Annotated in this window: 41 protein-coding genes, 3 tRNA genes and 1 pseudogene; 21 read left to right on the forward strand and 24 right to left on the reverse strand. The window is 31.3% G+C overall.

Annotation, left to right across the window (positions count from 1 at the left end; translation table 11 throughout):
* Positions 1 to 834 precede the first annotated feature (834 nt).
* Positions 835 to 1,038: a hypothetical protein gene (locus tag OM075_RS17010; protein ID WP_301191738.1), complete on the reverse strand. Its 204-nt coding sequence runs from the start codon at positions 1,036 to 1,038 to the stop codon at positions 835 to 837.
* Positions 1,039 to 1,226: 188 nt separating this feature from the next.
* Here OM075_RS17010 and OM075_RS17015 point away from each other — a divergent pair, with 188 nt between their 5' ends.
* The 6 genes from OM075_RS17015 to OM075_RS17040 all read left to right on the forward strand — a co-directional run bounded on the left by OM075_RS17015 (position 1,227) and on the right by OM075_RS17040 (position 7,288).
* Positions 1,227 to 1,982, forward strand: a complete 756-nt coding sequence (locus OM075_RS17015; protein ID WP_301191739.1) for a hypothetical protein — start codon at positions 1,227 to 1,229, stop codon at positions 1,980 to 1,982.
* A 28-nt stretch (positions 1,983 to 2,010) separates the two neighbouring features.
* A complete protein-coding gene (locus OM075_RS17020) occupies positions 2,011 to 2,193 on the forward strand; it encodes a hypothetical protein (protein WP_301191740.1) in 183 nt (60 codons plus the stop codon).
* 355 nt (positions 2,194 to 2,548) lie between these two features.
* On the forward strand, positions 2,549 to 3,757 hold the full coding sequence (locus OM075_RS17025) for a metallophosphoesterase family protein (protein WP_301191741.1): 1,209 nt from the start codon (positions 2,549 to 2,551) through the stop codon (positions 3,755 to 3,757).
* Positions 3,757 to 5,541, forward strand: a complete 1,785-nt coding sequence (locus OM075_RS17030) for an ORC-CDC6 family AAA ATPase (RefSeq protein ID WP_301191742.1) — start codon at positions 3,757 to 3,759, stop codon at positions 5,539 to 5,541. The genes OM075_RS17025 and OM075_RS17030 overlap by 1 nt, the downstream gene beginning before the upstream one ends.
* Entirely contained in the window at positions 5,542 to 6,480 is a 939-nt protein-coding gene (locus tag OM075_RS17035; protein WP_301191743.1) for a hypothetical protein, read from the forward strand.
* Between the two features lie 13 nt (positions 6,481 to 6,493).
* Positions 6,494 to 7,288, forward strand: a complete 795-nt coding sequence (locus tag OM075_RS17040; protein ID WP_301191744.1) for a DNA adenine methylase — start codon at positions 6,494 to 6,496, stop codon at positions 7,286 to 7,288.
* 1,452 nt (positions 7,289 to 8,740) lie between these two features.
* On the opposite strand, the gene OM075_RS17045 is transcribed toward OM075_RS17040, so the two are convergent.
* The 7 genes from OM075_RS17045 to OM075_RS17075 form a co-directional block, all read right to left on the reverse strand.
* Positions 8,741 to 8,845 (reverse strand): recombinase family protein, encoded by a 105-nt coding sequence (locus tag OM075_RS17045; RefSeq protein WP_435873482.1) that lies wholly within the window; start codon positions 8,843 to 8,845, stop codon positions 8,741 to 8,743.
* 147 nt (positions 8,846 to 8,992) lie between these two features.
* A complete protein-coding gene (locus tag OM075_RS17050; protein ID WP_301191745.1) occupies positions 8,993 to 9,328 on the reverse strand; it encodes a hypothetical protein in 336 nt (111 codons plus the stop codon).
* 194 nt (positions 9,329 to 9,522) lie between these two features.
* Positions 9,523 to 9,891, reverse strand: coding sequence for a DUF8428 domain-containing protein (locus OM075_RS17055; RefSeq protein WP_301191746.1), 369 nt, complete (start codon positions 9,889 to 9,891; stop codon positions 9,523 to 9,525).
* An 89-nt stretch (positions 9,892 to 9,980) separates the two neighbouring features.
* Positions 9,981 to 10,382 (reverse strand): hypothetical protein, encoded by a 402-nt coding sequence (locus OM075_RS17060; protein WP_301191747.1) that lies wholly within the window; start codon positions 10,380 to 10,382, stop codon positions 9,981 to 9,983.
* A 95-nt stretch (positions 10,383 to 10,477) separates the two neighbouring features.
* Positions 10,478 to 11,851, reverse strand: coding sequence for a HAMP domain-containing sensor histidine kinase (locus tag OM075_RS17065; RefSeq protein WP_301191748.1), 1,374 nt, complete (start codon positions 11,849 to 11,851; stop codon positions 10,478 to 10,480).
* Between the two features lie 2 nt (positions 11,852 to 11,853).
* On the reverse strand, positions 11,854 to 13,218 hold the full coding sequence (locus tag OM075_RS17070) for a sensor histidine kinase (RefSeq protein ID WP_301191749.1): 1,365 nt from the start codon (positions 13,216 to 13,218) through the stop codon (positions 11,854 to 11,856).
* 34 nt (positions 13,219 to 13,252) lie between these two features.
* Entirely contained in the window at positions 13,253 to 13,930 is a 678-nt protein-coding gene (locus OM075_RS17075; RefSeq protein WP_301191750.1) for a response regulator, read from the reverse strand.
* Between the two features lie 134 nt (positions 13,931 to 14,064).
* On the opposite strand from OM075_RS17075, the gene OM075_RS17080 reads away from it, so the two are divergent.
* Together OM075_RS17080 and OM075_RS17085 are read left to right on the forward strand one after the other, a co-directional pair.
* Positions 14,065 to 16,974, forward strand: coding sequence for a PEP/pyruvate-binding domain-containing protein (locus tag OM075_RS17080; protein WP_301191751.1), 2,910 nt, complete (start codon positions 14,065 to 14,067; stop codon positions 16,972 to 16,974).
* A 7-nt stretch (positions 16,975 to 16,981) separates the two neighbouring features.
* Positions 16,982 to 18,250 carry a serine hydrolase gene (locus tag OM075_RS17085; RefSeq protein WP_301191752.1) on the forward strand — a complete coding sequence of 423 codons (1,269 nt, stop codon included), beginning with the start codon at positions 16,982 to 16,984 and terminating at the stop codon, positions 18,248 to 18,250.
* Positions 18,251 to 18,253: 3 nt separating this feature from the next.
* Here OM075_RS17085 and OM075_RS17090 read toward each other — a convergent pair whose 3' ends face one another.
* Positions 18,254 to 21,043 carry a hypothetical protein gene (locus tag OM075_RS17090; protein WP_301191753.1) on the reverse strand — a complete coding sequence of 930 codons (2,790 nt, stop codon included), beginning with the start codon at positions 21,041 to 21,043 and terminating at the stop codon, positions 18,254 to 18,256.
* 44 nt (positions 21,044 to 21,087) lie between these two features.
* Entirely contained in the window at positions 21,088 to 22,071 is a 984-nt protein-coding gene (locus OM075_RS17095; RefSeq protein WP_301191754.1) for a serine hydrolase, read from the reverse strand.
* A gap of 668 nt (positions 22,072 to 22,739) precedes the next feature.
* On the opposite strand from OM075_RS17095, the gene ppk2 reads away from it, so the two are divergent.
* The 5 genes from ppk2 (at position 22,740) to OM075_RS17120 (ending at position 32,205) form a co-directional block, all read left to right on the forward strand.
* Positions 22,740 to 23,483 (forward strand): polyphosphate kinase 2, encoded by a 744-nt coding sequence (ppk2, locus tag OM075_RS17100; RefSeq protein WP_301191755.1) that lies wholly within the window; start codon positions 22,740 to 22,742, stop codon positions 23,481 to 23,483.
* 157 nt (positions 23,484 to 23,640) lie between these two features.
* Entirely contained in the window at positions 23,641 to 24,495 is an 855-nt protein-coding gene (locus tag OM075_RS17105; RefSeq protein ID WP_301191756.1) for a hypothetical protein, read from the forward strand.
* 445 nt (positions 24,496 to 24,940) lie between these two features.
* Positions 24,941 to 26,467, forward strand: a complete 1,527-nt coding sequence (locus tag OM075_RS17110) for a carbon-nitrogen hydrolase family protein (RefSeq protein ID WP_301191757.1) — start codon at positions 24,941 to 24,943, stop codon at positions 26,465 to 26,467.
* A 13-nt stretch (positions 26,468 to 26,480) separates the two neighbouring features.
* Complete coding sequence (locus OM075_RS17115; protein ID WP_301191758.1) at positions 26,481 to 31,484, forward strand: AAA family ATPase; 5,004 nt, start codon at positions 26,481 to 26,483, stop codon at positions 31,482 to 31,484.
* 133 nt (positions 31,485 to 31,617) lie between these two features.
* On the forward strand, positions 31,618 to 32,205 hold the full coding sequence (locus tag OM075_RS17120) for a mechanosensitive ion channel domain-containing protein (protein WP_301191759.1): 588 nt from the start codon (positions 31,618 to 31,620) through the stop codon (positions 32,203 to 32,205).
* A 14-nt stretch (positions 32,206 to 32,219) separates the two neighbouring features.
* Here the strand turns inward: OM075_RS17120 and OM075_RS17125 are convergent, their stop codons facing one another.
* From OM075_RS17125 to OM075_RS17135, 3 genes are all read right to left on the reverse strand, one after another.
* Positions 32,220 to 33,776, reverse strand: a complete 1,557-nt coding sequence (locus OM075_RS17125) for a glycerol-3-phosphate dehydrogenase/oxidase (RefSeq protein WP_301191760.1) — start codon at positions 33,774 to 33,776, stop codon at positions 32,220 to 32,222.
* Positions 33,773 to 34,786, reverse strand: a complete 1,014-nt coding sequence (locus OM075_RS17130) for a PGAP1-like alpha/beta domain-containing protein (RefSeq protein ID WP_301191761.1) — start codon at positions 34,784 to 34,786, stop codon at positions 33,773 to 33,775. Before OM075_RS17130 ends, OM075_RS17125 begins: the two co-directional genes overlap by 4 nt.
* 86 nt (positions 34,787 to 34,872) lie before the next feature.
* Entirely contained in the window at positions 34,873 to 35,616 is a 744-nt protein-coding gene (locus tag OM075_RS17135) for a glycerophosphodiester phosphodiesterase (RefSeq protein WP_301191762.1), read from the reverse strand.
* Between the two features lie 235 nt (positions 35,617 to 35,851).
* Between OM075_RS17135 and OM075_RS17140 the strand changes: the two genes are divergently transcribed.
* The 8 genes and pseudogenes from OM075_RS17140 (at position 35,852) to OM075_RS17175 (ending at position 44,126) form a co-directional block, all read left to right on the forward strand.
* Positions 35,852 to 36,763 (forward strand): mechanosensitive ion channel family protein, encoded by a 912-nt coding sequence (locus OM075_RS17140; RefSeq protein ID WP_301191763.1) that lies wholly within the window; start codon positions 35,852 to 35,854, stop codon positions 36,761 to 36,763.
* A gap of 86 nt (positions 36,764 to 36,849) precedes the next feature.
* Positions 36,850 to 37,833: pseudogene (gene corA / locus OM075_RS17145) on the forward strand (magnesium/cobalt transporter CorA).
* Position 37,834: 1 nt separating this feature from the next.
* A complete protein-coding gene (locus tag OM075_RS17150; RefSeq protein WP_301191764.1) occupies positions 37,835 to 38,860 on the forward strand; it encodes a DUF21 domain-containing protein in 1,026 nt (341 codons plus the stop codon).
* 17 nt (positions 38,861 to 38,877) lie between these two features.
* The gene (locus tag OM075_RS17155) at positions 38,878 to 39,054 is read left to right on the forward strand and encodes a DUF2934 domain-containing protein (protein WP_301191765.1); all 177 of its coding nucleotides are present in this window, start codon (positions 38,878 to 38,880) and stop codon (positions 39,052 to 39,054) included.
* Between the two features lie 35 nt (positions 39,055 to 39,089).
* Complete coding sequence (locus OM075_RS17160; protein ID WP_301191766.1) at positions 39,090 to 39,692, forward strand: DUF502 domain-containing protein; 603 nt, start codon at positions 39,090 to 39,092, stop codon at positions 39,690 to 39,692.
* A 141-nt stretch (positions 39,693 to 39,833) separates the two neighbouring features.
* A complete protein-coding gene (locus tag OM075_RS17165; protein WP_301191767.1) occupies positions 39,834 to 42,347 on the forward strand; it encodes a glycogen/starch/alpha-glucan phosphorylase in 2,514 nt (837 codons plus the stop codon).
* A 10-nt stretch (positions 42,348 to 42,357) separates the two neighbouring features.
* Positions 42,358 to 43,314 (forward strand): calcium/sodium antiporter, encoded by a 957-nt coding sequence (locus OM075_RS17170; protein WP_301191768.1) that lies wholly within the window; start codon positions 42,358 to 42,360, stop codon positions 43,312 to 43,314.
* A gap of 359 nt (positions 43,315 to 43,673) precedes the next feature.
* Positions 43,674 to 44,126, forward strand: a complete 453-nt coding sequence (locus OM075_RS17175; RefSeq protein WP_301191769.1) for a phosphate-starvation-inducible PsiE family protein — start codon at positions 43,674 to 43,676, stop codon at positions 44,124 to 44,126.
* 420 nt (positions 44,127 to 44,546) lie between these two features.
* Here OM075_RS17175 and OM075_RS17180 read toward each other — a convergent pair whose 3' ends face one another.
* From OM075_RS17180 to OM075_RS17230, 11 genes are all read right to left on the reverse strand, one after another.
* Positions 44,547 to 45,008, reverse strand: a complete 462-nt coding sequence (locus tag OM075_RS17180; RefSeq protein ID WP_301191770.1) for a DUF5675 family protein — start codon at positions 45,006 to 45,008, stop codon at positions 44,547 to 44,549.
* A 27-nt stretch (positions 45,009 to 45,035) separates the two neighbouring features.
* Positions 45,036 to 45,608 (reverse strand): hypothetical protein, encoded by a 573-nt coding sequence (locus OM075_RS17185; RefSeq protein WP_301191771.1) that lies wholly within the window; start codon positions 45,606 to 45,608, stop codon positions 45,036 to 45,038.
* Between the two features lie 54 nt (positions 45,609 to 45,662).
* A complete protein-coding gene (locus tag OM075_RS17190; protein WP_301191772.1) occupies positions 45,663 to 46,310 on the reverse strand; it encodes a P-loop NTPase family protein in 648 nt (215 codons plus the stop codon).
* A gap of 24 nt (positions 46,311 to 46,334) precedes the next feature.
* The gene (locus OM075_RS17195) at positions 46,335 to 47,039 is read right to left on the reverse strand and encodes a hypothetical protein (protein WP_301191773.1); all 705 of its coding nucleotides are present in this window, start codon (positions 47,037 to 47,039) and stop codon (positions 46,335 to 46,337) included.
* A 16-nt stretch (positions 47,040 to 47,055) separates the two neighbouring features.
* A complete protein-coding gene (locus OM075_RS17200; RefSeq protein WP_301191774.1) occupies positions 47,056 to 47,373 on the reverse strand; it encodes a helix-turn-helix domain-containing protein in 318 nt (105 codons plus the stop codon).
* 177 nt (positions 47,374 to 47,550) lie between these two features.
* Positions 47,551 to 48,741 (reverse strand): hypothetical protein, encoded by a 1,191-nt coding sequence (locus tag OM075_RS17205; protein WP_301191775.1) that lies wholly within the window; start codon positions 48,739 to 48,741, stop codon positions 47,551 to 47,553.
* Between the two features lie 110 nt (positions 48,742 to 48,851).
* The gene (locus OM075_RS17210) at positions 48,852 to 50,102 is read right to left on the reverse strand and encodes a site-specific integrase (RefSeq protein WP_301191776.1); all 1,251 of its coding nucleotides are present in this window, start codon (positions 50,100 to 50,102) and stop codon (positions 48,852 to 48,854) included.
* Positions 50,103 to 50,522: 420 nt separating this feature from the next.
* A tRNA-Pro gene (locus tag OM075_RS17215) sits at positions 50,523 to 50,597 on the reverse strand.
* A 33-nt stretch (positions 50,598 to 50,630) separates the two neighbouring features.
* Positions 50,631 to 50,705: transfer RNA gene (locus OM075_RS17220), tRNA-Pro, on the reverse strand.
* Between the two features lie 28 nt (positions 50,706 to 50,733).
* Positions 50,734 to 50,820: transfer RNA gene (locus OM075_RS17225), tRNA-Ser, on the reverse strand.
* Positions 50,821 to 51,001: 181 nt separating this feature from the next.
* Positions 51,002 to 51,133: flotillin-like FloA family protein (locus OM075_RS17230; RefSeq protein ID WP_301191777.1), on the reverse strand; the 132-nt coding region annotated here is incomplete at its 5' end.

A 51,133-nucleotide genomic window follows, 5' to 3' on the forward strand; every position in this document is an offset into this window, starting at 1 on the left:
CTTTCAACTTATTACTTGTTTTTATTTTCTGTTTCTATTTAACAGCAAAATAATCACTTTTTTTGTCCAGACCCAAATATTGTACGTGATCCCTTTTTTTGTCCAGACCCAAATATTGTACGTGATCCCTTTTCAATATACTTTAGTACTAACGATAACGGAAAAAGGAAAAAGCAGAAAGGAACAAAGAAATTTACAGCTTGAAATAACAATTCAACAAATAAGCAAATTAACAATAAAACCATAGGCCGATACCATGTTTAACCCGGGCTCGGTTATCTGTTCAAATACAGAAAGCATATCTTGAGTGGAGACATACTCCAAAAGTCTTTGTTAACTACCTAGAATCGTCTATAACTAATGGCTACATCACATTAAAGGGGAATGCAGATATGAAACCGATCATTGAATTTATATCTACTTTTATAAAAGTAAAAAAACAAAGCAATTCAGGAAATTTATCTGTGGATTCACTACTCTCCTATTTTAAGAAAGCCAGCACAGTGGAGTTATAGTAAACAGGAACAGGTAAAACGGTAAAACAAAAAAGCCTGTAAAACATACATTTTACAGGCTTTTAACTTATTTAGTATTTTAAGTAGTCGGGGTGGAGAGATTCGACCCTTATCCTGTAATTGATTGATTTATAATAATACGGTATTGTTATTTCTCTAATTCCCGAATAGTTCACCTTTTATTTAAGTAGATATGTTTCGGTTTGTAGTCCTTTGACAATTACAAAGTTACGAATAATACATTGATTTAGGAGTACAAATAAAGCTAAAATTTATGGTGAGAAAGTATAGTGATTGAATAAAGTGAATTTGTAGAAACTTAATCCACTAAATACTCTTGAATTACATGAAGTGAAATGCCGGAATAATCTGCAAACTCTTTTGAAGTTATAAATTGGTGTTCTTCTTTGCCGAGCTCTTTTCGGATCTTTTGCAATAATCGTTGACCTGACTTTTCACTTTTACCGGTTATTCTTTGTACATCTTTAGGGTAGATGCATACCCTTTCTGTTTTAATACTCATTATACTTTATCACTACTTTAAGTATGGGGATGATATACCTCATCCGTAAGTCTAAGATAGTGAATATGGTTTTTTATAAGGACATTGTGGTATAAAAAAGACATTTAGGGACATATGGGACACCCGAATTTGTAATAGCGCTTTTTTACCATTTACTTTTCTGATGATAATTTAAAAATGAGAATGTTATGGCAAGACAAAAAGGCGTAATTAAGTTGGAAGGACGAATAGGAGATTTGTCTTTTTACAAGAGTGGAGGAGATTACCTGGCACGATCAAAAGGTGGTGTTGATGGTGATCGAATTAAGAATGATCCGGCATTTGCACGTACTCGTGAAAATGGGGAAGAATTTGGTAGGGCAGGAAAAGCGAGTAAGCTTTTACGAAATGCATTGAAAGTGCCTATTTCTAAATCTGCTGATAATCGTGTGGCAAGTAGGTTAACCACTAATTTATTGAAGGTAATTAAAGCGGATACTACCAATAAGCGTGGCGAAAGAACTGTGTTGGCAGGTGATTTATCTTTATTGCAAGGGTTTGAGTTTAACAGAAACAACGGTTTGGATGACATGGTTAAAGTTGCACATACTGTTGGTTTTGATCGTGCCACCGGACAAGCAACCGTTGTAGTAGATTTTGCTAATCCAAGCCTTGAACTGGTAAAAGTTGAAGGAGGAGATGTAGTGCGATTTACTGTTGGAGTTGCAGCTGTTGATTTTGAGAATAATGAGTATGAAGTTGATGTGGTACAATCAGACGCAGTAGCAACTGGTTCTACAGATCCTGTTGAAGTGAATATTACCTCATCTGTTTCTGCAGGAAGTACATTACCTGTATTTGTTGTATTAGGAGCAGAGTATTACCAGGAGGTTAATGGTGAGTATTACCTGATCAATAGCCAGGAGAGTAGAGCTTTGGCAATGATTGCAATTGATACTCCATAATTTTAATTAGCAGTTTATATAAGCAGTTATGGCAGATATACAACAAAATGGGAAGATAGGATTTTTAGGAGGGTGTTTTGTGACGTTAGGTAAAAGTTTGTTTCTCTCTGATTTATTAGAAACGGTTGTATTTGCTGCTATAGGAACTGTGGTAAGTTACTTTGTATCTATGTTGCTAAAATATTGGTTTGGTAGGAAGAAAGACGTTTAGTTTTTCTTTGTTGTAAGTTAGGTTTGTGGTCATGAGGTCCTTGCAGAAATGTAAGGACCTTTTGTTGTTTATGGTGGATTGTGACGTAAGGATAATTATTACGAAATTATAGCTGTCATATTATTTGTAGTTATTTATAAGAATTCCTATTGAAAAATTTATGTATATGTTTAATTTTGTGGAAAATTAGATGTTTATTAGTATTGTTTAGTTATTGATTAAATACTGAATAGTATAAAAGATCATTTTCTTGGAGTTATAGTTATTAATTGAGATACTTTAGATTTATAATAAGTTTTAATAATGCTTCGAGATAAAAATTAGAGTTAAGATAAGGATGACAAAAATTGCATTATTGAGCGATATACATTTTGGGAAATTGTCAAGGACAAAGGATTTTGCAGTGCCAGGAGAGCCTCTTCCTTCAATGGAACAAGGAGAGAAATCTTTGAAGGCTGAATTAATTAACACTCTAAAGAATGAAAAAGTTAATTTTTTAATTGTTGCTGGGGATTTAACATCAATAGGTAGTCCAAATGAATTTAAATATTGTAAGGATGCCATATTAGAAATAGCGAATGAGATAAATTTACACGATTCGGAAGTTATTATTTCTTTAGGAAATCATGATATTAATTGGAATATTTTGGGCATAGATATGGAGTGTTCTAGTGAAAATCCTGAATGTAAAAGTAATCATACTAATGGGTATCTTGCAGTTGCAGGTTCTGTGGCAAATTATTGGTTAGGTGATAGTTTTAAATATGAGAAAGAAGGTCCAGCTCCATATTCTGGAGTGAAGGAATTTGATGATGTAATTTTCTTTACATTGAATTCTGGTTGGAGATGTTCAAAAGACGATGCAATAAAACAAGGGAAACTTGATACCGAGCAATTAGATTGGATTTCAAAAGAGCTATATAATTATAAGGATAATACTAAATGGAAAATATTGGTATTACATCATCACCCATTTAATTATCCATATCAAATACCAGTTAGTGAACATTCAGTTTTATCAGAGGGTCCAGAACTCCTAGAATGTATTGGCAAATATGGTGTTAATATTGTTTGTCATGGACATAGACATCATCCACGAATAAAAAATAGAATTGAGAATGGTTGGAAAAATCCAGTTACCTTTGTTTCTGCAGGGAGTTTATCTGTTGCTTCAAATCATAGATCAAATGGCGAAATCCCTAATCTTTTTCACATAATAGAATTAACAGAAAACAGAACCTTATATATAAGGACATATCAATATAAAACTATTAATGGATGGAAACCAATAACATTTGATGAGGGTTTGTTACCAATAGATTTTGAAATGTTTTTTGAAAAACCCTATGGGGAAGAAGAGTGTTATGAAGAGTTGAAAGAACTGTGCAATTTGAATGGAGCCGATAATAAACGACTACCAGAATGGCGAAAATTACCTTCGTCATTAAAGTCTATTCCATTGAAAGAATTAAATAGTAAGATTGAAGAATTTTGTAATAACTCAGGGAATAAATTTTTCGGTCCTTATCCAAATACAAATGTTGCAATTTTAAAGGATATATAATGATTCCATTAATAAATAAGTTTAAAGGATGTGATAAAGAAAATCCCTTTAAAGATAGTCAGGCAAAGAATTTTTCTAATAAAAAACTTATGACAGAGTTTTGTCCTACATCATTTTTTTGGAGTCTTTTTAATGACCAGCATGAGGTACTTGTGGGAACAAGAGGAAGTGGTAAGACAATACTTTTAAGGATGATGCAATATTCATTATTGAGACATATAATTCATCCAGAAGCTAAAAGAATTGTTTCAAGTAGAAGATATTTTGCATTATATGTCCCAACAAATATTGAATTTTTAAGAACTATAAATCCATCTGATCTATCCTATAAATCAAGAACAGAATTTTTTCAGTTTGGATTTAATTGTTTTTTAGCCCAGACCTTTCTAACTGAAATTTATTCCGTACTACAAGATATTAGAACTGATTTTATTGAACAATCAAAATTAGAATTAAGTTTAGCAAAGAAAATATCAAGGATGTGGTTTCCTGATATGCAACCTTGTGCAACATTTAAGGAATTAAAGTTTCAATTAGGAAGTATGTATCATAATTTTAATTTTCACAAGGAAACCGATCTAAGTTCTGTGCCACTAGTTTTTTCAAAACCCATAGGTACTCCTATTCAAAGTGTATCAGGACATATTTATCAAGATCTAGAAATGGAAGAAGAACCAAAATGGTTACTATGTATTGACGAAGCGGATTTTCTTGATGAAGATCATTTGAAATGTATAAATACTTTATTTAGGACTTATTCTCAGAATATTGTGATTAAAATGGCAACATTACCATTTAGACATATTACGAGAGAAACTTCAATAGAAGGTGAATACGCAGAACCCAATGGAAATGATTTTAATTATCGATCTATAGCATTTCAGCCTGATGGAGAAGATTTTAAAAAAATAACAAATCAACTTTGTGAGAATAGAATTAATAAAGTACTAACAGGAGAAGTCCTCACCGGAGTATCTCTTGAGGGCCTGATAGGATTTGAAGGAGGAGATCATTTAATTGATTATTATAAAAAAGAAATTGATAATACTGAAATAACCAGGGAAGAAATTGAATTGGGTATTGTCAATCAATTTTCAGAAAAAAGAAAATCTCAGGCTTTAAAAAACGGAATAGGAAGTGGTAAGAACTTGAAACCTGTATATAATAAGTTTGCACCGATATATTTCTTGCGAGAGATGTATAAAAAAAATTCAATTGGAGCTAATGTAGCAGGATTTTATGCTGGACCTAACATGATTAGAAAAGTTTCAGAAGGGAATCCTCGAATATTTCTTCAAATAATGAATCAAATTTTTGAAGAGGGTATGAAAACAAGATTAACACCCAAAAAACAAACTCAAATATTACAAAAATATGCAAATCAACATGTTGAAATAACAGAGAGATTACCGGAAAGAGGTAAAGATTTAGCAGAGATTTTGGAAAAAATATGCAGTTATATTAAACAACGAACACATAATGATGCGTTGTCAGATGTAGGTAATGATTTTCTTCTTGAAGAAAATGAGATTAATAATAAGCAGTTAGTTAAAGCTTTAGAACTAGGTTGTGCCTATTCAAGGCTTAAAGTGGATGAGAACTCCTTAATTTCAGAGATTTCTACTAAAACAGTGTTTACGCTTTCAAATTTGTACGCATTGATGTATTGGATTCCAATGAGAAATGGTGGTAATACTTTGATATGGAATAAGGAAAAATCACAACAGGTTAATGTAAAATCCTACAAGTTAGATAATTTGCAAACTTCATTCAAATTCGAATAGATGAATATTTCAATAAATACAGAAATAAAGTCAGATCTTGCAGATGTTTCACTTTTTATTTGTGCTGTTGGTTTTGAAGAAAGGTCAATTTATCATTTTAAAAAATTAATAAATGAAAATAAAATAACTAAGACGGATATTCTATGTTTTTCGTTTAATGATTTTATTGATGAAATATCAGTAAAGAACAAAGATATATTAAGAGAATTCGGTGTGGAATTAATTGATGTTTCAAAAAATGAAAAAGATGAAATTATTGATGAGATAAAAAAAAGAATAGAATCTCTTAGATGTAATTTAGATTCTCTAAATATTCATATTGATTATTCTTCCATGCCAAGAAATTGGTATTGTAATATATTTCTAAGTTTAATTAATATTCTTGGAGAAAATGATAAAGTCTTTTATTGGTATTCACATGGTGATTATTCTTCAAATTTAGAACATTGTTCAACTGCAGGAACAGATGATATCACTGTATTTGCAGGTAAAGCCTCAATAAATCCATTAAAGAGAAGCCATATTTTTGGAATTGGTTTTGATCGAATAAAGACAGATGCAATTAGGACTATATTAGATCCTTCAACTTTAGTTATTTGTTATACTTATCCAGAAGATAAACCAGATATGAACTCCCATTTAGTTGAGGAACATAAGTATTTATTTGATTCAGCTGCATTGTCATTTTCTCTTCCAATAGAAGATTATAGTTTCATGGTCAATAGGTTGACCGATATTGCTCTTGATTTGAAAGACAGCGGTGATGTTATCTTAGTACCAGATGGACCAAAACCATTAATTTTAGCTTGTTCAATCATTCCAATATTATTGAAAAAAGAGGGAATAATTGCCATGCATATTCAAAGTCATAGTAACTTTAAACCTGAAAATATAAAAGCAACAGGTAAAATATCAGGATTTAGTGTCACAAGGAATTAAAATAGAGTCATGTATGCCATTTTTGAAATGGCCAGGAGGAAAAAGATGGCTTGTGCCTATTTTAAAAGAAGTACAAGCGTATAATGGACTAAGTAAATATTATGAACCGTTTCTTGGTGGTGGGGCTATTTTTTTTTCTATAAATTCCTCTTCTGCTCATTTATCAGATTCAAATAGAGAACTAATTAATACGTATGTGATGGTACGTGATTATCCTGAGGAACTGTTGAATTTAATACAAGAAATGCCTCAAGATAAAGAAAGCTATTATAAAATTAGGTCAACAGAATATAATTCTAATGTTAAAAAGGCCGCTCAGTTTTTATATTTAAATAGATTAGCTTTTGGAGGAATGTATAGGGTAAACCTACAAGGTAAATTTAATGTTCCATATGGAGGAAATCGAAAAGTAGATATACTTTGGACCAGAAATTTAATAAAAAATGCTTCTGAAAAATTACAGGGCGTCACAATAAATTGTTCTGATTTTGAATCTATTTTGCATATGGCAAAAAAAGGCGATTTTGTTTATTGTGATCCTCCTTATACAGTTGCTCATAATTTGAATGGTTTTCAAAGGTATAATGAAAATATATTTAGTTGGCAAGATCAGGTTCGTTTATATGAATGTTGTTTTAAGGCAGCTAAACGTGGTGTTAAGATTCTTGTAAGTAATGCAGCACATGAAAGTGTAAAGGATTTATATAAATCGGTTGATTTTAAGGTTGTTAATCGATATTCTGGATTGAGTAAATTATCTGCTTCAAGAAAAAGGATCGATGAATATTTGTTTTTATTTAATATTTAAGCCTTTTCATTAGATAAAATCGATGTAAAATTATATACTCTTTTGTAGGAATGTTATTCATATTAAACTTGTTTGTCAATTATGTATTGATTATGTTGTCCTTAAAGTAAATCATCCAATTAAAAATAAAATGAAAAGAATATGTAAGCTGTACATCTTTACATTTTATTTTTTCTCAGCCTGGGGGTTTGGGGCGATGGTAATGAATGCCCCCAATAAAACCTGATATGCGAAGCATGCCCTAGGCATTTGGGGGAGGAGCAAGATATGGTTGGAACGGGAAAAGTTGGTATATGGGGGTGGGAACAATATGGACTTTCTGCGATGACAGATGTAAATGTAGCACTAAAATAAGATTACATATAGAAAAACATAAGCCGGTGATAAGACCACAGCAAAAGGGGTGGTGGTCGGGGTTTGGTGGATAGATACTAAAGGGGCTGATAAGCTCCTTTGCCATTGGTAATTGGGAAGACAAACAGCTTATTAAAAAATATTAGATGAGGTAAGGCTTGTGTGATTTTTTAATGGGCTGTTTGTGTGTGATGGCGTGCGTCGGGGAACTCTGGCTGTGGGGCTCATTAACATAATGCCGCTATAGGACTGCCGGATATATTAGGTTTACGCAATTGAAGATAGGCAAGTTATATAGGGACGCATTATGTTATTGTAGCTTAGGGGTGCTGTTTTTGGCGTTGCTTTTGCTAGTGTACAGCTTTTAAAACTTTGGAGTAAATATGTTGAAGTGAGGTACGAAAAGAAACTATTTACGAGAAAGGATTAAAGGCTATGGGATTGCGCCAAGTTCACTTGGGGCTCGGTTTTTAAGGCATTTTTAGTTGTGAGGTACGAACAGTGGAATGACTTAAATACCGAATGTGTGTATGGCGCTGATTACAAATCAAGCTCCAGCAATAGTTGTTAATTGAGCGCCATTAGGGCAAAAGATATGACAAAAACAGCACCAGAAGGGATGGGAAGTGGCAAACATGGATTGAATAGAATTTTGGATGAAGAATAGTGTGTGGGTAAAAACAGCTTTTGCCATTGACTAAGCAAGCTGTGAATTTGAAATGGCAATTGCTGATTGCTAAAATGAGGTTTTTGAATGGAACGTAGTGAAGTGAAAATACCGGGATGTGTGGAGGCACTGATTATAAATCAAGCACCAATAAAGAAGAGTTGTTTGTCACTTTTGAGGTGTTAGGAGTGAATGGCCATTACCAGAACGAATACACCCTTTATACAGAAGCGTGGGAAAAGGGGTATTTAGGGTGAATGAGTGATGGTGTATTGGTATTTTAAGGATAAAATTATATATTCGTGTATAACTCATAGTTTAGGGTTAGGTTTGGTTAAAGATTGAAAGCCACTGTCAGAACGTTTGATAGTGGCTTTTTTTATTAGATTTTCTAAAATTTATTCTAGTTCCGGATGTTCTTTCTCTGTACTTTAAGTTTCTTTAAATATCTTTTCACAACCTGCTTTTTGTAAAGCTTCAGTTTGCATTTCTAATTTTTGGTCTTTTGTAGAAACCCTTGCATAACCTATTTTCATATGTTTATATTTTGGTTTTGATTGTCACATGGAACTCACAATAAAAATCCATGATGAAATAGAAAATATTCATAATTTTAATGTCTTGTTAGTTCCCTTTTTTAATTTTTAAAGAAAAAAAGGACATGTTATTGAGAAATAATACCACTAATAATAATACATAAAATCGTTACGAGGCACTAAGTGATTAAATATCACATATAAACAATTATTAATTCTTTCGTAATAATAATTTTCCAAATCTACATTATCAGGCAATACCAACTGCGAATTTTCTTGTTCACCTGCTTTTTCCAACTGAGTATCCAACATTAATGAAAATGATTGAATAGACAATGAATGTATTTCTTTATTAATTTCTAATTTGATATTATCAACAAAACCCCGAATTATTACAATAAAGTTATGATCCGTATATTTTGTCTGTATCTCAATTGAATTAATTCCTTTTATTACAAGGGCATTATTATATATTTCTGTCATATTATTGATTTTAATTATCTTTTTCAACTACAAACTATGAGGGTGTCGTTTTCAGTTACCTTTCAAGTCATCACAAATCGGATTTCAGCTAACAAAAGAAAGATACTTGGACATACAAAAAACTATCTTGAAGAAGGATAGCTTGCTTATTCAGACACCCTCATACACATATTTACTAAACCCTAAACCAGATACTATTTAAACCTAATTTGTGTACTACCAAGATATTCATCGCTATTACATATTTTAATCGTATATGTACCTTTTTGCAGTTTGTAATCAGGTTTAAATATCATCTCAACTCTCTTTGAATCTAAATCTCCATTACCTAAACTACTAGCTATAAGTTTGGATGTTTCTTCCTGATAGATGATAGACACATTTTTACTTGTGCTGCTTGAAAATTCGTTTCCTTTCGGATCGATTAAAGTAAAATGAACATCATTTGCAACATCAATTGGTAGATCAAAACTGATTGATAATCTCTTTGTACGCTTACCTTTAATTGTCAGATGATCATTTATCCCACTAAAAGCTTCAATTCTATAATTATCAGCCACCATTCCTTTTAAAAAAGAATTATCTCTAGTTAAATCCTGATTCTCTTTTTGTATTTTACTTAATAATTCATTTATCTTATCTAATTCGTTTTTTAGATTGTTTGAGCAATCGTTTTTTGTTTAAGTTCTTCATTTAGCCTTTTGGGGATTTCTTCAAATTCTGCCAGTTTATTTTTAAGTTTAGCTGCAGTACCCTTTTCCTTTATTAAAAGATTTATTTCATTTTGCTTAACCATCAATTCATTTGTAATTTTTCTGATAACATCTTCTTGTTGATTAGTCTTATTTGAAAAATCCAAAACCTTATCTTTTAACATAGAATCATTCTCATCTAATTTCATTTTTTCAGAAAGTAACATTTCATTGCGGATTCTTTCTTGATAAAGATCATTTTTAGGGTGGTGGTGTGAAATGTATAAAATGCAGGATATTAACGTAATACCTGTCGGTGACGAGATCAGTACTACGTTTGATTTATTTGAAGTTATATTCATGATATCTCGATTTATATTATATTATTATATAAATCGAAAATAGTTTGTGAAAATTAAGTCCGATTAAAACTGAAATTAAAATACAATTAAAAAGATTATACAATTAAAGGGAAACAAATCGTAATAGTCGTCCCTGTATTTACCTGTGAATCTATTTTTATCTCGCCTTTATGCAGTTTAACAATCTTATCCACAAGCGACAAACCTATTCCATGTCCTTGTGTTTGTAGTACATCTTTAGCACGATAGAATGGTTGATAAATATGTTTTAGATCGGCATCAGATATACCAATGCCCTTATCAGCAAACTCTATAACTACATATTTTTCCAATTCAGAACTTATGTTAATTCTAACTGTATTTGAAGGTGAGTATTTACACCCATTATCCATTAAATTTAAAAAAGCAGTTTTTAATAGCATAGAGTTGCCAAAAACCAGCAATTTATTTTCCGAGTCTATCTCTTCTGAGAAGGATATTTCAATTGAATAATTTGATTTTCGTTTAATTAATTCCTGTCTCGACTGCCATAATAAGTCATCAACCCTGCAATGAGAAAAATTTAAGTCGCTAAAATCAGAACTTGCCTGAGCCAATAATAAAAGTTGATTCGAGAATTCAGACAGCTTTTTTAGCTCTTCCAGTGTGGATTCAATAATTCTTTTATACTCTTCATTTTTTCTTTCTTTAAGTAACATAACTTCCAGTTGTCCGGAAAGAACTGTAAGCGGTGTTCTTAGTTCATGAGAAGCATTATTTATAAAGTTTTTTTGCATGTTATACACAGATTCCAGACGTCTTAAAAAACGGTTAAAAGTTTGAGATAATTTAGATATTTCATCAGTACCATTACCTTCGTTTAATTGTATTCCTATCTGAGAGGGCTTAATATGGTCTACTTCATCAATCAAATTGGCTAAGGGTTTAAGAGCATTACGGGCAAAAATACGGCCAGCCAGAAAGACCACCAACATACCTGAAACATATACTATAATCAGAATCAACCCCAGACGTTTCAGTTTCTTCATTCCAAAAATATCCTCTGCGGCTACAAATACAACTATCTTGTCGTTCTGACCTTTATGATAATATCCTACAATCTCCTCTTTTTTAAACCTAAATCTCACTTCATTCGAAATTCTGACAATATTAAGTAATTCAACTGAATAGTGATCAGACTCCTCCATCTCTGATGAAAATAGTGAACGGTTTAATTTATCGTAAATATTCACCTTTTCATTTGGCAAACTTAATGGGTTATTTTGTTCTATTTTGCGCAATACTTCCTTATCTATTTCATCAATATCCACAAGCATCTGAGCGATGGATTTGGCTTTACTTGATAAACGATCATAAAACTCTTCTTTACGTGTTTCGGAAAATGAAATGTAAATAGCAGTAATGGTTAACAAGTAAATAAGTGCAACGATAATAACAAATTGAAGCGTAATTTTTTTACGTATTTCCATAGTTAGTTAACAGGTAATGAAAATGAGAAAATAGAACCTTTTGTATTATTAGGACCAGCATATATTTTACCCTTATGCAAATCGACAAATTCTTTACATAAGATTAATCCCAGTCCACTAACCTTTCCTTCTTGATTTCCTATATTCCTAAAATCCTCGTCTATTTTAAAAAGTTTGTAGTAGTCTCCCGAAGTAATTCCTCTGCCATTATCAATAACAGAAACTTCCACATAATTTTGTGTAAGATTTGTTTTAATCTCAATTAAGCCACCATCGGAAGTAAATTTAATTGCATTACCTAAAAGGTTTCTGATAACCGTAGCAATCATGTTTTTATCTGCATCAATCTCTATATGTTCAAAGGGGAGCTTCAATAAAATATTTTTATTGACAACTGAATCATTATAAAACTCAGCAACTTCTTTAATAACCAGGTAAAGATCAAATTTTTCTTTTTTAAGTTTAAGCACACCGGTTTGACTATTTGCCCAATTTAAAAGGTTGTTGAGTAAATTATAAGTTTTGGTAGTGGTTGCTTCAATACTTTGCATAAAATCTTTAATAAGTCGATCACGGTTTTTATGACCTTCAAGTCCGTTATGAAAAGCTGATAAGTTCATTAAAAATTGAAAAGGAGAACGCAGGTCATGTGCAATAATTGAGAAAAATTTATCTTTTAACCGATTGCTATCTTCTAACTGATTAACCAAAAATTTTCTTTTCTTTATCTGGTTTAATAACACCAAAAAACAAACAAGTAAAATAATAATGGCAATACTGTAAACAAAGATGATAAAATATTCAGATCGGTAAGCATTCATTTCTGTATTTGACCTAAAATGCTTGAATTTTTGTTCTATTCGGGTTTCAAGTGATTTATTAATGTTTGACAAACTACTAAAAACAGTTTCACTATATAATTCTATATCATCATCTGAATTCTTTATTCCAAGGCTATCAATCATAATCATGGAGTCAAGATGATGATAATTGATCTCCATCAAATGATAAATTGTATCAACAGTTTCACTGGTCATTATGTCTGTAAAGTCAGCATAATTGAATTTATGAAGCAGTTCAAAGTTTTTATGTTTTGATTGTTGATACTGCACTAAATACTTTGATTCGTCAGTTAAAGAATAATCTTTTTGATAAATTATAGAAGTGCGTAACCCAATTCTGAGTTCTTCAAGATTTTCATATATCGATGTTAATCTTGATATTTCCTTACTCTCCTTTACAATATTTGCAGTAAACCGATACATCATGAAACCGGTAAAAACTAAAACCAGAAACGAAAAAAAGAATAACAAGTAAAGACTAAACCATTTTTTTGCGTAATAACTATTATAAATGGACCTTCGCATCTTAATCCAAATTTTTAAAAATATACCTTTTTTATTAATGATCGCTCAATATGTAGCCCATACCTATTTTTGTATGGATTAACTTTTTTTCGAAGGATTTGTCAATTTTCTTTCTAAGAATATTGATATAAACATCTACCACATTTGTGCCTGTGTCAAAATTAATATCCCAAACTTTTTCTGCTATATCTAATCTGGTTAGTACTTTATCTTTATTCTTCATCATATATTCAAGCAAATGAAACTCTTTTGCAGTCAACTCTATAGAAATATCACCTCTCAAAGCAATTCTTTTATCCAAATTAAGAATCAAATCAGCCACTTTTAAGGTGTTGGATGTTTGAAAAAGCCCTTTGTTTCGCTTGGTTAGAGACTTAATTCTGGCCAACAGTTCTTTAAATTCAAATGGTTTAACCAGATAATCATCGACCCCATTGTCAAATCCATTGATTTTATCATCCATTGTTCCTAAGGCTGTCAACATAAGGATTGGTACATTATTATTATGTTCCCTGATATTTCTTAAAACCTCAAATCCATTTTTTAATGGAAGGATCACATCCAGAAGAATCAGATCATGACCTCCCCTTATGGCTAAACGCTCACCCAGTTGCCCATCGTAAGCTATTTCAGTCATATATCCTTGTTCTTCCAATCCCATTTTCAAAAACTCTACTACTTTAGGTTCGTCTTCGATAATTAATATCTTCATTATGGTATTATTTTGTAGGTGAATATAAGGATATGTTTTTCTAATATATAACAACAATATATAGATATTATTCCCATTAAATACATTTTAAATATATACATTGCGTAATATATTTTTTTAATAAAGACCACAAAATGAAAGTACTTCGTCATTTATTACCCATTATAATTTTTCTAGGCATTCCTCTTGCCACAATGTCACAAAGTAACGAAGAAATTGCTATTAAAATCAAGGAATTTAAATCTGATATAAAGGGACCTTACAAAGATATTCGTTGGTTTTGTCCTGATGGCTCAGTAGTACCTCCACAACAAAGATGTCCGGATAAAGGAGGCGTTCAGAGAGCCCGATATAAAGACTATATTGTTGAGCTTCAAAAAAATCAACATCTGTATTTAGGCCAAATTTTATCTACTACAAATAATGAAGAATTTTGGGATGCCGGATATGAAAATTCAAGGTTAAAACAATACCAACTTGAAAAATACCTGAGAAGTATTGATAATGGATGGATTAACAGAAAAGCACAATTTTACAGAGGTGCTTATCAAGCTGAAGATGAAGACAATTGGGGGATTGACTTTTTTAAATATGTTTTAAGCGATGATGAAAATCTAAAACAACATTATTTTTTAATCCGACAGGCGATAAAAGATATTCCTCACCGTATTGATGATAATTTATCTCAGAACATACGCTTAATTTCTAAAGAAATATCTGATACTGTGGCTTCATTTCTTAATATCAGAGTAAAAATTCATGGACAACCGGATGAAAGCGATATTAATGAAGTTCGTAACTATCTCTTAAAAAATAAGTCTCAACTGTCACCTGAAATTATTGCAAAGCTTGAAAAGTTGATTAAATCAATGGATCAGCTATACCATCAGGATCATGTCGGAGTGGTAAAAATGCTTTCTGGAAAAATTGCGTCAAGTGAATTAAAAGTTTCCATTGGTACTTATAATACCGAATTACAAAAATCTAAATCGTCAGATGAAAAGTTTAGAGTTGCAACACAAATGCTTGTTTTCGTAAGAAATCAAATAAATACCAAAATAAAAGCTAATGACAGACTTTTATTATTGGATATATCTTTAAAATTGGAAGAAATATTACGTAATGAATCTCCAAAAATTGTTTGTAAAACCACAGGAGAACAGGTACAAATAATAGAATTATTTTTTGATGCGGTTTATGGTTGCGGATACATAGAAGAATGGGAATGGAACACCATAAAAAAAGATATGATAACCATAAGTAACGAATCCGTTACTGTTAATGAATTAAATAAGTTCTACAGAAGTTCCTTGTCTGTAATTGAATGGTGCAGTAGTCAGTATAGTTCCAGTTATGACGCCACCATTGAACGTTTCACAACTTTTGAACCCTTGGTTAATGGTTTTATTGACGAAAAAATAAGAAACAGTTGTTTATTAATGATGGGGCAACAAATTGAACCACTAAATAAACTGGTTGCTGACAAACTGGGTAATTCCAATATCATATTAAACACAACAAATGGCTCTCAAGCAAGGGGTTTGAATCCCGGTTATGCTAAAGGAAAACTGCTTATTATATCTAATAATGAAGAATTAAAGGATGTAAATAGCAATTGTATATACGTATTTAACAGGCCACCGGCTGATTTAAAACCTGTTGCCGGTATCATGACAATTACCGAAGGTAATATGGTTTCGCATGTGCAGCTTTTAGCCAGAAATCTTGGAATTCCGAATGCTGTAATCACACCTTCTTTGCTTAACGAACTGAAATCATTTAATGCACAAGAGGTGTTTTATGCTGTGAAAAAAGATGGTTCAATTATTATGAAATTGCAGTCGGAAATGAGTTCGCAGGAACAATTACTATTTACAAAAACAACAAAACAGGTAAAACAAGAAAAAGTCAGAGTTCCACTAGATAAAATGAAGCTTGATCAAACTTCAATTTTAAAAATGAAAGATCTTAATGCGACTCATTCAGGCATTTATTGCGGACCTAAAGCTGCAAACCTGGCTCAGCTTAAATTATTGTTTCCTGACAATGTTGTTAATGGTTTGGTTATTCCTTTTGGTATTTTTAAAAACCACCTGAATCAAACAATGCCTGGTAAACAAATTTCGTATTGGCAATATCTGAATCAGATTTTTAAGCAGGCAGAAAGCATGAAAAACAATAACCAATCAGATTCTGATATTGAAATTTATATAATGAAAGGTCTGGACGAAATAAGAAACGCCATAAAAAACATCACGTTTCTTCCTTCTTTTATTAAGGATTTGCAACAAAACTTCACTCAGGTATTTGGTCAAAACATTGGTAGTATTCCTGTATTTTTAAGAAGCGATACCAACATGGAAGATCTGAAGGAATTTACTGGTGCAGGGCTTAATCTGACACTTTTTAATGTGCTGGATGAACAATCTATTCTGCAAGGCATAAGAGATGTTTGGGCATCTCCATATACCGAAAGAAGTTATAAATGGCGTCAAAAGTTTCTTTTAAATCCGGAAAATGTTTTTCCATCCATACTCATTATTCCTAGTGTAAATGCAGATTGCTCTGGTGTTATCATTACAAAAAATGTTATTAATGGCAGTTCTGATGGAATGACATTGGCTTTCAATAAAGGTGTTGGTGGTGCTGTAGAAGGTCAGTTATCTGAAACCTGGGTGGTATCAAATGGCAATAATCAATTGGTTTCTGTTGCACGCGAACCTGAAAAAACTACTTTACCCAAAACAGGTGGAGTTGAAAAGAAACAAGTTGCCTTTAATCAACGTGTATTGTCTGATGCTGATCTGAACCAGTTAAAAAAAATAGTAGATTCAGCTATTATTAAATTAAGAGCTTCTGCCGGCATTGAAAAAAATGTTCCATTCGATATAGAACTTGGCATAAAAGATGGCAAAATATGGTTATTTCAGGTAAGACCATTTGTGGAAAATAAAAATGCTTTTGCTACAGAATACTTATCAGGTAAACAAACACCTGTTGGTACTGCTTTAATAAAACTAACTGACTCTATAAAAAATAAATAATTGAGAAATGAATATCATTGGTTTAAAATATAAGCTTGTTTTAGTTCTATTCTTATCTATACCTTTTACATCTAGTCCTTATCCTATTGATGGATATGATAAAACAGGTATTAAAAGATTACAAAGATTAAAGTTGATTATTGACGGTACCATTAAAGATGTACAACCTATAAGTGGTGCATTACGATCATCGGCAAGCATAAAGCTTAATTTAACAGGTGAAAAAGGTGATAGTCTCATTCAACTGCCAAAGCCCGATGCTAAATTTCAAAAGGCAATTACAGGTCTTTTTCCTAATCTAGATGAAAGTTATTCAATTGCAGTAGTAGATATTACAAAAGGAAAACCTATTAGATATGCAAAGTTAAACGAGCATCGCCAATACCAGCCCGGAAGTGTTGGTAAAATTGCTGTTGTTACCGGATTTTTCAGAGAATTACAAAGATTATATCCTACCTCATTCGAAAAGAGAATTGAACTATTAAAATCAAAAACAGTCAGAGCTGGTAAATGGGCTCTATATGATGAACACACTGTCCCATTTTTTTATCCTGATGAACAAAAGTTCTTTAAAAGAACTGTACAGGCTGATGATGTGTTTACTCTTTATGAATGGATCGATCACATGTTATCTGTGAGCAATAATGGTGCTGCCAGTGTGGTTTGGCGTGAAGCTATACTTATGAATGTGTTTGGAACCAACTATCCTGCATTAACAGAAGAACAGGCTGAAGCTTATTTTAAAGCCACCAATAAAGCAACATTAAGCGAAAAAGCTATTGCGGTGGTCAATGATCCACTTAGGGATTTAGGTATTGAAAAAGAAGACTGGCGACTTGGTACATTTTTTACTAAGGGTGCAAGTTCGTACATCCCAGGACAAGGTGGTAGTACTGGCTCTCCATATGGTTTAATCACTTATCTGATTGCTCTTGAAAGAGGAAAAGTAATTGATGAGAAATCAAGCCTTGAAATAAAAAAACTTCTTTATATGACCGACAGGAGAATCCGGTATGCCTCATCTCCTGCTTTGATTAATGCAGCCGTATATTTTAAATCGGGTAGTTTATACAAATGTAAACCAGAAGAAGGCTACGAATGTGGTAAATATAAAGGCAATGTTGATAATTACATGAACTCGGTTGCCATTGTGGAACACCCTGATGGAACAACCTACCTTGTTGCGCTTATGTCGAACGTACTAAAGAAAAACTCAGGTGTGGATCACCAAACTTTGGCCACATTTATTGATCGTATCATCAAGAAAAAATTATAATCTTTAAAAGAGGCTGTATTTTTTAATCAATGATTCCAAAGCCTCTTCTTTTAGAGATATATTTACAATAGCTGAAACAGATTGAATGATATCCTTATCTCCATAATTTAAAAGCAGATCAAAACATTCAATCTCGTTTAGTTTTTTTAATTGCATTGATTTTACAACTTCATCAGTTAGTTTATCCAATGCAGCTATTTCAATTATAGGTATGAGTATTTTCTTTAAGTCATTATCAAGAATATTTTCTATAAATTCAATGGCCGCATATCGTTGTTCCTGACTTTTACTTTGAATATTCTCATAAACAGTGCCTATTTCTTCTGGAGGATAACGCAACCCCAGTAGTTTAAAAATACTCTCAAGAATCTGATCCATTTTAAACTCCAACTGACGTATCAATTCTGACTTTAACTCAATTTTTTTCTTATTTAATTCATGATCAGCATCGGATAAAATCATTTTTTGCTGAGTGTACAAAACCGATAAGATATCCTGAAACAAACTTGCTTCTTCAGTAATCATACGAATTACTGTTTTTTTATTCACCAATAAATGAGGTGAGTTTATTCTAAGCTGATTCAGTGAATTAAGCACATTTATACAAAATAGGCTATCCTCTTTCTTTATCAACATTAAAAGAAAATCAACAGATGCAGGTGAAGATATGTATTCGGCAACCTTTGGAATACTTTGTTTAATTTCTGAATTTACAGATGGATCCTCATAATAAATTAAAAGGTCTTTGAAAATTGCAGGTCCAAAGTGAGCCAGTGACTGACAGGCCGTATCTTTGTATTCGTCTTTACACAGAAGCGAAACTAATACAGGAACAAAAGTGGCATTTAAAGTGAATCCCGCAGCTTTAATAGCTTCATTAACAATTGTTTTATCTGTTTTTATTTCAATACTCTGATTAATAAACGGGTAAAATTCTTCTACATTAGCATGTCCAATTGACCTAAGAATCATTGATTTGTATGCTATTAACTCTTCTTGATCAACAATAATTTTTAAATAATCTATTTTATCACGAATCAGGCTGTTCAATTGAAATACGCGTTTCATCTCTGCATTGTCTCTTGCTTCAATGGATAATCCAACTAACGCGGCACTACTTACCAAAGGATCTTCGTTTTGCAAAAATCGTTGTATAAACCTAACTCTGCCTTCTGTAGAATACCGTAATAAAATATCAAAAGTCAGTTGTCTTACTTCAATATTTTTATCCTGTAGATATTTAATTAGTAAACTTTCATCAAATATCATTGGCATAAAATACATACATCTTAAGGCTTCAATACGTATCTGAATATTCTCTGATTCTAACAGTGGTAATACCTGCGTTGCAAATCTTATATCTTTTAATTGCTCTATCTTTTTTAGTATAAAAAGCTTTTGCTTTTCAGTTCCTTTTTCCAGAACTTTTTTTAAACCTTGAATAACAGATTCATTTGAGAAATCAATACTAGACTTTCCATTTTTACCATCCTGACGAATCAATTTTTGTTTAAAAGCACTAATATATTCTATTCTTACTTTTCGGGCTATATAAAACCAAACCAATACTACCATAACAATCAATATATTAACGGCAGTAGTAGACAAGTTCATTCCATTAACTACAAAGATCAACAGCAAACCACTAATACCTGTAGCAGCAGTATCTACAAAAACATCTATAAAACTTTTAGTCTGACTCTTTATACCTGATGGTATTGGTAAGGCTAAAAGTTCAGTTGCTGCCTTATTGATACTTTGTTTTATTGAAACATCACATGTTTTTAAAAGGATAGCCACAGCAAGTATGGGGAATATAAAAAGCAATGATGTTGAGAAGAGGATAAATGCCGGAAGAACGAACAAAGAACTCCCTACTCCATAAATACCAACTACCCGCCGGGTAATGAGTAATTGTATTAAAAGAGAAATTACATTAAAGTTTGAAAACCAGAGTCCGAAAAATGCAGCTAGCTCATCAGGGTCATAAATGGATCTTGATGCTAATGCACTGAATTGAAAATCAACCAATTTAGACACAATAACTCCAAGTCCGATGATTAATGCAAGGTAGGTTAAATGTTTTGATTGACGAATCAGCTGTATGGGATGCTTACTTTCTTGTACAACTCTTTTTTGGTGCTGATAGGTGTTTAACTGATTTACATAACGTACCCAAATCATTCTGTTAAGTTTCACATTAACAAACAATATGAATGCAGCAACAAAAAGCATATTTTCTACTGAAACCAAAGGAGCTAGTACTGTTGTAAGATATCCGCCAAAAATTCCCCCTGCAATAGCCCCCGCTCCAACAATTCCGAATAAACGCTTTGCTTCCCGGGTATTAAATACAAGGTTTGATAAAATCCAAAATTGGGATGTTGTCAATAATCCAAATATAGCTACTCCTATATAAAACAAGTATAAAACCCAAGATTCAAGTAAGTTCAACTGTAATAATACGGAAAATACAATCAATGCAAATGCCGAAACTAATAAAGTAACTTTTATAACATTCGATAACGATCTATTTATGAGTTTTTTGGAGTAAAATCTAGACAATAATAAGGCTGTTGCTGCAACTAAAACAAAACTATACGGTAATTTGTCAACACCAATCTGTGCCAAAAACAAAGCATTTGCTACAGGTTTGATGATCAACAGTGTTGTGACTGTTAAAAAAATATTTAACTGCATCAAAAATACTTTTTTAACCTCGCCTGGCTTTACATCAAAAAATGCATTCAGAAGATAATTTAAGTATTTACGCCCTTCATATTTAATCTCCATTGTATATAAAAATTAAAGCCAGTTAAGGCTTTAAATATAATCTTTTATGTCGATTTAGGTTTTAACATTTTATCAATTTCAGACATTAACTCACGTAAAATATTCTCTCCCTCTGCGTCTTCAACTAATCCTACCAGAATATAACGTCTCCATTCAGGCCCCCAAACAAGTACTGAATCTGCATGATATTCATGCCAAGTACCTGATTTTCGATATACTCTGGCCCTTGGTGCTAATCGGTCAAGTGTATTAACAAATTTATGATGTAATTCCGGATCAGACATATATTCGAGCATTTCTCTTGAACGTTCATAATTTACCAATTTGCCATATGCCAGCATATAATAGAACCTGCATACTTGTGTTGCGGTTGCAGCATGACTTATACCTTCCAGCGGATCCGGAACCCTTGCACCTGTTTTGGCATATCTTTTACCAACCCATATACCTCCACCATAATCCTCATCGTATAAATCGTATTGAGGATCCTGTAAAACCTTTGAAATTTTATTAAATCCCAACATATCTATTAAACGTGTTGTACACTGATTGTTTGATTTACTCATCATCAAACGCATATCTGATTTAATTTCGCTGGTCTCCTTAATCTCACCTTTTTCCATGGCATCTTCCATGGCAAGTAATACAGCTATCTTAGGTAAACTAGCTGCATACATCATGTGATTTCCATTAATTCTTGCAAATTTTACATTTTGAGGCGAACTAAGATCTACAACCCCAATTGCAAGTCGCTGTTCTTTAATTAGTTTTGCCCACTTTTTATTTTTATAAATTGTTTCTTCAAGCTTTTTCTGGAAATTGGAATTGAGTTGTTCTCGTAATGGAACAAATAGTGAATCATTAACAAATATGGGTAATCCTTTAGGTTGTAAAATAATCTCTGCAGTTGCGTTCTCACTGTTTACATCCCTATATTCTTTTGCCCAAACATGCCCTTTAGTTAGTAATCCACCCATTACAATTAATCCTACAAATGCACCAAAACCTATTTTTTTACTTCTTTTCATACAACTGTGTTTGATTAAATACAATCAATAATTATAAAGCCTATCAACGATATATAAATGTTGAATGCGAAACTATCGATATTTGCAGAATTCATAATAAAAAAGAGATTAAAAATGAATTAAAATTTGAAGGTTACTTACCTTCATTTGTACTTATCCTTTAAAATAAATAAAAACTGTAGATGGTAAATTAATTATACAATATATTATAAGATCATCCAATTTGATATTAATACGATTAAACATAAACAATAGTTTAAATATAATCGTAAAATATATAACTATAAAAAGCTATATCTTAGTCGTTAATTAGTAGTTAGACCTTCTACCTCAAATGCAATAAACTTAATATTGGTTTCTGAATATAGATTATAATACTTTGGAGCTATACACATGTTGTATAGATACTTATAATTATTGCACTAAAAAATTATTAAAATATTTATCAAAAATAAAGGTTAAAATAATTTAGAAATTACTTTTTAGATATTTTTGAAATAAATAAAGCATATTAAATGATAATAGTACACAGAGGTGAATCTTATGAAGCTCCGGAGAATTCACTTGCATCAATTAATAAAGCCTGGATTTAAGGAGCTGAAGCTGTTGAAATTGATGCGCATTTAACGTTTGATATTAATATAAAAAACTTTTTAAATGAATTTCATATGTTATACCACTCTATAGAAAATGATCCTGAGTATATAAACTTACAGGCGGAAATGGTTAAACTACAGTATTGGGTAAAAGAGAATCAAAAGAGGGTTTTATTGATTTTTGAAGGAAGGGATGCTGCTGGGAAAGGTGGTGCAATAATGCGGTTTATTAGATTTATTAATCCGAGATATTATCGAGTAGTTGCATTAAATAAACCTACAGAATTAGAGAGAGGGCAATGGTATTTTCAAAGGTATTTAAATGAACTTCCAAATCCTGGTGAAATTGTTTTTTTTGATCGAAGTTGGTATAATAGGGCGGTTGTTGAACCAGTAATGGGATTTTGTACGAATAGTCAATACGATAAATTTTTGGAACAAGTTGTTTTATTAGAAAAGATGCTCGTGGATGATGGGATTATCATTGTTAAGTTTTGGTTTAGTATTGATATTCAGGAGCAAAAAAAAAGACTGGAGGAACGAAAAACAAATCCTTTAATACAATGGAAGTTAAGTACTGTAGATATGCAGGCTCAGCTTAAATGGCATGAATACACAAATTATAAAAATAAGATGTTTGAAGCCACATCTACTAATCAAATACCTTGGGTAATTATTAAAGGAAATAATAAAGATTCAGCAAGAAAAGAAGCAATGCGTTATCTTTTAAATTTACTACCATACTTCGATAAGGGAATGACTGGTGAAAATTTAATCCCCAATGAGGAAATAGTGAATATATGTGTAGGTAAATAATAATTTTAAAAGACTACTTTTAACAATATAGCAATATGTTAATTCAGAAATTGAAATATTAATTTTTATACATTTATTTTATTATCATAAAATTTTTATGGCTTTAACTGAGGCCTTTGTAGTTTAGTTTGTTTATCATTACCAAAAATATAACAATATGAGTAAAATCTTATTTCCATTTCAACTTAATAATGATATTTATAAGGAAGCTTATATTGCAGCTGTAAAAATTGCAAGGAATTTAAATGCAGAATTGATATTATTAAACGCATTTGAATTAGACTTACAGGATGATATAACAGAAATTTTATATCATAAAATGATTAAGAATAAATGGATTGAAGCGTATAATGAAATAGTAAAATTTAATAAATATTTTTTATCAACTCATGCTAAGACCAATGATGCTTTAAATGTGAGGATTGATCATCGTTTTGTTCATGGTGAAGATATTCCGGTTGTTACGGAGATAATTCAGAAGGAAGAAATAGACCTGTTAATTTTTCCATTATCAAGTAATAGGAAAGTTAACAGGAGATATATGGACTGTGTGAAAAATGAGGTATTTAATTATAAGACAACTTCTGTTCTTTTTTTACCACAGGAATATAAATATACTGAGATAGAAAATATTCTTTTCACAACAGATTTGAAGGAGCTTAACTTTAATGAGTATTATTTTAGTGAAGTGTTGAATTATTCAAATTTTTTTGATGCAAAAATCCATTTTGTTCATGTAAATAAAACAGGAAATGAAATTGTTGAAAATAGTACAATGAAGTTGATTGATAGGATTATACAGAAAGATAATAAGCATGTTTTTAAATCTATTAATGCAAATAATATTGTTAATGCTATACAATCCTATATTATACAGGAAAACATACAGTTGCTTTCTGTAGTTAAGAGTAATCTGGATTTTTTTCAATCTTTTTTTCACAGCAGTGTAAGTTTTGAGATTATAGATTCAATAAATACTCCGATATTGTTAATGAATGAGAAAAATATATAGACTTGTTATTTTGTTTTTGAAAAAGAAAAAATGATAACATTGAAAAGGTGAGATTTTAGTTTAATAGATGTGCGCATTTATTAAATAATTTTTATATTTAAGTTGCTTATAGTATATCGCTAGAGTTAGTTAAAAGTATGTATTGTTGGTACTGTTGTTTCGCGCAATAGTACCTTTTTTGTTTGTAATTATTAAGGATTATTTATTTTAGGAAAAGAATGTATGGCTCGAAATACTTTAAAAATTGGTAAGAAAATATGAATTAATTTTTTGATTTAACGATATTTTAAATTGTACATTTGACTTTGATGTTTAAAAAGGAAATTGTAATGTAATGGATTGTTATATTGGTAGTTATGGTATGGGAGTTTTGAAATTAGTTAGATTGGATCGGGAATTTAAAATATCAGTGTTTTAATAAACAGAACAAAATAAAATATAAAAGATGGAAAAAATTGACAATATAGAGCTTGAGTATTTAAAAACTGGAGATTATGATGCTTTGAAAAATGCAATGTTAGAAGCTTATTCAAATTTGAATAATGCTTATTGGAAGCCTAATCATATTGATTCACTAGTGTCTAAATTTCCAGAAGGACAAGTGGTAATAAAGATAGATGGCGAGTTTGCGGGATGTGCACTTTCTATCATAGTTGATTACGATAAATTTGATAATAAACATACATACAAGGAGATAACCGGTAATTACTCGTTCGATACCCATAGTGAGGATGGTGATATTTTATATGGCATTGATGTATTTGTACGCCCCAAGTTTCGTGGATTACGATTGGGAAGAAGACTTTATGATTTTCGTAAAGAGCTTTGTGAAAGATTAAATCTAAAAGGAATAGTTTTTGGTGGTCGTATACCTAACTATCATAAATACCTTGAAGAGTTAACTCCTAAGGAATACATAGACAAAGTTCGAAGAAAAGAAATTCACGATCCTGTTCTTGATTTTCAAATGTCTAATGACTTTCACCCTGCAAGAATACTAAAAGGGTATTTAGAAGGAGATCACGAATCTGATGAGTATGCCGTATTACTAGAGTGGGATAATGTTTACTATGAAAAGCCGTCAAAAAAGGCTGCTATAAAAAAGAGTATCGTGCGTTTGGGTTTAGTACAATGGCAAATGCGTTTGTATAAAGATTTAGAAGAGGTGATGCAACAAGCAGAGTATTTTGTTGATGCTGTATCGGGTTACAGAGCTGATTTTGCATTATTCCCAGAATTTTTTAATGCACCATTAATGGCAGCAACAAATCATTTATCAGAACCTGAAGCAATACGTTATCTTGCAAAATTTACTTCTGAAGTAGTAAAAAAGTTTTCAGAATTATCTATTTCATATAATATCAATATTATTACAGGAAGTATGCCTGAAATAGTTGGAAATAAGCTTTATAATGTTGGCTATCTGTGTAAGCGAGATGGAGGAGTTGAACGATTTGAGAAAATACATGTTACCCCGGATGAAGCAAAGGTTTGGGGGTTACAAGGAGGTAATAGTCTTAAAACATTTGATACCGATTGCGGGAAAATTGGAATTTTAATTTGTTATGATGTCGAGTTTCCTGAATTAGGTAGATTACTTGCAGATGAGGGAATGGATATATTATTTGTGCCATTCCTGACAGATACACAGAATGGTTATTCTCGAGTTAGGAATTGTGCTCAAGCAAGAGCTATTGAGAATGAATGTTTTGTTGCAATTGCGGGAAGTGTAGGGAATCTTCCTAAAGTTCATAATATGGATATTCAATATGCACAGTCAATGGTGTTTACGCCGTGTGATTTTGCTTTTCCAACAAATGGAATAAAAGCGGAGGCAACACCAAATACTGAGATGATACTACTTGCAGATGTTGATATTAATGCCTTACGTGAATTAAATCAATTTGGTAGTGTTAGAAACTTAAAGGATAGACGTAGTGATATTTACGTATTAGAAAGAAGTAGTAAATAAATAGATTGCGATTATGGCAAAAGCTAAAAAATTTGGAACGTTTAGTGGTGTTTTTACGCCATCCATTTTAACTATCTTAGGTGTAATAATGTACTTAAGATTTCCTGCCATAATCGGACAGGCAGGGCTAATAAATACGATTGGTATCATTGTTATTGCGCATATTATATCAATAACCACCAGCTTAAGTGTTGCTTCTCTTTCGACTGATAAACCAGTACAAACAGGAGGTACTTACTTTATGATTTCACGGAGTCTAGGGCTGCCAATTGGAGGGACACTTGGATTAGCTCTGTTTGTAGGATTATCTTTTAGTGTAAGCCTTTATTTAATAGGTTTTGCTGAGAGTTTTCTTCAATATTGGGGTATGGAAGTTAGTATTAACACTATTAGAATCACGGGTTCTATAGTGTTGTTTATTGTGACAACCATAACTTTCATAAGTACATCACTCGCTATTAAATCACAATATTTTATTATGGCAGCTATTGGGCTGTCACTTTTATCAATTTTTTTAGGGAAACATGAACTTGTGCCTAGTGCAGTTCATCTAGCACCATTAGATAGTGCAGCCCCATTTATGGTTTTGTTCGGAATATTTTTCCCTGCAGTGACAGGTTTTGAGGCTGGAGTTTCAATGTCGGGTGATTTGAAAGATCCGAAGAAGTCACTACCGATGGGTGCGATGTTGGCTGTAGGTATTGGTTTTGTAGTTTATCTTGGATTAGCGTTGTTTTATTCATTTACAGTTGATGCCAATGCTCTTGTGAATGATCCTCAAGTCCTATTTAAGATTTCTTTGGTTCCATCGTTGGTTATAGCCGGAATTTGGGGTGCAACCTTGTCGTCAGCTCTTGGCAGTATATTAGGAGCGCCAAGGATTTTACAAGCGATTGCAATGGATAAAATCGCACCACGTTTTCTTGCCAAAGGAACTGGTAAAACCAATGAACCCCGAAATGCCCTTTTGCTAGCTTTTGTAATTGCAGAAGCAGGGATATTGATTGGAGAACTTGACCTTATTGCCCGTATAGTATCCATGTTTTTCATTACAACATACGGATTTTTAAATCTAGCTTCAGTTATAGAAAGTTGGTCGAGTTCTGATTTTCGACCGGCATTTAAAATACCTCGTTTTGTAAGTATATTAGGTGCTCTGTCTGCTTTTATAGTAATGATACTATTGGATTTTCTGGCATTAGCAGGTGCAACAATTGTACTAGGCCTATTGTATTTCTATCTTCAACGTAAGGAATTAATTCTTGAAAGTGGTGATGCATGGAGTAGTTTTTGGACAAACATGGCTAAGAGAGCATTGTTGAAACTTAGTATACGAAAGGATAATAAAAGAAATTGGAGACCTAATATTATTCTGTTTAGTGGAGGAGAAAAAGCAAGGCCTCATCTGGTTGAAATAGGTATGGCTCTGACTGGTAAATTAGGAGCATTAACAGACTTTAATCTTACGACAGGGAATAGAGCTACCTCCCCGGAACATAAAGTTGATGCAAAAAGAAGAGATAAAAAGAAAGGATATTTTGAGCGTGAATTGCAGTGCCTAACATTGCCGGATGGCATTAGAACTGTAACCAGTATTTACGGTTTTAGTGGTTTTGAACCTAATACTGTTTTATTAGGTTGGAGCAGGAGTTTTGATAACACTGCATTTTTAACCGAAATCATTAAAGACTTGAAAAAGAAAAAATTAAATGCTCTTTTTCTCGATTATGATAAAACAAAAGGTTTTGGTAATAAAGAATCAATTGACATTTGGTGGAATGGTAAAGGATCTCATTTGTCTTTTTCTTTAAATATACTACGTTTTTTATTGTCGGACTATCAATGGCGAGATGCTTATGTTAGAATTATTATTGTAAATAGTGAATCATCGTTAGAAGATTCTATTTATAGAAATACTTACGCCATGCTGCAGGACAAAAGAATGCAAGCTGAAGTAAAGGTTTTAAGTGATGATTTTGGAACACGCAGGATTGAAGAAATTATACAAACAGAATCCGTCAATACGGATTTAATATTTTTAGGCTTATCACCTAAAGAAAAATCATATACTCCGGAATATATTGAGCGAATTAATGTAATATGTCAATTACCTGCCAGTGTGTTACTGTTAAGCCCTTCAACAGAGTTTGAAGAAACAAATATTGTAGATAAATTAGCTACTAAAACCTTATCAACCTCATATGAAAATCAGGAACTTGAGAAAATACCATCTATTGAAATTAAGTTACTAAAAAGTAAAATAGAAAATATTGATATTGATATGATGTCAATATCCCAGGAGTTCCATAGTAATGCGTTTGTAAACGGATATCAACAATTTGGTTTTTATATTAATACTTTACAAGATTTGGTAACACGTGTACTTAAATCATATCGTAAGGAAATAATTGTAGCAAAAAAACACGAGCAGGAAAAAGTTGTAAGTAAATATCAAATTGCGTTCTTAAAAAGTACTTTAGAAGTTTTAAGGAATGAGAGCCTTCAGTATATGAAGGAAACAGAAAGTGTACTACAAAAGGGAATTAATGACTTTTTGACAAAATTAGGAAATTTTGTTTATGAATTACCTGAGACAATTTCAATACCTTTGGGTTCCAATGGATCCAAGAAGGGAAAAATAATAAACTTTCCATTACGTAAAGCTCTGACCTATTATTCAGAGTTAAAATTAAAACCAACGGTTGTAAGTACTTTATTTTCCTTTGAAGAGCAATCTAAGAATATACATGAAGAGATGCGAAAGTTAACTTTTGCTACGAATGATATATTTGAAAAGGTTGAAGTTGATCAAATAATTTCTGGTCAGGAGAATATTGTTGAAATTGTGAAGCTACTAGAATGTTTTGATGCATTAAAAAAGCAAATTGGGCATTTCGAGGTATCCTTACTTAAGGAGTTGCAAACTAAAACAAGGGAGATCGTAATTGATATTACCGTGGATCTTCAATCAGAGGAAAGTATAAAGCAGGTAAAAAAGAAATATAACCAAAATAATGCAGGATACAACGACGATATAAACAATTATTTAGAGAATTGGAGTTTAGGAATGCATTTGTTAAACAATGCGTTTTATTTTGATATTTTACTTCTATCGAAAAAAGTAGTATTCAGAAATATTATTAGCAAAGGAAGTGCAAAAGTATATGAGGTTGTTACAGAGCAGTTTTTTAATAAACAAGAAAAACTTATTGCAAATATCAGACAAATTATAAATAACAATCAGAGTGTAAATGAACCAGTACTTTTTGCTGAGAAATTTGACCTTAAATCTATATTAAATGAATCGTATGAAAAGGCAGTGTTGGTTCTTGATGATTTACCAGAAGAATACTATTTGCCACAAAAAGTTTATAAAGATGGTAAATTTATACCGTTTAACGATTTTTCTCAGACCAATGTAGATTTGCATAAATTATCGAAATATAATATTGATGTATATTTTCATGAATCCTTTTACAGAGAAATAGAAGAGCTTGAGTTTACGGTGAGAAATGCAATTATTGAATCGAAAGAAGCCAATAGTATGCAATTGTTCCATAATAATAACAAACAGGAAATATCATTTGATTACGACACGGAAATAGATAGAAAAGTATTTCAAAAATTTTTAAAGCAATTAGAACACGATAAAGACAAGATAGAAAAATTGCTGGGGCGAATTAATCGTTCCTCAGATAATTATTTAAGTGAAGCTTTTTCCAAGGTTTTTTCACATTCAATTGTTGACCTGGATAAAGAATTGCAAGGGGATTTTAAACGAAATCAGAGTGGGATCAGATACTTTGTAAATAGGAATAAAGATTTTATAAATGGTCGCATCAGAAATATTTTAGTCTTTATATTGAATAGGAGTAGTAGAGGATTAATTTTATCTAAAAAATATTTGGAGGAAAAAACAAATTCTGGCATTCAAAATAAAGAGATACTTGATTTAATTGATCAATTAGTACCAGATAGAAAGTATTATAATTCGGTGCCTGTATTCTATCGAAATCTTATGAGTAGCAGTGCAAAAATTAGTGATGAGTTTTGGATTGCAAGAGACGAAGAGATGAAAATTATTAAGGATGCATTAAATAGACATAAGAAAGGGTATGGAGGAGCAGTATTTGTTACAGGGGTGCATGGTGCAGGGAAATCAACACTATCACGTTATGCAGCCAATCGTTTATTTAAGAGTCATAATTTAATATGGATAAATGCTCCAATTGAAGGTTCTTGTAATCCTATTTTGTTATTGAATGAAATAAAAAAGCATACAGGCGAAATACAGGATTTTTCTGGGATATTTAATAATCTGCCATATGAAACAGTTATAGTAATAAACGATCTGGAATTATGGTGGGAAAGAAGAGATGGAGGTGGTGAAGTCATTAATCAAATTATAGAATTGATAAAACTATACAGTCAAAAAATATTCTTTATTCTTAATGTTAATTCTTATGCATATGATATTTTAAAGGAACTTTATCCATTAGAAGAATATAGTTTAGCAAATGTTAAGTGTGTTCCCTTTAACTCTGCCGAAATACAGCAAATGATATTACAAAGACATAAATCAAGTGGAATTAATTTAACTTATATGGGGAAACCAGAGCAATCTATTTCTCAATTAACATATTCGTTTTTGTATAATCGTTATTTTAGTTTATGTGATGGCATACCAGGTGTAGCTATTAATATTTGGAAAGCTAATATTAGAAGTATTAATAATGACAATATTGAGATAAGAAAACCCCAAAAGGTCAACTATGATGTATTGTTTGATATACCCAAAGAATGGATGATTATTTTAGCAATATTGATACATCACAAAAATATTGGTGTTGAAAAATTGGCTAGAATTACTAATTATAACTTAGATAAAGCTAAACAATTGATTTTTGCATTGGAGAATTCCGGTCTAATTGTGAAAAAGTCAGAAGCCGTTTATACACTTGGTCGAAATATAGAGCCATATGTTGTTGAAGTATGCAAATCTAAAGGTTTAATTTAATTATGTTCTCGAAATGATAATCAGTTTTATTGTAATATCAGCTATTTTATTTAGTTTTTATAGGTTGCTTAATGTTATTTTAAGCAAATCATCACGTACACTTAAACTAAAATATCATTTAAAAGAAATCTTAATGATTTCGGAATTAATGATATGGTTTTCTTTGTTAATTTGGGTTGCAAAGGATTATTTTGAGATGCGTAATTATTTTGCGTTATCATCTATTCTTAGCGTATTTCTTTTATTGATAATTCTATTGTTTCCTTTACTTAAAAATTTAGTTTACGGAATTATTTTTAAATGGCAAAATAAGATCACTGAAGATGTATTTATAGAGGCGGATGAGATCGTAGGGATGGTTAAAAAAGCTGGACATTTGAATATGGAAATTGAAGACAGTCATGGAGATATTTATAATATCTCATATACGAAAGTTTATTCAAAAACAATTTCAAAACCAAGTCGTAATCATAATCTTTTTAAAACAACACTGACATTTAGCTTTACAGATTACACAAGTAAAAATGAAATTCTTTCAACTCTGAAACGAGAACTAATGAATACCCCATGGACAGCAGTATCGCAACCTCCAATTATTGAAAATTCCCGGATTGCTGATGGAGAATTGGTTATAGAGGTTGCTGTCTTTGTAATTGATCAGGCGTATGTTGAAGATGTAAAAACTTCCGTTGATCAATTTTTCAAAAAGAAATCAGAGTAGTAAAATACTGCATATTAGTATTTATAATTGGATGAAACTTCTTTGAAATTTTCAAGTTGTGTTTTTATCCAATTATTATCTTTCTGTAATTCTTTTGCAATAATATTAGTAACTCTCTTTGCCATTTCAAGACTTGCATCCGTATCTAAAAATAGGATTCGACTTCTTCTGGCCAAAAAATCCTCCGGTGTTCTAGCCATTTCATGACGTACAGCCCACAAAACTTCCCCCTCTGTAACAGAATAGTTTTTATGAAGTAGCTTTTCTAAGCTATTGTCTTCGTTGTAAAGTCTTTGTATTTCGGGAGCATCACTGCCATATTGAGCTAAATTACCAAATACTTCAGAGTGTGAATGATATCCATGTACCTGGAGGTTTTCAGTAACACAAGGTTTTCTTTCTAAATCAGCGAGTATTATGGCTTGTTCAACTATATCTTCTGCCATTTTACGATATGTGGTCCATTTTCCTCCTGCAATAGTTAATAATCCACTATTTGAGATATTTATTGTGTGTTCTCTTGAAATGGAAGATGTGTTAGATTTGTCATTGTCATTTACAAGTGGTCTTAATCCGGTAAAAATACTTTTTATGTCTTTATGCTCCGGATCTTTTATTAGATACCTACCTATATGAGTAAGTAAGAATTCTATTTCATCTTTTTGAGCTTTAGGTTCTAGTTTAAAATCATCAACAGGAGTATCTGTTGTGCCAACAATTATTTTATCATGCCATGGAACAGCAAATAAAACTCTTCCATCATCAGTATGCGGCACCATGATTGCACTCCTGCCTGGTAAGAATGATTTATCCAACACAATGTGAACGCCTTGGCTGCTTGTCATTATTTTATCAGCATTGATATTATCCATTTTACGAATTGTGTCAACAAATACGCCAGTTGCATTAATAACAACTTTTGATCTTATATTATATCTTTTCCCACTCTCCTCATCTTCTATTTCTATACCTTGAATAATATTGTCTTTTTTTATTAAAGCAGTTGCTTTTGCATAATTGATAATTGTAGCTCCTTGTTTATATGCTGTCTGTGCCAAATTAACTAACATTCTAGCGTCATCAAACTGACCATCATGATAAATTACTCCGCCTTTTAATCCCTCTTGTTCAATAGTTGGTATATGTTCGATAGTTTCTTCTTTAGAAAGTAATTTAGAAGGACCCAAACCTAATTTACCAGCTAATAAATCGTATAATTTTAGGCCAACACCATAAAAAGGTCCTTCCCACCAATCATAAACAGGAACAATGAAAGACTGGTCATGAACCAGGTGAGGAGCATTCTTACGCATTATACCTCTCTCTTTTAGAGCTTCAAGTACAAGAGAAATATTACCTTGTTGTAAGTACCGAACTCCTCCATGAACAAGTTTTGTACTTCTGCTTGAAGTACCTTTTCCGAAGTCAGCTTGTTCGACCAACAATACTTTGTAACCTCTCGAAGAGGCATCGACAGCTACTCCCATTCCTGTAGCTCCACCACCTATTATAACTATATCCCAAATAGTTTGATTGTTGGCAATGTCAGATATCATTTTTTCTCTATTCATGCAGTTTTGATATTAGGACTAAATTTATCGGCTTTAAATTTTATATTGCTGCTGGCATCATTTGTTTCGTCTTTCTTAGTAGTTTTTATTTCATCTTTATTATAGATAATAAAGTCTCTTAATACAGAAGAAAATTCTAATGTTCTAAGGTATCCGAACGATTTGTGTGGATTTGCTTGTGCGTTTACCTGATAATCGTTAAAAACGATACTGTCAATAGGTTTAACACCTGAATCGTTTACGGAGTATAAATCCGATAAATTGTGGTTAATAGCAACTTTATCCATTATGTCGGCATGGTTGAACCAATTGTTTAAAATACATGCAGGAGATTTAATTGAGCGATATTTTAAATCTATACGATTTTTATCTTTGGCTATTTCACTTACTACAATAGGGAGGCCTAAAGGAGAGCCTATTGTTATAAAGGTGTTAATTTTAATACTTGGGTGAATGTTGCTTAAAACATCAAATGCAATTATAGAACCCATGGAGTGTGCGATTAGTAATATTTCATATCCTTTATATTTATTAATAATTGAAGAGAGTCTTTTTTGAATTAATTTTTTCGCATTAAAATTGAAATCAGAATGTTCATTGTTTTTTTCCGAATAATATACCTCAAGTTCAAAAAAGTATTTTTGGATTATAAAATCTGAAATAAATTTGTTCTTGTGAGTTTTATCATGATTTAAAAATACTTTGTTAAAGAATTCAACAATTTTTGTATTTAAATTTTTTCTATAAGATGCGGGTTTAATTAGTTTATTACCAGCTGTCTTTACATATGGTTCATCTAAATAAAAGGAATTATTTATGTCTTTCATCCAAAAGTCTAAGGGCATTTCATATAAAATATCAGCCCAATAAACTAGTTCAAAAGTTGGTAACTGGGATTTATAACCTAAGTTTTCTAAACCTTCTTTCATAGCATCACTCCACCATTTTTCAAGTAAATATTTTGGTGGTTTATTGCCTAAACCGTGTATGCCAATTATTATTTTTTTCATTTGTTAATATTTTCTTCTATTGGTCATAAGAAACGAATAATAGAAATAGTCTCTTTACGTTTGGAACCTTTCTCTAATGTGTTTTTTTATATTTTATTTAGTTGTTCTTTTAGCCAAGCCGCTCTATCTGTAGTAATAGCATCAATCCCATTTATTAAAAGTTTTTTAGCTTTACCTGGATCATTTATTGTCCATGAATATATTTTATAGTTGTGATTTTTAAAAAAGTCAATAAACTCCTTGTTTAGGATATTGCCAGCCCAGCAATTGATTCCATCAAGATTATTTCTTTTTAATTTTCTTAATATTTTGGCTTTGTTCCTTATTACTAACCAAGAAGGCCAATAATAATCCAAGTTGAGAAGCCAAAACATTTTATAACGTGGTAACTTTTTTTTTAGGAGGGAAATAGTGTCTAAATCAAATGATATAAACTCAATGTGATTATATAAGTATCCATGGTTTTTTAGGATATTTTCCAGCGGTGATATTATATTTATGCCACATTTTATTTCAATAATCAATTTGCACTTATAAGGTATTGTTTTTAATACTTCTTCAAGGAGCGGAATTTTCTCTCCACTATAAAAATCGGAGAATTTAATCCCTATATCTATAGTTTTTATTTCTTTAATAGAAGCTTTCGAAATTTTAATATTTCTATTTCCTGTACGTTTTGTTCGTTTGTCGTGTATAACAACAATATTATTATCTGATGTTATTTGTACGTCAATTTCAACTGCTTCAGCTCCTTTTATCCATGCTTTATTAATGGCTGCCAGTGAATTCTCTGGAGCATCATAAGATTCACCTCTATGTGCAATTATCATTTATAAACAACTATGTTTTTACTCCAAAAGTATCTAAAAAATGGAATTTAAATTACTAGGTTGTATTAAATTTTGCAAGTTATTGATATGTCTTTTGTAGGGTTGGCTTCGGGAGTTGAGGGGTGATGATAATTTCTTTAGAAAATACTTATAGGCAAACGTCATAAATCTTTCATCTGTGTATATTGCATATTTAATATAAATGAATTTAAGGTTAATGATAAATAATAAAAATATGAATAAGGAGATATTGATAGAGTTATTTGAGAAGTTGCAGAAATGGTTATTAACAGAATTGCCAGTCGTGATTGGATTAACAGTTCTATTGATTTTATCGCTTAAGATATTTACAATTACTATTAATAAGATAACAAAAACACTTATTAAAAAGGCTGGAAATAATAACGGTGTGGATGTTGAAGAAACGGAGAAACGTATTAATACTCTAATGGGAATAATTAGAGGGGTTGTGAAGATAATACTAATTGTAACATATGCTATAATCGTTCTAGAAAAGTTAGGTTTAAATATTGCACCTATTTTAGCAAGTGCAGGAATTATAGGTTTAGCTGTAGGATTTGGTGCTCAGGAACTGGTGAGAGATGTTATTTCTGGTTTTTTTATTTTGCTAGAAGATCAGATACGTACAGGTGATGTTGCAATAATTAATGGAACTGAAGGTTGGGTTGAAAAAATAGAGTTAAGGACGATTACTCTAAGAGATATATCTGGTATAGTTCATATTTTCCAAAATGGTAAGATTAATACTTTATCCAATCGAACCAAGGAATGGTCAGCAGCTGTTTTTGATGTCGGTGTAGCCTATAAAGAGGATGTATCTGAAGTTATGAGTATTATAAAAGAGGTTGGTGATGAATTAAAATCAGATGTTGTTTTTCAAAATAAAATTATTGAACCTATAGAAATATTAGGGCTTGATCAGTTTGCAGATAGTGCCCTTGTAATAAAAGCTAGAATTAAAACCAAACCTTCACAGCAATGGGCCGTGAAAAGAGAGTTTAATAAAAGGCTTAAAATTTCTTTTGATGAAAGAAAAATAGAGATTCCATTCCCACATACAACAATATATTGGGGTGAAAAAATTTCACCATTAAATTTGAATGTAAATAATAATAAGACAAACTAAGTAAAAGTATGGCGCGTTTTTTAAAAAGCAGGAAAAAAGCAAAAGGGGCCGCTCCTGGAAGTTTAATATTTATGGGTAAGCAGAAAATGGATAATTCACATATAAGACTTTTCCAATATGATGCAAACTCTTCAAGTGAATATGAGTATTCTGATTTAGCCACCGCATTAAGTGATATTGATGAAAATAAGGTAAACTGGTTGAATGTTGATGGCTTACAAAATACGTTGTTAATTAAAGAAATAGGGCATCATTTTGAATTATCTCCGCTAGCTCTAGAGAATATACTTAATACTGGTCAACGAGGTAAGTTTTTTGAAGATAATAATTCAATTACATTAATAACAAAAGCTGTAAGTTATAATAAAGAAGAAAAAAAAGTATCTGTAGAACAAATTTCATTTGTGTTACTCAATAATGTTTTAATAAGTTTTCAGGAACGAATTGGGGATCATTTTGATCCTGTACGAAATAGAATCTGAAGTGGTGTTGGTAGAATTCGACAAGCAAAATCTGATTATTTACTTTATACACTTATTGACAGTTTAGTTGATAATTACATGATAAGCTTAGAAGAAATAGGCAGTAGTATAGAATCTTTGGAAGAAAAGTTAAATAATCCTACTAAAGAAATTAGTAATACTTTATTTCAATATAAAACAGAGATGACTTATTTCAGAAAATCAATTAAACCATTGAAAGAAGTTTTAACTAGATTATTAAGATATAAAACGGATTTAATTCATGAGAATTCTATTGTTTATTATCAGGAATTATATGATATAGGAGAGCAGGCAATTGAAGCCTCTGAAAATTACTTTAATATGACTAATGATTTAATAAACCTTTATAATACAAATTTAAGCAACAAAGTAAATGAAGTAATGAAGGTGCTTACCATATTTGCATCTATATTTATTCCTTTAACATTTATTGCAGGAATATACGGTACTAATTTTGAGTATGTTCCGGAATTACAATTTAAAAATGCTTATTTTATAATGTGGGGAGCTATGATTCTTGTTGCAGGAATAATGTTGTATTATTTTAAAAAGAATAAATGGTTTTAATATGAATGAATTATTTGTTTGGATTGGAATTTTGTTTTGTGTAACTCAATCGGCTATGTTTTCAGGATTAAACCTGGCATTTTTTAGTTTTACACGTTTGAGATTGGAGATCGAGGTGGAAGGTATTGCATCAAAAGGAGCTCAAAAAGTTTTGGAGATGCGCAAGGATTCAAATTTTTTACTTACTACTATTTTATGGGGGAATGTCGGGATTAACGTGTTATTAACATTGTTGTCAGATTCTGTTATGGCGGGATTAGTTGGTTTTGTTTTTTCAACCGTGATTATTACTCTTTTAGGAGAAATTGTACCTCAAGCCTACTTTTCGCGAAATTCTTTAAAAATGGCATCTTTATTAGCGCCGGTATTACGAGTGTATCAATTTATACTTTATCCTGTAGCAAAACCTAGTGCTATATTGTTAGATACCTGGCTTGGTAAAGAATCTATTGAGTATTTTAAAGAGAATAAGATTAAGCACTTTTTAAAAAAGCATATAGATGGAGCTGGAAATGAAATTGATCGTATAGAAGGTATTGGAGCAATTAATTTTCTTTCATTAGACGATGTTATTGTGAGTAAAGAAGGAGAACCTATACATCCACAAAGTATTATTCCAATTAAACATGAAGAAGGATTGCCTGTCTTTCCAAAAATTACCAAAAAACATAGTGATTTCTTTTTACAACAGATTAATAAATCAAAAGAAAAATGGGTAGTTTTTATTGACGAAAACTTAAATCCTTCGTACATTATGGATGCAGATGGGTTTTTAAGATCTGCAATGTTTGATAGTGAACCAGCTAATCCGATTGATTTTATGCATAAACCAATAATAATCACAGATAGTAATATTGAATTAGGAGAAATAATTCATCTCTTAAATTATTCTCCAGAAAATGAAGAGGATGATGTAATTGACAATGATGTGATTTTACTCTGGTCGGATGTAAAACATGTTATAACTGGAGCTGATATTTTAGGTAGATTATTAAGAGGGATTGTAAAAAAAGATAATTTAGTTTAAATTAAAAAAATACTACAATGACTGCAAAACAAACTTCAACCAAAAGTAAAACTGCACAAAAGAAAAATATATCATTAGATGATATTAGAGAAAAAGCTCAGGAAATTTATGAAAACCGCATTTCCAAAGGAATAGAAGGAGATGAAATTTCAGATTGGCTTCAAGCTGAAAAAGAATTAGGAGTAAAGAAATAATCATTTAATAACACATTGTAGAGCTTTAAATTTTTATGAGAAAATTATTTAATTATTTTTTACAAGGTTTATTATATATTGCTCCATTTGGATTAACAATTTATATTTTGTATTTCATTTTTAGCTTTACAGATAGTTTGTTAAATGAGTTTCTGAAGACGTATTTTAATATTGACTTACCGGGACTGGGTATTGTAATTATTGTTGTTTTTATAGTTCTTGTTGGGATTATAGGAGAAAGTATTATTGCCCGTCCTTTTAAATTATTATTTAATCGTTTACTGGAAAAAATACCCTTTGTAAAGTTGATTTTTTCTGCTATGGATGATTTATTTTCTGCTTTTGTAGGAAAAGAGAAAAAATTTAATAAACCTGTAATTGTACTGGTTAATCCGATTTCCAATCTTGAAAAGTTGGGTTTTCTTACAGAAGAAGATTTACATCTTATTGATGAAAATGAAAAAGTGGCTGTTTATTTTCCTCATTCTTATAATTTTTCGGGAGAAATGTTTATTGTTCCCAAAAAACAAGTTAAGCCAATTGATATCAATCCTGCTGTGTTAATGAAATTTATTGTTTCTGGTGGGGTATCTAGAATTTATGATACACATAAAGCTGATCAAACAATATCAAAGTGATTATAGAATTATGCTAAAAGGCATATAATTTTTACAGATGCAAAGAACTGTATTCTCATTTGTCATGTACATTGACAAATCAAACATATTTATGTTTAATCAAATATTAAATCCTATCTCTATTTTTAATAATCTCAAATAATGTCAGAAAATTTCCTCATTAATAATCAAGGACTGGAGTCTGGGAAAATGAAAATGTGCAATATTCGTACCGGATTAGATAAAGCATGTTTAAAAGAAGCAATTATTGATCACTTGTTTTACAAACAAGGGTGTGAACCTGAAGGTGCTTCTATCAATGATGTTTATTTAGCAGTTTCATATGCGCTTAGAGATCGGCTGTTACATCATGGATTGAAAACTTTTGATGCAGTTTTAGAGGATGAAGATATACGTTTGGTAAGTTATCTTTCTGCCGAGTTTCTTATGGGTCCTCAGTTAGGTGCGAATTTAATCGATTTAAATATATTTGATGAAATGAGACAAGCAGTTACTGAGCTTGGGTTTGACTTTAAATTAGTATTAGAGCAAGAGGAAGAGCCAGGGCTAGGTAATGGTGGGTTAGGACGTTTAGCTTCTTGTTATATGGATTCACTGGCTTCATTGGAAATACCTGCAATAGGATATGGCATACGTTATGAGTTTGGAATATTTGATCAGGAAATAAAGGATGGATGGCAAGTAGAAATAACAGATAAATGGTTGCGTTATGGTAATCCCTGGGAAATAGCTAGGCCAGAAAGTTCTGTAAATGTATATTTTGGAGGATACACAGAACAATATTCAAACGAAATAGGCAAGGTACTGAGGCGATGGGTACCATCTTATGTAGTTAAAGGAATTCCTTATGATACTTCAGAAATGGGATATAAAGTAGCATCATGTAATTTTTTACGTTTGTGGAAATCAGAAGCAATTGAATCTTTTGATTTTTCATCGTTTAATCACGGCGATTATTACAAGGCAGTAATGGATAAAATAGAATCTGAAAACATAAGTAAGATTCTTTATCCGAATGATGAATTGTATGTTGGAAAACAATTACGCTTAAAACAGCAATATTTCTTTTCGTCGTGCTCCTTACAAGACATGATGAGAATGCATCTTGAAAATCAAGGGAAACCGCAGGATTTTCATAAAAAGTGGGCAATTCAGCTTAATGATACACATCCTGCTATTTCTGTCGCAGAATTGATGAGGATATTGCTTGATGAATGTAAATTAGATTGGAAAACAGCATGGGAAACTACCCAACAAACATTTAGTTATACAAACCATACTTTGTTACCAGAGGCTTTAGAAAAATGGCCTTTAGACCTTTTTAAAGCTTTACTTCCCCGTTTATTGGAGATTATCTATGAAATAAATTATCGGTTTTTAGAAGAAGTAAAGAGGCGTTTTCCTGAGGATAATAATATTTTATCGCGGCTATCTTTAATAGAAGAGACTGGTAGTTCTTATGTTAGAATGGCGAATTTGGCTTGTGTTGGAAGTTATGCAATAAATGGAGTTGCTTCTTTGCATACAGAATTACTTAAAAAAAATATTTTAAATGATTGGGTTTCAATGTACCCCGATAAGTTTTATAATATTACAAATGGAATAACTCCACGAAGGTTCGTTGTTTTATCAAATCCAGGACTTAGTAAGCTTATAACTAAAAATATAGGGGATACATGGCCACAATATCTTAATGAATTAAAAAAACTTGAGCCATTTGCTTATGACGCAAATTTTAAAGAACAGTTCCGGCAAGTGAAGATAGAAAATAAAAGGATATTATCTAGTGTAATTAAAGATAGAATAGGTATTGTTGTTAATCCCTCCTCAATGTTTGATGTGCAAGTAAAGCGGATTCATGAATATAAAAGACAGCATTTAAATGTACTGCACATATTGACACTATATTTGCGAATTAAAAGTAATCCGGATATAGAAATTCAGCCACGTACGTTTATTTTTTGGGGGAAAGCAGCACCTGGCTATTTTATGGCTAAACTTTTAATAAAACTTATCAATTCCGTAGGTAATTTAGTAAATAATGATTTCGATGTTAGAGACCGTATTAAGGTAGTATTCTTTCCTGATTTTAATGTGAAAAATGCGCAATTAATTTATCCTGCTGCAGATTTATCCGAACAGATCTCAACGTCAGGAAAGGAAGCCAGTGGTACAGGAAATATGAAGTTTGCACTAAATGGTGCACTAACAATTGGCACATTAGATGGAGCAAATATTGAAATTAGAGAAGAAGTAGGTTATGAGAACTTCTTTTTATTTGGACTAACAGCTTCTCAGGTCATAGAGGTAAAGCAAAATAATTATGACCCAAGGTTTATATATGAGAATAATATGGAGCTAAATGCTGTTATAAAATTTATTAACTCCGGTATATTATCAAATGGAGATAGAAATTTATTTAAACCAATAACAGATAATCTACTTTATGGTGATCCATATTTACTTTTAGCTGATTATCCTTTGTATATTAGTTGTCAGGATATTGTGGCGGAAACATGGAAGGATAAGGATAAATGGAATACTATGGCAGTTTTAAATGTTGCGCGAATGGGAAAATTTTCTTCTGATAGATCTATTAATGATTATTGTGAAAATATTTGGAAGGTTAAGCCATTTAAATTAAAAATTGAATAAAAGTATGTATATGTTTTGGCCCTTTTTGTTTGTAGTATTGGGATTTGTATTTCTTATTATAGGTGCAAATAGTATGGTAAACGGGGCTTCTGCCTTGGCAAAGAAATTTAATGTCTCTGATTTAGTCATCGGTTTGACTATTGTGGCATTTGGTACATCTGCTCCAGAGCTTGTCGTTAGTGTTATTGGATCAATAAATAATTATTCGGATATCGTTTTGGGTAATGTTATAGGCAGTAATAATTTTAATTTATTTATTATACTTGGATTGTCCGGATTAATTGTACCAATAAAAGTTCAATCGTCAACAGCTTGGAAAGAAATACCAATTTCATTGGTTGTATCTGTCTTATTGTTTTTTTTATTAAATGGATTTGCTGTTACTGAATATGGTAGATTAAATAGAGTTGAAGCAGTTATATTACTCGTACTTTTTTGTGCATTTTTATATTATGTTTTTAAACAAATGCAGAGTGATTCTTTAGAGCAAAATACCCATGATAATAATAAAACTCTTTTAAAAATATGGGGGCTAATTATTGGGGGCTTAACGGGACTTGTTATAGGAGGCCAACTTGTTGTTGTTTATAGTGTGGATATTGCCCATAATTTGGGAGTAAGTGAAAAAATTATAGGACTTACAATAGTTGCAGCAGGAACCTCTTTACCTGAATTAGTGACTTCGATTGTTGCATCACTGAAAAAGAATAGTGATATCGCAATAGGAAATGTAATAGGATCCAACATTTTTAATATACTACTTATTTTAGCAATTAGCGGCACAATAAAACCAATAACCTATAATTATAAATTTAATATAGATATTTTGGTGCTTATTGGAGGTACTGTATTTTTATTAATTGCCATGATGACAGGAAAAAGAAAAGTATTAGATAGGTGGGAGGCCTTAATTTTATTGTGCTTTTATATTATTTATACATTAACAATAGTAATACCAGCTACATGAATTTTTTGAAGAAAAGTACCTTGACTTTTATGTTTAAAGTATTATTTAAGATTGAAGTTATATGTTAAGCTGACTACTTGAATAAATAAAAGAAAGAATAAGTAATTTAATTATTATTGATTGGTTACTAATTCATTTGGACTAAATAAATAAGCTAATGCTTTTAGTGATTGAAAAGGAGATGTTATTTCGATTAAGAAAATTAACGTTACTCTATTGATTTTAGCCAGTAAATGTAAATTTTGATAGATAAAGTATATTATCATCAAAAATTTGCAAGTGGGTTAATGAGTAGATTATGGGATAGAAAGATTGAGGATGAAATTAAAAAATATTATAGCAATTAAAAACTATATTTTATGCACAAATTATTTAAGTCTTTTCAGCGATTAATAATTTTGATTTTATTGTTCTTTATGGGAATACTAATAACTATTTCAACTTATGAGTTAGTTGTTATTCTTGTAAATGAAATTATTAAACCTGTACCGGAAACAGGTTTAATTTTAGGTACCTCAGGTATGGTATATATTTTTGGTTTTTTCTTTAATGTTCTTATTGCATTTGAACTTTTTGAAACTATTGAACTATACTTAGGTGATGGAATTTTTCATGGTGAAATAATGCTAATGATTGGAATTGTTGCTGTCTCAAGAAAACTGATAGTTCTTGATTTTACTAAACAGGAACCTCTATTTATTATAGCACTAGGCTTGCTAGTTGGATTTTTATCTATAGGTTATTATTTTATGAAGAAGATTACAATAAAGAAACATGATTCAAAAATTAGTTGTACAAAGTCTGAAAAATAATAATCCATGATATATGAAACAAAGCGCAAGAGATTTATGAAAACCACATTTTAAAGGAATAGAAGAAGATGCGTCATTCGTCATCTCCATCCCGACTACTTTTAATATAAGATTATATAAGAATAAAGGATCTATAGAATATTACTTTTCGTAATTAACCAACATTCATTTTATTATAATTTGTACTATTAAGTAAATGATTTTTCGTATTTTTATATAAGTCACTAGCTATCAATTTGATGCAATTGTAAACAATTGATAGGTGTAAGTTAAGTGTAACTTTGATTAGTCTAAGTGAATAATTATTTGTATAGCTGATATTTACAAGTTTAAAATAGAATCCTGCCGGGATCACGAAGAAAGAAAAAAAGAAAAGTAGAAGCTTGTAAATTGTATGATTTACAAGCTTTTTTTGTTTTTTTAGATAGGTAGTTCATCCAAATATGTAATCCATACTTCTTCACCAACTACCAGCTCACTAGTTATTATAGGATATATACGTTTGTAAGCTACAGTACTGCTATTAATCCTACCTTCCTGATTAATATTTGATATGGAAGTATCTCCAACCAACAAACATCCTGCAGTATCGTCATCATCATTTCCTATATGTATAAGAATCCATTTAAAACCAGGAACGTTTGTAATATGAAGCATGCCTTGATGCATTTGGGGAAACTTTTGTTGATATCGTAGATGATGAGATCCTTCCGTTCTTAATTTTACTTGATATCGGCCTGCAGGTATTCTTGTTTCTCCTGAAACTTTAATTTCTCTTTGCTCGTCTTCTAATGTGTAACAAGCAAAGACTCCTTCAATAAAGAGAAGGCCTAAAGTGCTTTCTTTTCCAGCGCTATAGCGCAATACTGTTAATTCCATCATTTAAGTTTAAAGTAAAAAGGAGAAAGGTTAAAATTGAACATGACCAGATGATTGAGATTGTTTTGCGATGGTCTTATCCTTATCAGCAGAGCTTTTACTTGATCCAAAGAAATAGGAGAGGACCATACTAAATCCGGCAACCAATGCACCGAATAATTGGTTGATGGGTCCGTTGCTACTTGTCTTTTGGGCATTATCGCCAATAATCATTACAGAGATAAGACCAAAGAAACCAATCACAACCACAATAGCCAAAGCCATCATGAGCCAGTCACGTTGTCCTGTTGCTTTTGCAAATTCTGTTTCTCTTAAACGGGCATTTTGCTTATCCATCAAATAGGCTTTTGATTCTTCCAGTTCAATAATTGTAGCTTGCAAAGCCAATTTTTCCAGCTCAATCTTTTGATTGGTTTCAAACTCCTTGAGTTTCACGATGAGGTCAGGTCTTTGGGAAATAACTTGCTGAAAGTGTTCCTCATCGTTAAAGTGTAATCCTGTTACTGATTTGATTAATTCAAATACAGGTTTGGCTGTTCCTCCTGTAAAAACATTGGCCAACAGAGGAAGGCCTTTTTCAAATAAAACTGATTTTAGTGACATATTTATTTTAGTTTTTCAGATTATAGATAAAAGACAATAGACTTGACTTTTTTATCATTTTCGTTTATCTGCAGCATCATCCGGAAATGAAAGTACATTCATCATTTCCCTGAGTCGGCTTCTGACTCGGGCTCCATATTGTTTTTCAATTTCTGAGGCATTTAAATTAGTAGTCATATGAGTAAGCAGACCATCTGAGATAAACAGGTCGTACCTGGACAAAAGTATTTCTGATAACGCATTACACTCATTGCCAAAATGCTTCAGATTTTCTTCAGCTCCTAAATCATCAAAACAAATCGTTTTGGGAATCTTTGCTCCTGGCTTTATTTCAAAAGATTTTTTACTATAACGATGTATCACATCATAGCCATCTTTATGAAATTCAAAGCTGATATCCCTGCATGATTTAATCATGTAGCTTCTTGGTTCAGGGAGTATCAATCGCATCAAATGTATTAAGGATGTTTTTCCAGCACCAATTGGTCCGCAAAGCATAATCCCTTTTCGTGGATCCAATCCTTCCTGCCGGGTTAAATTCGTATCCTGGATCATGTAAACAAATAATTTCCGGATAAGGGGCATATCTTCACTCAAAAGTTTAAAACCAGTACCATATATCTCTTTCCCTTTTTGAGAGATAAAATCAAGGCTTTTTTGATAGTTATAAATGATTTGATTGTTGCTAATTGTATAAAACATGACGCAAACTTTTTAATCTTTGGATTAAAGTGGTTCATTATAACCTGAACCACTAAATGGTTGTGATACCTGATCCTTGATTGTTTCTTGTTTGCTTTTGGGATTTGCTTCTTTCTTCTGAAACTTCTCAACGTTCAGCATCCAGTTTCTTGCAGCTGCTTTCCAATCTTTCATTTTTGTTTTTCCTCCAACTAACCATCCTATACTCTCGTAATAATTGAAAAATTTTTCGGCTTCTGTTTTTGAATGGCCTTTTTGTTCAAAATAGATTTGAATGTGCTCAATTGGTGGTACTTGAAACGCTTTTTTCCTTTTTTCCTTCATATTATTTTCTTTTAATTCATTTTGACTTGATTCTCCACTACTATATATATTATGTATATAGTTTATATGTTTATAAGAAGATATCAAATTTGATACAGGTAGTGTACAGGTACCTGTATCAAATTTGTACAAGTGAACTTTTGATCCACTATTCGGATCAAATGATGGATGGTACCTAATATAATTCCAACGTTCTAATTCTTTAAGAACTTTGGTATAAGTATTTGGGGAACTAATCTTTGACATTTTCATGATTTCTTGTCTATTTATAATTATTGGATTTTCAAACTTGTTTTGATTCCATTTTCTAAATAGAGCCAGATATAAACTTATATGAATTGGTTTAATATTGGCATTGGCATCCATCATTGCAAAAACAGTTTGCTGGTGCCGGATATAATTCATAACCTTTTATCAATCACTATTGGATCTTGTTTTCTGAAATCATGTTATGAATATCATTGAAATCATAGTAAATGGTACCCCCAACTTTTGTAAAAGGCAAGGTTCCGCTTACACGTAAATGCTGAAGTGTTCCTGGTGAAATATTCAAAAGTTCTCTAACTTCATAAGACTTCAACCATTTCTTTTGATTTGATCCTGAATTCTGTTTTAGCAGCTTTTTAATATCTGCTAATAATTCAATTTTAAATTCTCTTAAATCGTCTTGAGTGATAATTTGCTCACGATACATTCTGTTTTTAGATGTGTTCGCGATTTTGTTAAATTCTGTTGCCATAATTTTTAATTGATATTGATATGGCACAAAGGAATGTAAAAAGGAAATACGAAAACAGTGGTAGGGGGTGGATCCATCCCCTACCACCCCCATGATTACCAATTTATTACAAATGAATATTTTTTTTACACCAATCAATTTGAGCAGTATTATTGTGGAAGTTTTTTAAATATTTAATCAATTATTTGACGATCGATATAGCTTAAGAAATATTTCTTTGGTACTTTTTAACGCATATTCATTTTGCTCATAATATTTATTTGACAAGTGTTTTGTTGAAACATTAACACTTCGTAATGAAGAAAAATTATCTGAAAATAACTTTATAAATTCACCAATACGATCCTTGTCTATATCCATTATCTTATTATCTACTAAAGTGCGCAGAAAACATCCCATCTGTCCAACAGAGAAATTAGTTTTAAATTTATTTACGCTTCGAGATTGTACTTTATCTACTTCTGAAATAGATTGTTCCTGAATAATTGTGTAGCTATATTTGTAGTAATTGATTTCTTTTTTAATCCAGTTTAATGACATTTGTTTTAGAGTTTCTCCATACGGATAAAAACTTTTAGAATTTAAATCCACAATCTGCGATATATTTTTCTTTATTCGTGATAAGTAATGTATCCTTTTTGATTGATCTTCTATTTCTGTAGTAGCACCCTTTATATCATCTGTAATAAATTGATATATATAACTATGATTGAAATTTATACTAATTAAATACCTGCAGAGTAACCTTTTCTGTATTTTTTCATCGTTCTGGTAAGTGGCATCTTTAATAATTTCTTTTGGAAATCCGCTTATAAAATCATCCCAGTAATTGATGGCTTGAAAACTAAATCCAATTGTATTTTCATCAAAGACCGCCTTTATTAAGAGGCACAAATCAGAAACTGATTTATTCTGAATTAATGCTATATTTTTTTTACAAAATAATTTGTAAAGCTTTTTTCTAATATTCAGGTACAAAAAAAATGGAACTGGTTGTGCAGTATTAAAATAATCCGGAAAGCTTTGTAGAAGCAATTCTAAATAACCAATGTAAAAATTAACCTTAGGCCTTAATAATTTTTTTCGACACTCATTAAAATAAACGCATTCATGCTGATATGTATAGAGTAAATCCAGCAACTTTATAAGACTGGTCTGGTAGTATTGTATTTGTCTTTTAAATGCTTCTGTGGATTTCTCTTCTAAAGCTAATTTGTTTAGATGTTGTTTGAATAGCTTTTTATTTTTTTTGAATTCAATTATTTGATTTTGGATCTGATTATTTTCAAATAATTTACGAAAAGAACATTCTTCAGGGTTGTTAAGATTATCAACAACCCTGTCAATGTTAGATAATAAGTCTGACATTTGATTTTAAGATTAGATTTAAATATATAGTTAAATGATTGATAATAGTTTACAATTAATTAACAATACAAATCAAATGCCAAGATTTAAGTACATTTTTTATGTTATACTCAAGAACATCTATTTATTTTATCTTTTTGATTATTAAGTTTATCCTTAAGTTTATGCATATCTTCACTTATCTTTGTTTTTAATACTCTTGCATAAATCATGGTTGTTGACAAATTAGAATGTCCTAATACTTTACTTACCGTCTCAATTGGAACACCATTACTTAATGTAACTGTAGTTGCAAATGTATGTCTTGCCATATGAAAAGTAAGACTTTTTTGTATTCCACAAATATCTCCAACTTCTTTTAAATAACTATTTAACTTTTGATTGGACAAACTAGGGAATAACTGATCCCCATGTATAGATTTTGGATGATCTTTATAGTTATTTAGGATATTCAATGCAACTGGTAGAAGTGGAATATTAACAACCATTTCAGTCTTTTGCCTTATTGTTTGAATCCAGTATTCACCATCAATACCCATTATTATATTTTCATTAGTTAAGTTTATAACGTCAATATACGATAAACCGGTATAGCACGAGAAAATAAATAGATCCTTAACAAATTGAAGACGAGGTATATTAAATGATTTTGTTTTTATTGTATTTAATTCTTTATCTGTAAGGTAACCTCTGTCTACCTTATTGAATGAGAATTTAAATCTTTCAAAAGGATCTTTTTCTAGCCATTCTAGTTTAATAGCCATGGTAGTTACCTTTCTTAAACGTTCCAGGTGTTTCATCACACCATTATTTGATAAAGGCCTATGATGGTCTGAAGGGACATAGTTTCTTAAGTAGGATTCAAATCCGGTAATAAACTGATAATTTATTTTTGCTAAAATTATATCATCTATCTTCTTTATCTCTCTTAAATACTTACTAATATATTTATGGGTAGTATAGTAGTTTTTAAGAGTTCCTGGGCTTAATACATTTACTTGAGATATGTTATGGTATTCAAATAACTCAATAAGTGTTTTCCCATTATCAGATCTTCCAAAGAAAATATTTTTTATAATTATTGCAGAAATAGACTCCTCCTTTAAAACAAGTTCTCTATGAATATTTGTAATCTTGGCCCTTACCTGTTCAATATAGGCATTTGATTTACGAAAGTCTTTATACTTACTATCAATGCGTTCTTTAGTTGGATTCCAAGCCTCAAGAGGAATGGATCTTACTACTGAGAATTCAGATCTCTTTCCATTTACATTAATACGTGCATAAATGCTACAGATTTCTTTTTCTTTTCGATCTGTTCTTGCTAAAAAAGTAATTGCAAATGTTTGATTTGTAGTCATGACAATCAATTTTTGATGGTTAATACTAAACCCAAAACCTTGTTTGGCATCAAAGAACTTTGAGTTAAACCAATCAATATCAATCAAATAAATTGTTCACTACAGAAATTTAAACTATTGTAATTTGCATTAAATCTGTGGTTTATGGAGATTCCAGTGAACAGATTTTAGATAAACAGGTCTGTTCACCAGCTATTCACCAGCAATTTTGTATTTAGAATTTCAAAATTGCTTTTATTTCAAAAATCACAAGATCTAATTCTTTATTGTTCTGGTGAACAAATTTAGAATTAAATATTTACTCACTAATAGCTCACCAGAAATTTGAATTACATTAGTTTATATTGAAATAACAAAAAACAAGAAAGCCTGTAAAACATTCATTTTACAGGCTTTTAACTTATTTAGTATTTTAAGTAGTCGGGGTGGAGAGATTCGAACTCCCGACCCCCTGGTCCCAAACCAGGTGCGCTAACCGGACTGCGCTACACCCCGTACTTAAGGTTTTATTATCGTGAAAAAACTGTGTCGGGGTGGAGAGATTCGAACTCCCGACCCCCTGGTCCCAAACCAGGTGCGCTAACCGGACTGCGCTACACCCCGTAGTGTTTTTTCAAGATTTCAAACTTTGCGGAGGGAGGGGGATTCGAACCCCCGGTACAGTTACCCGTACGTCAGTTTAGCAAACTGGTGGTTTCAGCCACTCACCCACCCCTCCGGGTCTTATAAAGTCTAACTTTTTAGACCTCTTTCGCAACCCTCATTTCGTGATTGCGGTTGCAAATGTAGACAAATAATTTAATGCTGCAATACTTTTGATAAAAAAAAATTAAACAAAAATTGAATGTTTTATTCCACTCAAAACGTAATTAATTGCAAGCCAAAAATAAAGGAGCTTTTTAGGCTCCTAATTTTTTTTTATTTTTTTTTGGTTTGTCTGGTGATGATTTAGAAATTGAATCTCTCATTGAAGTATCTGCTTCAATATTTTTCATTTTTAAATAATCTAACACACCTAAATTACCAGATCT

Origin of the sequence: Plebeiibacterium sediminum (assembly GCF_026013605.1) — a bacterium.
GTDB classification, from domain to species: domain Bacteria; phylum Bacteroidota; class Bacteroidia; order Bacteroidales; family Marinilabiliaceae; genus Saccharicrinis; species Saccharicrinis sediminus.

Bases quoted from the DNA above. Each gene is read 5' to 3' on its own strand.
- OM075_RS17090 (WP_301191753.1), bottom strand. From the start codon at position 21,043: ATGGAGATTAAATATGAAGGGCGTAAATACTTAAATTATCTTCTGAAT.
- OM075_RS17105 (WP_301191756.1), top strand. From the start codon at position 23,641: ATGAGTAAAATCTTATTTCCATTTCAACTTAATAATGATATTTATAAG.
- OM075_RS17135 (WP_301191762.1), bottom strand. From the start codon at position 35,616: ATGATAATTGCACATAGAGGTGAATCTTATGATGCTCCAGAGAATTCA.
- OM075_RS17110 (WP_301191757.1), top strand. From the start codon at position 24,941: ATGGAAAAAATTGACAATATAGAGCTTGAGTATTTAAAAACTGGAGAT.
- OM075_RS17060 (WP_301191747.1), bottom strand. From the start codon at position 10,382: ATGAATATAACTTCAAATAAATCAAACGTAGTACTGATCTCGTCACCG.
- OM075_RS17015 (WP_301191739.1), top strand. From the start codon at position 1,227: ATGGCAAGACAAAAAGGCGTAATTAAGTTGGAAGGACGAATAGGAGAT.
- OM075_RS17140 (WP_301191763.1), top strand. From the start codon at position 35,852: ATGAATAAGGAGATATTGATAGAGTTATTTGAGAAGTTGCAGAAATGG.
- OM075_RS17165 (WP_301191767.1), top strand. From the start codon at position 39,834: ATGTCAGAAAATTTCCTCATTAATAATCAAGGACTGGAGTCTGGGAAA.
- OM075_RS17185 (WP_301191771.1), bottom strand. From the start codon at position 45,608: ATGTCACTAAAATCAGTTTTATTTGAAAAAGGCCTTCCTCTGTTGGCC.
- OM075_RS17205 (WP_301191775.1), bottom strand. From the start codon at position 48,741: ATGTCAGACTTATTATCTAACATTGACAGGGTTGTTGATAATCTTAAC.
- OM075_RS17170 (WP_301191768.1), top strand. From the start codon at position 42,358: ATGTTTTGGCCCTTTTTGTTTGTAGTATTGGGATTTGTATTTCTTATT.
- OM075_RS17155 (WP_301191765.1), top strand. From the start codon at position 38,878: ATGACTGCAAAACAAACTTCAACCAAAAGTAAAACTGCACAAAAGAAA.
- OM075_RS17175 (WP_301191769.1), top strand. From the start codon at position 43,674: ATGCACAAATTATTTAAGTCTTTTCAGCGATTAATAATTTTGATTTTA.
- OM075_RS17200 (WP_301191774.1), bottom strand. From the start codon at position 47,373: ATGGCAACAGAATTTAACAAAATCGCGAACACATCTAAAAACAGAATG.
- OM075_RS17030 (WP_301191742.1), top strand. From the start codon at position 3,757: ATGATTCCATTAATAAATAAGTTTAAAGGATGTGATAAAGAAAATCCC.
- OM075_RS17035 (WP_301191743.1), top strand. From the start codon at position 5,542: ATGAATATTTCAATAAATACAGAAATAAAGTCAGATCTTGCAGATGTT.
- OM075_RS17195 (WP_301191773.1), bottom strand. From the start codon at position 47,039: ATGAATTATATCCGGCACCAGCAAACTGTTTTTGCAATGATGGATGCC.
- OM075_RS17130 (WP_301191761.1), bottom strand. From the start codon at position 34,786: ATGAAAAAAATAATAATTGGCATACACGGTTTAGGCAATAAACCACCA.
- OM075_RS17095 (WP_301191754.1), bottom strand. From the start codon at position 22,071: ATGAAAAGAAGTAAAAAAATAGGTTTTGGTGCATTTGTAGGATTAATT.
- OM075_RS17115 (WP_301191758.1), top strand. From the start codon at position 26,481: ATGGCAAAAGCTAAAAAATTTGGAACGTTTAGTGGTGTTTTTACGCCA.
- OM075_RS17190 (WP_301191772.1), bottom strand. From the start codon at position 46,310: ATGTTTTATACAATTAGCAACAATCAAATCATTTATAACTATCAAAAA.
- OM075_RS17180 (WP_301191770.1), bottom strand. From the start codon at position 45,008: ATGATGGAATTAACAGTATTGCGCTATAGCGCTGGAAAAGAAAGCACT.
- OM075_RS17065 (WP_301191748.1), bottom strand. From the start codon at position 11,851: ATGGAAATACGTAAAAAAATTACGCTTCAATTTGTTATTATCGTTGCA.
- ppk2 (WP_301191755.1), top strand. From the start codon at position 22,740: ATGTTATACCACTCTATAGAAAATGATCCTGAGTATATAAACTTACAG.
- OM075_RS17070 (WP_301191749.1), bottom strand. From the start codon at position 13,218: ATGCGAAGGTCCATTTATAATAGTTATTACGCAAAAAAATGGTTTAGT.
- OM075_RS17085 (WP_301191752.1), top strand. From the start codon at position 16,982: ATGAATATCATTGGTTTAAAATATAAGCTTGTTTTAGTTCTATTCTTA.
- OM075_RS17055 (WP_301191746.1), bottom strand. From the start codon at position 9,891: ATGGTGGCTGATAATTATAGAATTGAAGCTTTTAGTGGGATAAATGAT.
- OM075_RS17040 (WP_301191744.1), top strand. From the start codon at position 6,494: ATGCCATTTTTGAAATGGCCAGGAGGAAAAAGATGGCTTGTGCCTATT.
- OM075_RS17125 (WP_301191760.1), bottom strand. From the start codon at position 33,776: ATGAATAGAGAAAAAATGATATCTGACATTGCCAACAATCAAACTATT.
- OM075_RS17120 (WP_301191759.1), top strand. From the start codon at position 31,618: ATGATTTCGGAATTAATGATATGGTTTTCTTTGTTAATTTGGGTTGCA.
- OM075_RS17210 (WP_301191776.1), bottom strand. From the start codon at position 50,102: ATGACTACAAATCAAACATTTGCAATTACTTTTTTAGCAAGAACAGAT.
- OM075_RS17080 (WP_301191751.1), top strand. From the start codon at position 14,065: ATGAAAGTACTTCGTCATTTATTACCCATTATAATTTTTCTAGGCATT.
- OM075_RS17075 (WP_301191750.1), bottom strand. From the start codon at position 13,930: ATGAAGATATTAATTATCGAAGACGAACCTAAAGTAGTAGAGTTTTTG.
- OM075_RS17050 (WP_301191745.1), bottom strand. From the start codon at position 9,328: ATGACAGAAATATATAATAATGCCCTTGTAATAAAAGGAATTAATTCA.
- OM075_RS17160 (WP_301191766.1), top strand. From the start codon at position 39,090: ATGAGAAAATTATTTAATTATTTTTTACAAGGTTTATTATATATTGCT.
- OM075_RS17020 (WP_301191740.1), top strand. From the start codon at position 2,011: ATGGCAGATATACAACAAAATGGGAAGATAGGATTTTTAGGAGGGTGT.
- OM075_RS17010 (WP_301191738.1), bottom strand. From the start codon at position 1,038: ATGAGTATTAAAACAGAAAGGGTATGCATCTACCCTAAAGATGTACAA.
- OM075_RS17150 (WP_301191764.1), top strand. From the start codon at position 37,835: ATGAATGAATTATTTGTTTGGATTGGAATTTTGTTTTGTGTAACTCAA.
- OM075_RS17045 (WP_435873482.1), bottom strand. From the start codon at position 8,845: ATGAAAATAGGTTATGCAAGGGTTTCTACAAAAGACCAAAAATTAGAA.